At 64.6% G+C, this 46,854-nt stretch carries 39 protein-coding genes; 23 read left to right on the plus strand and 16 right to left on the minus strand.

The annotated features are described in order from the left end of the window. Positions 1-482: 482 nt before the first annotated feature. Positions 483-683: a hypothetical protein gene (locus DOM56_RS14045; RefSeq protein WP_110709763.1), complete on the plus strand. Its 201-nt coding sequence runs from the start codon at positions 483-485 to the stop codon at positions 681-683. A 207-nt stretch (positions 684-890) separates the two neighbouring features. On the opposite strand, the gene DOM56_RS14050 is transcribed toward DOM56_RS14045, so the two are convergent. Further along, positions 891-3,515, minus strand: coding sequence for a membrane-bound PQQ-dependent dehydrogenase, glucose/quinate/shikimate family (locus tag DOM56_RS14050; protein WP_232822309.1), 2,625 nt, complete (start codon positions 3,513-3,515; stop codon positions 891-893). Positions 3,516-4,047: 532 nt separating this feature from the next. Here DOM56_RS14050 and DOM56_RS14055 point away from each other — a divergent pair. The 6 genes from DOM56_RS14055 (at position 4,048) to DOM56_RS14080 (ending at position 9,830) form a co-directional block, all read left to right on the plus strand. Beyond that, entirely contained in the window at positions 4,048-5,169 is a 1,122-nt protein-coding gene (locus DOM56_RS14055) for a branched-chain amino acid ABC transporter substrate-binding protein (protein WP_110709764.1), read from the plus strand. Between the two features lie 121 nt (positions 5,170-5,290). Then, complete coding sequence (locus DOM56_RS14060; RefSeq protein ID WP_110602455.1) at positions 5,291-6,205, plus strand: branched-chain amino acid ABC transporter permease; 915 nt, start codon at positions 5,291-5,293, stop codon at positions 6,203-6,205. Position 6,206: 1 nt separating this feature from the next. Beyond that, positions 6,207-7,220 carry a branched-chain amino acid ABC transporter permease gene (locus DOM56_RS14065; protein ID WP_232822310.1) on the plus strand — a complete coding sequence of 338 codons (1,014 nt, stop codon included), beginning with the start codon at positions 6,207-6,209 and terminating at the stop codon, positions 7,218-7,220. 9 nt (positions 7,221-7,229) lie between these two features. Further along, on the plus strand, positions 7,230-8,006 hold the full coding sequence (locus DOM56_RS14070; RefSeq protein ID WP_110709765.1) for an ABC transporter ATP-binding protein: 777 nt from the start codon (positions 7,230-7,232) through the stop codon (positions 8,004-8,006). Positions 8,007-8,059: 53 nt separating this feature from the next. Then, positions 8,060-8,773: an ABC transporter ATP-binding protein gene (locus tag DOM56_RS14075; protein WP_162302641.1), complete on the plus strand. Its 714-nt coding sequence runs from the start codon at positions 8,060-8,062 to the stop codon at positions 8,771-8,773. Between the two features lie 19 nt (positions 8,774-8,792). After that, positions 8,793-9,830, plus strand: a complete 1,038-nt coding sequence (locus DOM56_RS14080; RefSeq protein ID WP_110709766.1) for a proline racemase family protein — start codon at positions 8,793-8,795, stop codon at positions 9,828-9,830. Positions 9,831-9,860: 30 nt separating this feature from the next. On the opposite strand, the gene DOM56_RS14085 is transcribed toward DOM56_RS14080, so the two are convergent. The 7 genes from DOM56_RS14085 to DOM56_RS14115 form a co-directional block, all read right to left on the minus strand. Next, complete coding sequence (locus DOM56_RS14085) at positions 9,861-11,924, minus strand: FUSC family protein (protein ID WP_110709767.1); 2,064 nt, start codon at positions 11,922-11,924, stop codon at positions 9,861-9,863. Between the two features lie 5 nt (positions 11,925-11,929). Next, positions 11,930-12,928: an HlyD family secretion protein gene (locus DOM56_RS14090; protein ID WP_110709768.1), complete on the minus strand. Its 999-nt coding sequence runs from the start codon at positions 12,926-12,928 to the stop codon at positions 11,930-11,932. Then, a complete protein-coding gene (locus DOM56_RS14095; protein WP_110709769.1) occupies positions 12,928-13,146 on the minus strand; it encodes a DUF1656 domain-containing protein in 219 nt (72 codons plus the stop codon). The genes DOM56_RS14090 and DOM56_RS14095 overlap by 1 nt, the downstream gene beginning before the upstream one ends. Before the next feature lie 195 nt (positions 13,147-13,341). Beyond that, positions 13,342-14,940 carry a GGDEF domain-containing protein gene (locus DOM56_RS14100; RefSeq protein ID WP_157958244.1) on the minus strand — a complete coding sequence of 533 codons (1,599 nt, stop codon included), beginning with the start codon at positions 14,938-14,940 and terminating at the stop codon, positions 13,342-13,344. After that, positions 14,937-15,431: an oxidoreductase gene (locus DOM56_RS14105; protein ID WP_110709771.1), complete on the minus strand. Its 495-nt coding sequence runs from the start codon at positions 15,429-15,431 to the stop codon at positions 14,937-14,939. Before DOM56_RS14105 ends, DOM56_RS14100 begins: the two co-directional genes overlap by 4 nt. A gap of 80 nt (positions 15,432-15,511) precedes the next feature. Then, positions 15,512-15,970, minus strand: coding sequence for a GNAT family N-acetyltransferase (locus DOM56_RS14110; RefSeq protein WP_198655796.1), 459 nt, complete (start codon positions 15,968-15,970; stop codon positions 15,512-15,514). Continuing rightward, positions 15,967-16,836: an EamA family transporter gene (locus DOM56_RS14115; protein WP_110709813.1), complete on the minus strand. Its 870-nt coding sequence runs from the start codon at positions 16,834-16,836 to the stop codon at positions 15,967-15,969. Before DOM56_RS14115 ends, DOM56_RS14110 begins: the two co-directional genes overlap by 4 nt. A 232-nt stretch (positions 16,837-17,068) precedes the next feature. On the opposite strand from DOM56_RS14115, the gene DOM56_RS19740 reads away from it, so the two are divergent. The 8 genes from DOM56_RS19740 to DOM56_RS14150 all read left to right on the plus strand — a co-directional run bounded on the left by DOM56_RS19740 (position 17,069) and on the right by DOM56_RS14150 (position 26,348). Next, positions 17,069-17,227, plus strand: a complete 159-nt coding sequence (locus DOM56_RS19740) for a hypothetical protein (protein WP_157958245.1) — start codon at positions 17,069-17,071, stop codon at positions 17,225-17,227. A 31-nt stretch (positions 17,228-17,258) separates the two neighbouring features. Further along, a complete protein-coding gene (locus DOM56_RS14120) occupies positions 17,259-17,741 on the plus strand; it encodes a DUF192 domain-containing protein (protein ID WP_110709772.1) in 483 nt (160 codons plus the stop codon). Between the two features lie 338 nt (positions 17,742-18,079). Next, entirely contained in the window at positions 18,080-19,054 is a 975-nt protein-coding gene (locus tag DOM56_RS14125; RefSeq protein WP_110709814.1) for a TAXI family TRAP transporter solute-binding subunit, read from the plus strand. A 348-nt stretch (positions 19,055-19,402) separates the two neighbouring features. Next, positions 19,403-22,003: a TRAP transporter permease gene (locus DOM56_RS14130; protein WP_110709773.1), complete on the plus strand. Its 2,601-nt coding sequence runs from the start codon at positions 19,403-19,405 to the stop codon at positions 22,001-22,003. An 81-nt stretch (positions 22,004-22,084) separates the two neighbouring features. Beyond that, a complete protein-coding gene (locus tag DOM56_RS14135; protein ID WP_232822311.1) occupies positions 22,085-22,573 on the plus strand; it encodes a DUF4385 family protein in 489 nt (162 codons plus the stop codon). A 52-nt stretch (positions 22,574-22,625) separates the two neighbouring features. Then, on the plus strand, positions 22,626-23,426 hold the full coding sequence (locus tag DOM56_RS14140; protein ID WP_110709774.1) for an MOSC domain-containing protein: 801 nt from the start codon (positions 22,626-22,628) through the stop codon (positions 23,424-23,426). 614 nt (positions 23,427-24,040) lie between these two features. Further along, positions 24,041-24,700: a carbonic anhydrase gene (locus DOM56_RS14145; protein WP_110709775.1), complete on the plus strand. Its 660-nt coding sequence runs from the start codon at positions 24,041-24,043 to the stop codon at positions 24,698-24,700. A 43-nt stretch (positions 24,701-24,743) separates the two neighbouring features. After that, positions 24,744-26,348, plus strand: coding sequence for a SulP family inorganic anion transporter (locus DOM56_RS14150; RefSeq protein WP_110709776.1), 1,605 nt, complete (start codon positions 24,744-24,746; stop codon positions 26,346-26,348). A gap of 150 nt (positions 26,349-26,498) precedes the next feature. Here DOM56_RS14150 and DOM56_RS14155 read toward each other — a convergent pair whose 3' ends face one another. The 3 genes from DOM56_RS14155 to cra all read right to left on the minus strand — a co-directional run bounded on the left by DOM56_RS14155 (position 26,499) and on the right by cra (position 29,942). Continuing rightward, positions 26,499-26,969: a GNAT family N-acetyltransferase gene (locus tag DOM56_RS14155; protein ID WP_110709777.1), complete on the minus strand. Its 471-nt coding sequence runs from the start codon at positions 26,967-26,969 to the stop codon at positions 26,499-26,501. Next, positions 26,966-28,870, minus strand: coding sequence for an alkaline phosphatase D family protein (locus tag DOM56_RS14160; RefSeq protein WP_110709778.1), 1,905 nt, complete (start codon positions 28,868-28,870; stop codon positions 26,966-26,968). The genes DOM56_RS14155 and DOM56_RS14160 overlap by 4 nt, the downstream gene beginning before the upstream one ends. A gap of 88 nt (positions 28,871-28,958) precedes the next feature. Then, positions 28,959-29,942 (minus strand): catabolite repressor/activator, encoded by a 984-nt coding sequence (gene cra / locus DOM56_RS14165; RefSeq protein WP_110709779.1) that lies wholly within the window; start codon positions 29,940-29,942, stop codon positions 28,959-28,961. 281 nt (positions 29,943-30,223) lie between these two features. Here cra and ptsP point away from each other — a divergent pair, with 281 nt between their 5' ends. The 4 genes from ptsP (at position 30,224) to DOM56_RS14185 (ending at position 36,721) form a co-directional block, all read left to right on the plus strand. After that, positions 30,224-33,121 (plus strand): phosphoenolpyruvate--protein phosphotransferase, encoded by a 2,898-nt coding sequence (gene ptsP, locus DOM56_RS14170; protein WP_110709780.1) that lies wholly within the window; start codon positions 30,224-30,226, stop codon positions 33,119-33,121. After that, the gene (gene pfkB, locus DOM56_RS14175; RefSeq protein WP_110709781.1) at positions 33,121-34,083 is read left to right on the plus strand and encodes a 1-phosphofructokinase; all 963 of its coding nucleotides are present in this window, start codon (positions 33,121-33,123) and stop codon (positions 34,081-34,083) included. Before ptsP ends, pfkB begins: the two co-directional genes overlap by 1 nt. Positions 34,084-34,094: 11 nt before the next feature. After that, a complete protein-coding gene (locus tag DOM56_RS14180) occupies positions 34,095-35,900 on the plus strand; it encodes a PTS fructose-like transporter subunit IIB (RefSeq protein ID WP_110709816.1) in 1,806 nt (601 codons plus the stop codon). A 284-nt stretch (positions 35,901-36,184) separates the two neighbouring features. Next, on the plus strand, positions 36,185-36,721 hold the full coding sequence (locus DOM56_RS14185) for an O-acetyl-ADP-ribose deacetylase (RefSeq protein WP_110709782.1): 537 nt from the start codon (positions 36,185-36,187) through the stop codon (positions 36,719-36,721). A gap of 123 nt (positions 36,722-36,844) precedes the next feature. On the opposite strand, the gene DOM56_RS14190 is transcribed toward DOM56_RS14185, so the two are convergent. The 4 genes from DOM56_RS14190 to folB all read right to left on the minus strand — a co-directional run bounded on the left by DOM56_RS14190 (position 36,845) and on the right by folB (position 40,147). Beyond that, positions 36,845-37,537, minus strand: a complete 693-nt coding sequence (locus DOM56_RS14190) for a response regulator (protein ID WP_110602482.1) — start codon at positions 37,535-37,537, stop codon at positions 36,845-36,847. Between the two features lie 12 nt (positions 37,538-37,549). Next, a complete protein-coding gene (locus DOM56_RS14195; protein WP_110709783.1) occupies positions 37,550-39,064 on the minus strand; it encodes an ATP-binding protein in 1,515 nt (504 codons plus the stop codon). A gap of 199 nt (positions 39,065-39,263) precedes the next feature. After that, entirely contained in the window at positions 39,264-39,794 is a 531-nt protein-coding gene (gene folK, locus DOM56_RS14200; RefSeq protein ID WP_110709784.1) for a 2-amino-4-hydroxy-6-hydroxymethyldihydropteridine diphosphokinase, read from the minus strand. Continuing rightward, positions 39,794-40,147: a dihydroneopterin aldolase gene (folB, locus tag DOM56_RS14205; protein WP_110602487.1), complete on the minus strand. Its 354-nt coding sequence runs from the start codon at positions 40,145-40,147 to the stop codon at positions 39,794-39,796. Before folB ends, folK begins: the two co-directional genes overlap by 1 nt. A gap of 190 nt (positions 40,148-40,337) precedes the next feature. Here folB and DOM56_RS14210 point away from each other — a divergent pair, with 190 nt between their 5' ends. Then, positions 40,338-40,964, plus strand: a complete 627-nt coding sequence (locus tag DOM56_RS14210) for a glycerol-3-phosphate acyltransferase (RefSeq protein WP_110709817.1) — start codon at positions 40,338-40,340, stop codon at positions 40,962-40,964. On the opposite strand, the gene tsaD is transcribed toward DOM56_RS14210, so the two are convergent. Next, positions 40,961-41,989 carry a tRNA (adenosine(37)-N6)-threonylcarbamoyltransferase complex transferase subunit TsaD gene (gene tsaD, locus DOM56_RS14215; RefSeq protein WP_110709785.1) on the minus strand — a complete coding sequence of 343 codons (1,029 nt, stop codon included), beginning with the start codon at positions 41,987-41,989 and terminating at the stop codon, positions 40,961-40,963. The two genes, DOM56_RS14210 and tsaD, sit on opposite strands and share 4 nt — an antisense overlap. Before the next feature lie 275 nt (positions 41,990-42,264). Between tsaD and rpsU the strand changes: the two genes are divergently transcribed. The 3 genes from rpsU (at position 42,265) to rpoD (ending at position 46,738) form a co-directional block, all read left to right on the plus strand. Beyond that, positions 42,265-42,480 (plus strand): 30S ribosomal protein S21, encoded by a 216-nt coding sequence (rpsU, locus tag DOM56_RS14220; protein WP_075560838.1) that lies wholly within the window; start codon positions 42,265-42,267, stop codon positions 42,478-42,480. Positions 42,481-42,674: 194 nt separating this feature from the next. Continuing rightward, positions 42,675-44,582 (plus strand): DNA primase, encoded by a 1,908-nt coding sequence (gene dnaG / locus DOM56_RS14225; protein WP_110709786.1) that lies wholly within the window; start codon positions 42,675-42,677, stop codon positions 44,580-44,582. 275 nt (positions 44,583-44,857) lie between these two features. Further along, complete coding sequence (gene rpoD, locus DOM56_RS14230) at positions 44,858-46,738, plus strand: RNA polymerase sigma factor RpoD (protein WP_280951295.1); 1,881 nt, start codon at positions 44,858-44,860, stop codon at positions 46,736-46,738. Positions 46,739-46,854: the final 116 nt, after the last annotated feature.

Consider the following 46,854-nt stretch of genomic DNA (forward strand, 5'->3'; position numbering starts at 1 on the left):
TATTTCGAACCCCGGTCATTGGCCGGGGTTCATTCGTTTTGGGTCTCCCTGAAGAGTAGCGGAGCGCCGCCCAGCCCCCCATCTGGCTTCTATCCCCAACCCCAGTCTCGATCGAGGCTGGGGTTTTGCTTTGTCCGACGGATTAGCGCCACGAGCTACGAGCCATGAGCTCGGCTAGGCGACTTCCGCGGTAAGCCCGCGTTTGCGCTCGGAGCGCAGCTTCTCTGGCTGGGGACCGGGGATGGTGCTTTTATTCTTCCAATTTACGGGGCTCGTGACGCCTCGCTTGCCAGGCACCCTGTCTGTCTGCGTTGCGCGGGTGGGGATTAAAAGATTGGCGACGCTAAAAACCGACAACTTTAGATTGCCCGCCTGGCAATTAGGATGAATTGGGGAAGGTGCGTTTATCGTTGGATGATTGCGCGATCAACGGCTATGTTGAGTGGGCAATACATGGAAGCTGTTACCAAGGAGAAGATTCGATGCGCACCGAACTACTGAAAAAAATGGCGATGGCAATGCTGGTAGGCTTTATGGCCTTTGGCGTGGTTGCCTGCGATAACGACGAAGGTCCGGCCGAAGAGGCTGGAGAGTCAGTCGACAACGCCGTGGATAACGCTGGCGACGCCATGGAAGACGCGGGTGAAAACATTCAGGATAAAGCGGAAGACGCACAGAATTAATACAGTCATGAAGTAGCGATAGTCTGGTAACTAGAGACCGGCTGCCGCCTCTTCGGAGAGACCGAACCTACTGGACGGTCTCAACCAAGAAGCCCGAGCCCCACATCAGTGGAGCTCGGGCTTCTGCCATTTATGGTTGTCCCACGAATTGTCGCCTGGAACCATCCTGCCCAAACCTCGCCCAGGCAGGATGACCCAGTCAGACGATCAGGAACCTTCACCTTCCGGCAGTGCGTAGGCGATCACGTAGTCCCCGGTGGGAGTCTCCATGAAGTGGTGGCCCGTGGCGACGATGACCACGTATTGACGGCCGTTGGCTTCATAGACCATCGGATTGGCCTGACCACCGGCCGGCAGCGGTGCCTGCCAGATCGTCTTGCCGCTCTCGATGTCGATGGCACGGATCAGGTCGTCGGTTGCCGCGGCAATGAAGATCAGCCCGCCGGCGGTGACCACGGAGCCGCCGTTGTTGGGCGTCCCTATGTCGATCGGCAGGCCTGAGCGGATACCCCAGGGACCATTGGCCCGGGCGGTGCCCAGCGGTCGATCCCATAATGTGTCGCCGCTCGCCAGATCGATGGCGCGGATGTGGCCATACGGCGGCTGCTTGCACAGCATGCCGGTGTAGGGCACGCGCCAGCCGGCATTGACGTTGATCGCGTAAGGCGTGTTGGCCTGAGGGTCTCCAGCGCCTTCCGCACCGCCGCTGTCTTCCTTCTGCTCTTCGCGCGGCACCCAGCCGAGCTTGTTGGCCACATCGCGCGGCACCAGCTCGTTGTAGTTGGGCATGTCGTTATAGTTGGCGATGATCACACCGCGGTGCGGATCGATCGCTACGCTGCCCCAGTCGGAGCCTCCGTTGTAACCGGTGTACTGGATCCACGGCTGTTCGGCGGTGGGCGGCGTATACATGCCTTTCCAGCTTGCCTGGCGATACTGGATTCGGCAGAACAGTTGATCGAACGGGGTCATGCCCCACATGTCTTTCTCGTCGATATCCGGCTGACGCAGCGTCGCGTAGAGCGAAAACGGCTGGGTCTTGCTACGCTGCTCCGGTTCTGCACCCCCTTGTGGGACCGGGCGCTCTTCGGCGCCACCGCCGAGCAGTTCACCTGTCTCGCGATTGAATACGTAGATATCGCCCTGCTTGGTCGGCATGACCAGTGCCGGCACTTTGCCGTTACCGGTGGGAAAGTCGATCAAGGTCGGCTGCGAACCGGGATCGTAATCCCAGACGTCCTTGTGCGCCGTCTGGAAGTGCCACTTTGGCAGGCCCGTTTCGACATCGAGGGCGACCATGGAGCTGGCCCATTCGTTCTCTTCCGGCGTCCGCGAGCTGCTCCAGTAGTCGGCAGCGCTGTTGGCCATCGGTAGATAGACTAGTCCCAGCTTGCTGTCTCCGGCGGCGGTGGTCCACATGTTGGGCGAGCCACGGACGTAGGTTTCATCGCCCGTCAGCGGTTCGCTCTGATCCGGCCGCCCGGCGTCCCATGCCCACTGCAGCTCACCTGTGACCGCGTCAAAGCCCTTGATTACGCCGGACGGCGGATAACGTCGTTGGCCGTCCAATACCTGGTGGCCGGTAACGACGACGTCACGCACGACGACGGGAGCCGAGTTGATCGACACGTAGCCATCCGGCGTCTCGCCCATGTTGCGCTTGATGTCGACCTGGCCGTTGTCGCCGAAATCGGTGCAGGGTTCGCCGGTAGCGGCATCGACCTCGATGATGCGACCGTCGAGGGTGCCGGAGATGATCCTGGCGCGACAGGTTTGCTCTTCATTGGCTGCGACGGCCGGCTGCTGCGGCGTGTCGTCGCCCGCTGTCCCGTCGTCGCCTTCCTGTGTGTCGGTCGCCGCTGTCTGTTCGCCCTGCTCATCGGCGGTCGCCGATTCGGCGGATGGGTCCAGGCGATCTTCCGGCACTTCGTAATAGGTCACGCCACGGCAGGCGGCGGTGTAAGGAATCGCATCCTCCGATACGACCGGGTCGTAGCGCCAGTTCTCTTCACCGGTCGCGGCATTCAGGGAGATCAGGATGTTGCGAGAGGTGCACAGGAAGACGTCATCGCCGACTTTCAGCGGTGTGGTCTCGGCACCCCAGCGGTGATCCAGAATATCGCCGGTGCGGTACTGCCACGCCACTTCCAGGTCGCCCACATTGTCCGGGGTGATCTGGTCCGCGGGTGAGTAGCGAGTCGCAGCGGAGTCCCGACCGTAAGCGGCCCAGTCTCCATCGGCCGGCACATCGGCAGGCTGGGCATCGCCCACGTCCGTCGAGAGGGACTCGTCAGCGACCGCCGGGACGTCCTCGAGGTGCTGGTAGCCGCGACCGGGAACGAATGCCAATGCGCCCGCGACGACCAGGCCAAGGAACAGAACCCCCGCCAGGGAGAAGCCGGTCTTGCGGGTCGGTCCGTCTTTGAGCGCAGGTGTAACGAGCGCTACCAGGATGGCGAGAATCAGTACGACATCCAGGCGTGGAATCCAGCGCCAGTAATTCAGTCCCGATTCCCAAGCGGCCCACAAGAACGTCCCTACGAAGACGACACCGTAAATGGCGGCACCGGAAACCCTGCCGCGAAACAGTTGGATGCCTGCGATCAGCATCAGTACACCGGCGACCAGGTAATACCAGGAGCCGCCCAATGTCGCTAGATAGGCGCCGCCGGCTCCCAAAGCCAGCCCGACAAGCGCAACAATGATTCCGACGAGCTTGGCAAACACGCTGCCAGCGCCGCCGGAAGAAGTCGTAGTGGCCACAGAACTCTCCCTTGAATGACTTATTGACTGCCGAGTGACCGCACACTCCGATGCGATCAATGACCCCATGCGACAAGCTGTCGCATGGGATAAGCGTAGTCATGGTAATGGAAGCTGACGATGAATTCAGGCCGAAAACGGGCCGACTCGACGCCATTTGCCGGAGGCAACTTAGTGACAGTCGCCAAGCGGCGGGAGCTCCCGTGCGCTGTCGCTACGGTCGAAACGCTAGCGGTGATGAAGGCGTCTGCTTCGCCGAGGCGCCAACCGGAACTCGCATGATGGAGTTTTTGTTGCGAAGCCTTGGGCATGGNNCCATGCCCAAGGCTTGATGACCTCTCACTGCCCGCTCCCACGCCCGGGATCGGCGAATGGCCAACGCGCGAAGAGGGACTTCAGTTGACGCTCAAATTGCTCTTCATGTCTCTTGTATATTTTATACGAAACGCCTAGTGTCGACGAAAAGCTCGGTGTCGAAACGTAATTTTTCGTGGCAGGATGACTCAACGTCGCCTGGATCACGGCCTCGAACGGAAGGGCGCAACGCCCGACCCCTTTGCAGTACGAACGAACAATAAGCGCAGAAGGGAGTAATCGTTGTATGAATAAATTTCTCAAGCTGGTCACCGTTACGACCGCCCTGAGTCTGGCCGCGGGGTCTTTGGCCATGGCACAGGAAGGTCCGATCGTCATCGGCGTGCAGGCGCCGACGACCGGTTCCGAGGCGACCTACGGCAAGGACATGTTCAACGCCATATCGCTGGCCGCGGACGAGATCAACGCCGATGGCGGCCTGCTGGATGGTCGCCAGATCGAGCTGATCTCCGGAGACACCGCCTGCGACCCCCAGCAGTCGGTCAACGCAGCCAGTCGACTGGCGTCGCAGGAAGTGGTGGGTGTCGTGGGCGGTTACTGCTCCGGGGCGACTCAGCCGACGCTCAAGACCTACGGCGATGCCAATATTCCGTTCGTCATCGTGGCGGCCAACTCGACGCAATTGATCCCGGCCAACCCTGGCAATGCGGTGATGATCAACTCCACCGGTGACGACCAGGCCAAGACCGCGCTTGATTTCTTCGAGGGCAAGGGCATCGAGAAACTGGCCATCGTCAACCAGGGTGACGCCTATTCGCAGGACCTGGCCAACCTGACTCGCGATGCCTGGACCGCCGCGGGCCATACCGTCTCCGCCTTCGAGTACGTCAACAAGGGGGAGCAGGACTTCTCCGCCCTGGTCAACAAGATCCGGGGCTCCGGTGCCGAGGCGGTGTTCTGGACCGCCTACTATGCCGATGGCGGCCTGCTGATTCGTCAGCTACGTCAGCGCGGCTTCCAGGGCATCATCGCGGTGGGTGACGGTTCCAACTCGCCGGAGCTGTTCAATATCGCCGGCAAGGCCGCCGAGGGCGTATTTGCCTTCTCCAACCCGACGGCCGACTTCCTGCCGGCTGCCAAGCAGTTCGCCAGCGACTACCAGTCGAAATTCGGCAATGCGCCGGGGCCGTACGCGCCGCTCGCCTACGATGGCATGCAATTGATGGCCTGGGCCATCGACAAGGCTGGCTCCACCGATGGCGATGCCATCATCAAGGCACTCAATAGTGCCGATGGCCAGGAATGGCTGGCCGGTCCGATCTCCTTCACGCCGCAGCACACCCTGGCGCGAAGCAATTTCGTGGTGCTCGAGGGGCAGGGCGGCAAGTGGACCCGCTACGAAAAATGACGGCTGCACCACCGGTTCGGGCTTCCGCTCGGACCGGTGGTGTTGGAACGCCGCGTAGAGGTTGATCTCAACGCCGCGTTCGTCTTCCTCATCCGCTGTTCGCTGGCCAGAGACAAAAGCCATGACCTGGTACGATTCTTTTCTGCAGCAGCTCGTCGACGGGCTGGTGCTGGGCTCTTTCTATGCCCTGGTGGCGCTCGGTTACACCATGGTGTTCGGGGTCATCAAGCTGCTCAACTTCGCCCACGGCGATCTCTACATGACCGGTGCCTTCGCCGGGTTCGGCGGGCTGTCGCTGGTCTCCGGCTTTCTCGGGGCCGGCTGGCTCGGCATCTTCGTGGCCATGCTGCTGGCAATGCTTGCCGTCGGTTGCCTCGGGGTGGTGATCGAACGGGTGGCTTATCATCCGATGCTCGGCGCGCCGCGGCTGTCGATACTGATCACCGCACTGGCGGTTTCGTTGGTACTGCAGAACGCCGCACTGGCGCTGACCGGCGGCCAGTACACGGCCTTCAGTACCGATCTCGGCTTCGGCGGCATCAGTCTCGGCAATCTTTTCCTCTCCTACAACCAGATCGTGCTGGTGGCAGCCGCCGCCGTACTGATGATCGCGCTCGAGCTGTTCGTCTCCAGGACGCTATACGGACGGGCGATGCGCGCGGTCTCCATCGACAAGGACATGTGCCGGATGATGGGGATCAACGTCTCCGCCGTCATTGCGGTGACCTTCTTCATCGGTTCGGGACTGGCCGCCGCCGCAGGGACGATGGCTGGCGCCTATTACGGCAGCATCTGGTACTTCATGGGGTTTCTGATCGGACTCAAGGCGTTCACTGCCGCGGTGATCGGCGGTATCGGCAGCATTACCGGTGCGATGCTGGGGGGCCTGATTCTGGGGCTGCTGGAGTCGTTCGGCACTCATATCCCGTTCATCGGCAGTGAGTGGAAGGATGTCTTCACCTTCTCGATCCTGATTCTGGTACTGGTGTTCAAACCCACCGGCCTGCTGGGCAAATCCGAAGTGGAGAGGATGTGACATGGACAAGCATTCGCCACCGACGCCCACCGATGTCGACGAGCACGATTCCGGCAGGGCGAAACCGCGCAATCCACTCCAGAAACTCTATGCAGCCTTCGAATCGCCGGGGCGGCGGCGAGCGCTTCATCTCACGATTCTGGCGATCCTGATCGTCACCCCGTGGATCTCGAGTCAGTACACCACCGTCATTCTGACCAACGCGCTGCTCTACGTCGTGCTGTGTCTGGGCCTGAATATCGTGGTCGGCTATGCCGGGCTGCTCGATCTCGGCTATGCCGCCTTCTTCGCGGTCGGTGCCTACACCGTCGGTATCCTGACCCAGCAGTTCGGCGTCAATTTCTGGGCCGCGATCCCCTTTGCCCTGATGGCGGCGGCGCTCGCCGGGGTCATCATCGGCGGGCCGACCTTGCGCTTGCGCAGCGACTATCTCGCCATCGTGACCCTGGGGTTCGGTGAGATCGTGCGCTTTACCGCGCGCAACCTGGAGATCACCGGCGGCGCCAGCGGGCTGTCGCATATCCCGGAACCGTCGCTGTTCGGCTGGCACATCGACAGCTCGATCGACTTCTATTACGTCTTCGTGGTACTGGCGGTGCTTGCCTATGTCGCCAGCCAGCGGCTGTTCGACTCCCGTCTGGGCCGGGCATGGCTCTACGTGCGCCACGACGAGGATGCCGCCGAGGCGATGGGGATCAACCGGGTTGCGACAAAATTGGCTGCCTATGTGACCGGCGCCATCTTCGGGGCGATCGGGGGGATCTTCTTCTCGGTCAATCTGGGCGCCATCTCGCCAGAGAGCTTCAGCTTCCAGCAATCCGTACTGATTCTGCTGGCAGTGGTGCTGGGTGGCATGGGCAAGATTCCCGGCGTCATCCTGGGGGCGTTCATCGTCGTGCTCGGGCCCGAATTGCTGCGCGATTTCGGCACCTTGCGACTGCTGATCTTCGCGGTCCTGCTGCTGCTGATCATGCTGTTCCGGCCGAGCGGTATCTGGCCCGAGAAACGTTCATAGGGGAAAGCGATGCTGCTGCAACTGAAACAGGTGTCGCTGAGCTTCGCCGGCAACACCGTACTGCACGAGGTCGACTTCGGCGTCGCCGCGGGGCGTATTCATAGCCTGATCGGGCCCAATGGCGCCGGCAAGACGTCGATGTTCAACGTCATCACCGGCTTCTATCGGCCCCAGCAGGGCGACATCACGCTGGACGGCGAGCAGATCGTCAAGCGCAAGCCTCATGCCGTCACCCGCCTGGGGATCGCCCGGACCTTCCAGAACGTGCGGCTGTTCCGTGAGATGTCGGTGCTCGAGAACGTCATGGCGGGGCAGCACTGTCGCAGCCGGGCCGGTGCCTTGGCGGCCATTCTGCGGCTGCCGAGTCAGCGCGCCGAGGAGCGGCGGATTCTCGAGACCAGTCTCGAATGCCTCGATTTCGTCGGCCTGATGGGGCACCAGGACCGGCTGGCGACCAATCTCGCCTACGGCCACCAGCGCCGCGTCGAGATCGCCCGCGCCCTGGCCACCGAGCCCAAGCTCCTGTTGCTCGACGAGCCGGCGGCGGGCCTCAACAGCGGCGAGAAGCAGGCGCTGATCGAACTGATTCGACGTATTCGGGACGAGCGCGGCATCGCCGTGCTGCTGATCGAGCACGACATGAGCCTGGTGATGAATGTCTCCGAGCGCATCAGCGTGCTCGATCACGGCAGTTTGATCACCGAGGGCGACCCCCACTCGGTGCAGAACGACCCCAAGGTAATCGAGGCCTATCTCGGCCAGGACGACGAGGAGCTGGCACTGTGATACAGACCATTGACCAGACCGACGCGGCGGCAATCGGTTCGCGCCCAGGCAAGGTGCGTCTCGGCATCCGCGATGTCGAAGCCTTCTATGGTCAGATCCAGGCGTTGCGGGGCGTCTCGCTGGATGTCCACGAGGGCGAAATCGTGACCTTGCTGGGCAGCAACGGGGCCGGCAAGTCGACCACGCTCAAGACCATTTCCGGGCTGGTCCGGGCGCAGCGGGGCGAGGTCCAGCTGGAGGGTGAGTCGATCGCCAAGCTGGCCGCCCACGAGATCGCCCGGCGTGGTGTGGTTCACGTGCCCGAGGGAAGACGCATCCTGCGCGGGCTGACGGTCAAGGAGAACCTGGAACTGGGCGCGTTCACGGTCAAGGACAGCGGGTTGCGTCGGCAACGACTGGACGAAGTCTACGCACTCTTTCCGATCCTCCACGAGCGTCGCCATCAGGATGGGTCGCTGCTCTCCGGCGGCCAGCAGCAGATGCTGGCGATGGGGCGCGCGTTGATGCACGGCCCCAGCGTGATGCTGCTCGACGAGCCCTCGATGGGGCTGGCGCCCAAGCTCGTGACCGACATCATGCGCATCATCAAGCGGCTCAACGAGGCCGGCACCACGATCCTGCTGGTCGAACAGAACGCGCGCCTGGCATTGCGCCTGGCGCATTACGCCTACGTGATCGAGAACGGCGAGATTCGGATGCAGGGGGCGGCTGCCGAACTTCGCCAGGACGAATCGATCGTGAAGGCCTACCTGGGGGTGGGCGAGTAGCGCAACGCGGGAGGGGAACATGCAGACGAGCCGCGTGATCCATGTCGTCGGCTGTCACGCCGAGGGCGAAGTGGGGGACGTCATCGTGGGCGGCGTGGCGCCGCCGCCCGGGGAGACACTCTGGACGCAGTCGCGCTGGATCGCCCGCGACCGGACCCTGCGTGACTTCATGCTCAACGAGCCGCGCGGCGGCGTCTTTCGCCACGTCAACCTGCTGGTGCCGGCCAGGGACCCCCGCGCGCAGATGGGCTGGATCATCATGGAGCCGGAAGACACGCCGCCGATGTCCGGTTCCAACAGTTTGTGCGTGGTGACCGTGCTGCTCGAGACCGGCATTCTGCCCATGCGAGAGCCGGAAACCCATCTCGTGCTCGAGGCTCCCGGTGGCGTGATAGAAGCCGTTGCTCGCTGCGAGAACGGCCGCGTCCTCGATGTCACCGTGCGCAACCTGCCGGCCTTCGTCGACCAGCGGGACCTGCAGCTGGAGGTCCCGGGGCTGGGCACGCTGCGTGTCGACACGGCTTTCGGTGGCGACAGCTTCGTGATCGTCGACGCCGAGGATCTCGGCTTCCGGCTGGTGCCGGACGAGGCGCGGGAGCTGGTCGAGGCCGGCATCCGGATCACCAATGCGGTCAACGAGCAGTTCGGGTTCCGCCACCCCACCAATCCCGATTGGCGGCACGTCTCGTTCTGCCAGATCGCCGCGCCGCTGATACGGGAGGGCGACGCCTGGCTGGGACGCAATACGGTGGCGATTCAACCCGGCAAGCTCGACCGTTCGCCCACCGGCACCGGCTGTTCGGCACGCATGGCGTTGCTATATGCCCAAGGCAAGCTGGGGTTGAACGAAACCTTCATCGGTGAATCGATCATCGATTCCCGTTTCGTCTGCCGACTCGACGGCACGACTCGCGTCGGCGAGGTGGCGGCGGTAACGCCACTGATCTGCGGCCGTGCTTATATCACCGGCACCCACCAGTACACTCTCGATCCACAGGATCCGTGGCCTGGCGGCTACCGGCTCGCCGATACCTGGCCACGAATCGGAGCGCGGTGAAACGCCGGTTCGCCGGAGCGTGGGCCGCGGTCAGGATGTCGCGGGCTCGGGCTGGCGATCGGGCTTGATACGTGGCCGCTCGGCCATGATGCGCCCCAGCCGCTCCAGCGCCAGTTCGAGACGCTCGACCAGGCCCTCCAGAAGCACCCGGCGATCGGCGGCGACATCGCCATGCTCGGCAATGGCCTCGTCCAGGCGCTTGCCTGCCTCGCGAATGCCCTGCGGCTGGCGACCATTGGCGCTCTCCTCGAAGCCGCTGGCCAGCGCCCGCAGCAACTGGCGATGGGCACGCCGGATCACGGGATGAGGGGCGTCGTCGAGCCGATCCCGCAGCCGCAGTGTCGCCGTCCCCAGGTCCAGACCCGTCAAACCGAGGATGAACAGGTGGCGCTGGTCTTCGGGCAGCATGTCGTCGTGCTGCGCCAACTGCAGTATGCGATCGGCCATGTGGCCACTGAAGCGGGTTTCGGCGTCGCGTATGGAACGCCGCCGCAGCTGGTGGATGTCCCGGGAGATGGCGTTGATCAGGCGACGCCGGCGCAACCGCGTGCCCAGTCCGGGCAGCAGCCGGAAACCCATCGCCACGCAGGTCAGGCCGATGATCACCGCCACCGCCCGGTTGGCGAAGCTGTCGAAGGAGAAATCCATGTTGTTGCCGGGCATGGTCAGCAGGATATTGAAGATCGTGAAGGCCAGGCAGTAGCCCATCGTGGCCGGGTTGGTCGCGCCCAGGAGCCCCAGAAACAGCGGCGTGCCGAACAGCAGCGCCAGCATCGGGAAACCGTTGGCCTGCGACAGCAGCACGTGGCCGAACAGGAACGCACTGGGAATGGCGGCGAGCATGCCCTTGTAGAACATCATGGTGATCGCGACCGGATTGTCGCGACTGGCGAAGAACGACGAGAACAGCGTCCCCAGCAGCATGGCGACCATGGCACTGTTCCAGGCGGTGAGAATCCAGAAGGTGGCCAGCGTGCCGAATACCAGTCCGGAGCGCAGTGCGTTGATGCCGGCGGCGAGATGATCGCGATGCCAGGCCAGCGAGGTCGAACGCAGCTTGTGCGTACCGGGTGACGCAATCGCCTCGCGGGCATCCAGCATCACCATGGCGTGACCGATCGATTCCCGCAGCCCCAGTCGGGCGCGACGGTCCAGCGGTGCCATGCCCGCTTCGTCGCTCTCATGCACGAGGTGGCGAAGTTCCTGTAATTCCTGCCGCGCCTTGGGAACGCCCTTGACATGCTCCGCCTCGCGAAAGCCCTGGGCCACCTGCCGTGCGATCTCGATGCTGCGGGGATCCAGCTTGTCGGCGTGGTCGTGCAGCATCTGATGCAGCGCCTGGAGGTTGGCCAGAAAGCGCAGCGTTCGTCGGGTCAGCACGTGGGTCGCACGGATGCGTCCTGGCCCCTCCGGCCCCTCGAATCGGGCCGCCTGGCTGTCAGTCTCCAGTACCGTCAACGGGCCGAGGCTACCTCGCAATGCCTTCTGCATGGCGGGAATGTCGCTGCTCGCCTCCAGCCGCAGGGCGGCATTCTCGAACGCTTCGTTGATGACGGTGTCGGCCTGTGACGCGAGGTGCTTGCCGACCCGCGACGGCCACAGCAGCGAACTGACCAGGGTGGCGCAGATGGCGCCCAGGCCCAGCTCCGATAGTCGCGCCACCGCGATGTCGAAGATGCCACCGGGCGTGCTGCCATTGGAGATCACCACGATCAGCATGGCGGTGACGGCCGCCATCAGGCAGCCGTAGGTGTAGTTGTTGCGCCACAGCGAGCCGACGTAGGTGCACAGCATGATCCATAGCGTCAGGGTGATCAGCGCCGGCACTCGGGCCTGGGCGAAAAGCGCCATGATGGCGATGCCCGTCACGGCGCCGATGAAGGTACCGCTGATCTGACAGATGCCTTTCTCGATCACCATGCCACTCATGGGTCGGATCTGCAGAAAAGCCGCCGAAATCAACGCCCAGTAGGGACGATCGAGATTGAACCAGAGCGCCAGGTAGAGCGCGATCATCATCGCCACGGTGGTCTTGATGGCGAATTTGACCGCCGCGGCGTCGGGCATCAGGTAGGTCTTGACGAGCGGTGGCATGGTGCTCACTGCGACGCGTCGGTTGCGTTCTCTGCCGGCATCTCGGCGGTCGACTGCACCTGCGCTGTCGGCCGTCGATCGGCAGGCTGACTGCGCGGGGTGGTGGTGCTAGCGGTCTCACCGGCGGGTTCGGCCGGATGATCGCCGTCCGTGTGCTGAACTCTGACCGTCGCGGTCATCCCGGCGCTGAGCAGAGTGTCGTCCGGGATATCGTCCAGCGTGACCCGAACCGGAATGCGTTGAGCCAGCCGTACCCAGTTGAAGGTCGGCTGAACCTGCGGCAATAGCTGATTGTTGAGCGTGGTGTTGGTGTCGGCGATGCCGCGGCCGATACCGGCCACATGGCCACGCAGATGAGTGTCGCCGTTCATCAGGATGACTTCCGCCGGGTCGCCGACGTCGATGGAGGACATCTTGGTCTCCTCGAAATAGCCCATGACGTAGTAGGAGTTCGACTGCACCAGCGCCATCACCGGGGTACCGCGGGTCACGTAGTTGCCGGCGGCCAGTTGCAGGTTGAGCACATGGCCGCTGATCGGCGCCACGACGCGAGTGCGCTCCAGGTCGAGCTTGGCACTGGCGAGATCGGCCTGGGCCTGCTTCAGATTGGCGGCGGCGACGCGGCTGTTGATCTGGGCGATCTGACGATCTTCCGCGCTGATCGAACGGCTGCTCAGCTGGTTGCGACGCTGGGCTTCCGTCTGACGCAGCTGGAGGGTCGCCTCGCGATTCTCGACCGTGGCTTGGGCCTGGTCCAGGGCCGCCTGATAGCGCGCAGGATCGATCTCGAACAGGGGATCGCCCTGGGCGACGAACCCGGTGTCGTTGACGTTGAGCGTGCGGACCCAGCCGGAAACGTCGGGAGCGATGGTGACCACCTCCGCGCGCACCCGGGCATCACGCGTCCACGGCGTGAAGAGGTAGTAGTTCCATAGCCAGATGCCGGCGGCCACGGCGATAGCGACGACGACGAGGGTCATGAGGATACGTAGCGAATTGCGCATCAAGTACTCTCGAGCAGGAAGGAGAACAGAAAAGTGATACCGGCAGTGAACAGCACGAACAGCGAGACATCGAACCAGGCTTCGTACCATAGCGCGCGCTGCCCGACCACCCAGTGCAGCAATGAGCGCAGGACGATGGTCGCGACGAAGCCGAACAGGGCATAGATCAGCAGAGGACTGATGAAGATCCCGCCAACGGCGATTTCCTGTAAACCCATATTTTCCCTGTAGCGGTGGCGTGACGAACGGATAATATTAGCGCGCTATTGAAATAGTTGTCAGAGTCATGAGCGGCGCGTCTAGTGAGCAGTCTAGCTGGAAACCGAGGACCCGAGCATCAAGCGGCAGTGTTCGACGCCATTCTGTCGCCGGCTCGCCGACCGATATTCGGTGAAGCGGTCGTGGCTGGCCTCTCAAGCCTCATCGAGCGCCGAGGGCGCCATCTCGATCGCAGGCAGATGGCAACATCGGTTGCGACCCTCTGCCTTGGCCCGGTAGAGCGCACGGTCGGCTCGCATCATCAGGCTCTTGAGGCTATCGCTCTCGTGGCGCTGGGTCAGGCCGATACTCAGCGTCATCGACAGCGTCACGGCATCATTCACCACCAACGGGGTATCGGCGACGGTTGCGCGCAAGCGTTCGGCCACCAGCGCGGCGGCTTCCGGGGACATGCCGGAGAGCACGACGGCGAACTCCTCGCCGCCGATGCGCCCAAGCAGGGCGTCACCCTGCATCAGCTCGTCGAGCTGGCGGGCCAGCGTGCATAGCGCCTGATCTCCCACCGGATGACCATACTCGTCGTTGATCCGCTTGAAGTGATCGATGTCGATCAGCAGCACGCTCAGCGGGGCGTGCCGGTCCCGACGCAGTTGCGTCACCGCGGCACGCCATAGCGCACGCCGGTTGTAGAGGCCGGTCAGGGCATCGGTGGAGGCCAGCTGCTGCAGCTTGTGCTCCATCGCCTTGCGCCGGGTGATGTCGAGGCTCCAGATCAGCCACGCGGATTGCGCATGGATGCGCAGTGGTCTCGCGCTCAGCAAGGCCCAGTAAGGTGCACGCGGGGAGAGTCTGACCTCCATCTGATGCAGGGTCTCCCCGCGGCTCAGCTGCGAGACGAGTTGGCGATAGTCATCGCCATTCTCGAACAGTTTCTCGAGATGAAAGTCCTCCGCCCGCTGGGTATCCGTCTGGGCCAGCAGGTCCTCACTGACGTAGAAGACCCGGCGCTGGTCGGCGCTGATCAGGGTGACGTCGCTCGGTGTCGAGTCGAGAATCGTGCGCAGGAGTGCCTCGCGCTCGTGCAGCAGGTGCGTGCGGCTGCGGACGCGCCGCTCCAGCGAACTGTTGAGCGCCTGCAGCTCTTCGGCGAGGCGACGTGAGCGCCGCTGCGAGCTCAGGATGCGCAACGCCAGGATGAGGCAGCCGCAGGCCAGCAGCACCAGGGTGACGGTGAGCCAGTGAAACGTTCGCTGCAGTGATTGGCGTTCCCTGTCGAGTTGCGCCGCGACGGCGATGTTGGAGACGACGATCAGGTCGTGCGCCGGACGCAACTGTCCCGGCAGCTCGGCCAGCATGTCGGCGGCCACTCGCCTTGCACCGGCCTGGTCGTGCCAGTCCAGCCGCTGCACCCAGTCCGCGCTGAGCGCGTCGAGGCGGGCGATCGTCCGATGCACTTCGGGCCTGGGTTGCGGCAGGTAGTCGAAGACTCGGGTGTGGCGGAAAGGGTCGAGGGTGTTGCGCATGACCCCCAGGCGCAGGATCAGCGCGGCGGCGCCGGCCTGGTTCGCGTCGACGGCGCGGGCGGTATCGATCAGGCGCTGTATCTCCGAACGCAACTGATAGCTCTGCCACACTTCGGTATGCAGGCCGGGCGAGGCGTAGTCATTGCCTTTCTCCGAGATCAGCTTGAGTCCCGCCAGCGCGGCGACGATCATCGTCCCGGCCAGCGCGATCAGTAGCATGACCGGCCAGCGTCGGCCCTTGCCGGCCCTGGTGACGTCTGATCCGCTCACTGGAGCTGCAGTTCGCTCAGCTGCCATACGGTGCGGCTGTAGTAGGTGCGTTCGTGGAGTTCGGGATAGTCGCTATAGGGATACATGACGACCAGCGGCCCATAACGGTCGACGGCGAGATAGTGGCCGTTGCGGCGATAGGCGACGACGGGATCGTAGTTCTCCAGGTCCGAACGGGGAATGATGTCGCTGTAGTCGTCGAGACCCACGGCGAGCATCCTGTCGGGCGCGGCGATCGACTGGCTCCGCAGCAGGACGTTGATCGACACCCCCGACCAGCGAGCTTCGGGATCGCTGGTGTCGGGGATCGAGCCCGTGACCTCGCGGCTGGGCAGCGCCTCAAGGCTCGTCAGCGTGAACGACGCCAGCACCCGGCCGTGGGAATCGACGAGCGCCAACAGCGGCATATCCTTGGGGTAGGGTGGCTCGTCCGCTTTCGCCGCCAATGACGATATCGCGATCAGTATGCCGACGATGAGTGGTCGCAACATGATGGCTTTTCCCGGGCTTTCTTGTGTTATCGGCGTGGCGACGGTTTTCTGGACCGGCCTCGTGCCTTCGCTGCCTCGTCTCAGGCGTTGGCGTCGGCGACCAGGACGCGGGAGAACTTGACGATCTCGTCGCGGCGATCGTCCCATCCCAGATGATGCCAGAAGCGGTGCGCCTGGTGATTGTCCGCCAGGGTGTCGAGATGTACCTTCTCGATACCCGCTGCCAGCAGTGCCGTCAGGCAGCGATCGACCATCGCTCGTGCCAGCCCCAGGTGGCGATAATCCGGGTCGACCATGACATGCTGCAGATAGCCGCGACGGCCGTCGTGTCCCGCCATGGCGCAGCCGACGATGCCGTCCCCGACGGCCGGTCGCGCAACGAAACTCAGTCCGGGATTGCGCGCGAGATAGCGTTGCGTCGCCGCGTAGCCATCGGCGTTTCGGAGCACCACCCCCGGGGTACGCGACATCATGGCGGCGAAGTCCGGATGATCGTCGATGGTCATGGGCAGAATGTCGGGCATGGGACTGGAGTTCATGGCGCGGGCCTCGATCTACGGTGGCGGCTGAAGCGAATATTGATGACGGCCAGGCCGGCGACGACCATGGCACCGCCGGCCATCTTGTTGATACCCAGCGGGTCGTCGAGCAGCCATACGCCGAGGATGACGGCGAAGACCGGCATCAGCAGGGTCAGCGGTACGACGCGGCTGACGGGATGCTTTTGCAGGAGCCGATACCAGAGTCCGTAGGCGGCGATCGATGACATCAAGGCGGTATACACGACCGCACCCCACCCGGCCAGGCCGGCGTTCTGCAAGGCGTGCCACTGGTCGTCCTCGAAGAGCCAACTGCCCGTCGCGACCAACGGTATCGCGAACAGCGAGATCCAGCCGGTCATGGTCAACGGGGCGATCGGTGGCGCGAGCTTGATGATCATGGTCGAGACGGCCCAGAACAGCGCGCTGGCGAGCAGCAGGGCGGTCGAGGCTGGCGGCGGCAGGGATGGGCCCCCGGCCAGGACGACGACACCCCCGAAGGCGAGAACCAGGCCGAAGATTCGGCGCGGGCCGAGCTTCTCCTTGAGAAAGATTGCGGCCAGCAGCGTCGCGAAGGGTGTCCCCATCTGCACCAGCAGCGCGCCGGTACCGGCTTCCGCATGCTGCAGACCGAGAAACAGCAGCGGAAAATGCAGGCCGCCGAAGGTGACGGCCAGCACCAGGAGCCAGCCGAGCTGCTGGCGCGAGATGCGAGTGAACGGCACGATCAGCACGGCGACCAGCATGAAGCGGAGTACCGTCACCAGCAGCGGCGGCAGATCCTCGATACCAAGCTTGATCACGATGATATTGAAAGCCCAGATGGCAATGATACCCAGGCCGATCAGCAAGTCCTTCAGTGGCACGTAGCAGTACTCGTCATTGGAAGGGGGCGTCGACGGAGGCGCCGGATGGCCCATTGTCTCAGCGGCTCCCGCGAGAGCAACATTATTTTGAGATGTCGTCTTCCAGGGGGCTTCCGCGCTCCGCCTGTCGGCGCAATCTGCGTTTCTCAGCTCGGGGAATGCGCTACTCTACGCAAAATCGACCGATTCTTCGTCGCCACGTCGGGAATCTTCGCACTCGAGGGTTCAACCCATGATCAAGGGAATCATCTTCTGCGTCTGCTTTCTCTTCGCCCAATTGTTCGTGCTGTCCTATATCGACCATCGCCACGGAAGCGGCGAATCCGTGACGCGACAGGCGGTCGCAGCGCAGAACAACCAACGTCAGCGCGACGAGGAGGAGCAGGCTTGACGATCAGTCTAGCGACCCAGGAGGGAAGGGCATGCTGTCCCGAGCGTTGATTCTCGCCGCGTGGCTAGCGTCGATGCTGCTCACCATGCCGGCCTGGGCGGAAGCGCCGACTCGCCACGCTCTGGTCCTCGACAATGGTGAACGCACGCACACGATCCAGATCGAGGTCGCCGAGACCCCACAGCAGCGCTCGAGAGGCCTGATGGAGCGCGATTCGCTTCCCGTCGACGCCGGGATGCTGTTCCTTTATGGCACCGAACAGTCGGCGACCAGCGCCTACTGGATGTACCGGACGCGAATTCCGCTGGATATCGCCTTCATCGACGAGGGGGGCGTGATACGCTCGCTGAGGACCATGTCTCCTTGCCGCGCCGAATCGTCGAGTCGATGCCCCGTCTATCCGGCGGGGGCGCGCTTTCGCGCCGCGCTGGAAGCCAATGCCGGCTACTTCGCCGAACGCGGGATCGAGGTCGGCGACCGTGTCGAGCTCGCGCCCTGGATCGCGGCGCCGTGAAATGCATTCGCTTCCGGCATGAGGCATGCCGATAATGGTGAAAGGTAGGCGGCCCATCGGCTCGGGAACACGGGAAAAGCGCATGATGACGGTGTCCGTGGGTTGACCGAAGGGTCAAACCGGCCTCTTGCGGGACGGGCCCCTCCGCGCGGCGACGGTTTTGCCGGTCAAAAACTCGCTATATGATGGCGCGCCGTCGGGGATAAGTTATGTTGCAATGGGTAAGTCACGGGCACGGTGCGATCTGAATCACACCCTGACGCACGCCGGCCGGCCTGTTGTCTACGCGATCGGAACGCCGATCAACACAATAAACGGGAAAAATTCGAGGTATGCGCATGAAACGCCACGCATTAACCGCAGCCGTTCTCTCCTCCGCCCTGATGGGCGCCCTGTCGATCTCCACGCCAGCCATGGCACAGGATCAGCAATACATCACCATCGGCACCGGCGGTCAGACCGGAGTCTATTACGTCGTCGGTCAGTCCGTTTGCCGGATGGTCAATCGCAGCGCCGAGGAGAGCGGCATTCGGTGCAACGCACCGTCCACCGGTGGTTCCGTTGCCAATATCAACGGCATCAAGTCCGGCGAACTGAACATGGGGGTGGCGCAGTCGGACGTGCAGTACAACGCCTACAACGGTAAGGCGCAGTTCGATCAGCCGATGGAGAACCTGCGTTCGGTCTTCTCGCTTCACGGCGAGCCGTTGACCATCCTGGCGCGCAAGGATGCCAACATCCAGTCGGTGCAGGACCTGAAGGGCAAGCGTGTCAACATCGGCAACCCGGGTTCCGGTCAGCGTGCCACCATGGAAGTGCTGATGGACGCCGAGGGGTGGGACACCAGCGTCTTCTCGCTCTCCTCCGAGCTCGGTGCTGCCGAGATGGCCTCCGCGCTGGCTGACAACAACATCGATGCCATGGCCTACGTGGTCGGTCACCCCAATGGCGCCATCCAGGAAGCGACCACCACCGTCGCCTCCAACCTCGTCCCGTTGAACGACGATGCCGTCAAAGGGCTGGTCGACGAGTTCCCCTACTACAGCATGTCCACCATCCCGGGTGGCATGTACGAGGGCAACCCGGACGACGTCGAGACCTTCGGTGTTCGCGCGACCTTCGTGACCTCCGCTGACGTCGACGACGAAGTCGTCTATCAGACGGTCAAGGCCGTGTTCGACAACTTCGATCGCTTCAAGCGCCTGCACCCCGCGTTCGCCAACCTGACGCCGGAAGACATGATCAGCCAGGGCCTTTCCGCCCCGCTGCATGAAGGAGCCAAGCGCTACTACAAGGAGCAGGGCTGGCTGTAATGGCCCGACGCCATTCTCGATAGAAGGCGTTGACACTCTGGCGCGGCGGTTGTCTGCAACCGCCGCGCCGTTGGATGGAATCCCCGCGACGGTGATCGTCGCATCGAATCAAGCGTGAACCGATGTCGTGTCGACGTCGGTCCACTCACCGGCCGCCAAGGGCGCCGGGCCCTTTCTCGAGTGAGAGAGTAGGGGGCACTGTTTTGCACAACAGCGAACGGAACGCCGAGGGCGAGATATCATCGCAAGGCGGACAGGCCTTGATGGCGTGGCGCTCCGGAGTCCCGTGGCGCAACGATTCGCTCGCGCAGGCAACGATTCCGTGTTTCCTCACGTCAGGATCTGCTCATGACCGATAACAAGACTTCCGGCCCCGATCAGGCCAAGCTGGAAGAACTGGCCGCGACCGATACCGGTGGTCGCAAGTTGACCGGAACGCCCAACCGCATCCTGCTCGGTGTGGCGGCGCTGTGGTCGCTGTTCCAGCTCTGGATCGCTTCGCCGCTCCCCTTCATCGTCGGGTTTGGCGTCTTCAGTGCCACCGAGGCACGCTCCATTCACCTGGCTTTTGCGGTTTTCCTGGCCTTCATGGCTTACCCGGCGTTCAAGCGCTCGCCACGAGAGCGCATGCCGATCCTCGATTGGGTGATGGCCTTGGTCGGGGCGTTCTGTGCGTCCTACCTCTACTTCTTCTACGCGCAGCTATCGCAGCGCCCCGGTGCGCCGATTCTGCAGGACGTGATCGTCGGTGTGGTGGGGATCGTGCTGCTGCTCGAGGCGACACGCCGAGCGCTCGGCCCGCCGCTGATGATCATCGCGCTGATCTTTCTGGTCTATTCGCTGGCGGGACCCTACATGCCAGGGATCCTGGCCCATCGTGGCGTCAGCTTCTCGGGGCTGGTCAACCATCAGTGGCTGACCACGCAAGGGGTGTTCGGCATCGCGCTGGGGGTCTCCACCAGCTTCGTCTTCCTGTTCGTGCTGTTTGGCGCACTGCTCGACAAGGCCGGCGCCGGCAACTACTTCATCAAGGTGGCGTTCTCGCTGCTGGGGCACTATCGCGGTGGCCCGGCCAAGGCCGCCGTCGTCTCTTCCGGCCTCACCGGCCTGATTTCCGGCTCTTCGATCGCCAACACCGTGACCACCGGCACCTTTACCATTCCGATGATGAAGCGCGTCGGTTTCAGCGCTACCAAGGCAGGGGCGGTCGAGGTTTCCTCGTCCGTCAACGGCCAGATCATGCCTCCGGTGATGGGCGCGGCCGCGTTCCTGATGGTCGAGTATGTCGGCATTCCGTATATCGAGGTGATCAAGCACGCCTTCTTGCCCGCCGTGATCTCCTATATCGCGCTGCTGTACATCGTCCATCTCGAGGCGCTCAAGGCGGGCATGCAGGGGCTGCCCAGCGGTAACCCTCAGCGGCCCTGGCTCAACAAGATCCTGGGCTTCCTGACCGGGCTGGTCGGCATCATGGCGCTGGCATTCGCCGTCTACTACGGCATCGGCTGGCTCAAGCCGGCGCTGGGCGATTCGGCTTCCTGGGTCATCGCCCTGGGCGTTGGCGCCGTCTATATCGCACTGCTGAAGATTGGCTCCCATTACCCGGAACTGGAAGTGGACGACCCTTCCCAGGAGATCACCCAACTGCCGCGCACCAAACCCACGGTGATGGTGGGGTTGCACTACATCCTGCCGGTGATCGTGCTGGTGTGGTGTCTGATGGTGGAGCGCCTGTCACCGGGCCTGTCGGCGTTCTGGGCCACCGCCTTCATGATCTTCATCATCCTGACGCAACGCCCGGTCGACGCTTTCTTCCGTGGCAAGAGCGAGCTGGCCAGCGACATCAAGCGTGGTGGCATGGATCTGTGGGACGGACTGATCGATGGCGCCCGAAACATGATCGGCATCGGTATCGCCACTGCGACCGCGGGTATCATCGTTGGCGCCGTCGCGCAGACGGGGGTTGGGCTGGTGCTGGCGGATCTGGTCGAAACGCTGTCGATGGGCAATCTGCTGCTGATGCTGCTGCTCACCGCGGTGCTCAGCCTGATTCTGGGCATGGGGCTGCCGACCACCGCCAACTATATCGTGGTTTCCGCGCTGCTGGCGCCGGTGATCGTGCAACTGGGCGAGCAGAACGGGCTGATCGTGCCGCTGATCGCGGTCCACCTGTTCGTGTTCTACTTCGGCATCATGGCCGACGTCACGCCGCCGGTGGGGCTGGCCTCGTTCGCAGCGGCGGCGATCTCCGGCGCGGATCCGATCCGCACGGGCTTCCAGGCGTTCTACTACAGCTTGCGGACCGCGGCGCTGCCCTTCCTGTTCATCTTCAACACCGATCTGCTGCTGATCAATGTCGACTGGCTCCACGGGATCGTGATTTTCATCGTGGCGACGGCCGCCATGCTGATCTTCGCGGCGGCGACGCAAGGATTCATGCTGGTCAGGAGCCGCTGGTACGAGAGCCTGCTGCTGTTGCTGGTTGCCTTTTCCCTGTTCCGCCCCGGTTTCTGGATGGACATGGTCGATGCGCCCTATGAAGAGGTGCCACCGGCTCAATTCGAGCAGGCACTGGGGGAGATCGGCCCTGATGGCCACCTGATGACGCGGATCGAGGGGCTCGATGCCTATGGCGCGCCGACCAGTTTCGTGATTCAGGTGCCGGCGACGGAGGGGGAGACCGGGGCCGAGCGTCTGCAGAGCCTGGGCCTACATCTGATGCAGGAAGATGGCAAGATGCTGGTGGACATGACCGATTTCGGCAGCCAGGCGGAAAAGCTGGGCTTCGACTTCGATCAGCAGATCGTCTCGGTGCGTATCCCCAGGTCGCAGGTGCCGAAAGAGCTGATGTGGATTCCGGCGCTGCTGCTGTTCGGGCTGGTCGTGATGCTCCAGCGGCGTCGCCGCGGACCCAAGGACGGCAAGTCCGAGCACCTGGCGACCGCCTGACGCCGAGTCGCGTCCGTGTCAACATGACGGCCGTCTCTCACGAGGCGGCCGTTTTCGTGGCGAGGCGTCATCGTGCCGTCAATGCATGACGACATCATGACCGGAAGTGAGGTGAACGTGAGCTTTCCCGACGCATCCATCGATTATCGCCGCCACCCCGAGTGCTACCGGATCGGCCATGGCGAGCGTGGTGCCTTTCATGTCCAGCCCTACAAGGATGAGCTGCTGCCGTTGTGGGCAATTCGCAACGAAGCCGATGCCAGACAGGCGATCGAAGACTTGAGCGCCAGATACAGGGCTTATCGCGAGCAGGACGATTTTGTCGGCATGGACATGGCGCGGAAATATCTACAAATGGGCTACACCCGTGCGCGGCGCTATGCGCGCTACCCCGGCGGGCGCAAGAAAGATGCCGACGGTAGCCTACGCCAGCCTGGCAATGCCGACCCGGAAAAGGCACGTATCGCCGAGCGCTATCAAGTGGCGCTCGACGCGGTACGCAGCGATGATGCCTACCTGCGTGCCAAGCGCGACTATCAACGCCGCCGCAAGGCGGACAGGCGTCGATGACAGGCCGCCTGTGGGCGGCATTACCCGTACGTTTTCTGACAGGAGCCTCTTCGTGCCAACGCTTTCTGCGATTTATCGCTACCCGATCAAGTCGACCGCGGGGTCGTCCCTGCGACATGCGCGGGTCGAGGAGGAGGGCGTTGTCGGCGATCGCCGTTTCATGGTGGTCAAGCCTGACGGCACTTTTCTCACCGCCCGCACCCATCCCGGGCTTCAGCGAGTCCGGGCACAGTTCGACGGCGAGCGACTGACCCTGACCCATGATGCCCTGCCACCAGTGGACGTGGCTCGCGAGGAGTTCTCGGGCCATCCCTTCGATACCCAGGTCTGGGCCGATCCCTTCACCGCCACCACCACTCACACCTCGCTCGACGAGTGGTTCAGTGACGTCGCCGGCGAACCGGCGCGGCTGCTTTGGCTGGGGGAGCGATCGTCGCGCTATCGGGACACGATCGGGGTGAGAGTCAGTTTCGCCGATGGCTACCCGTTGTTGCTGATCTCCGAGGCCTCGCTGGAGGATCTCAACACCCGTACCGACGGCACACACGTGATGGCGCAGTTCCGGCCCAATCTGGTCGTCGCAGGCACCGCTCCCTACGCCGAGGATGGCTGGAAGCGCATTCGCATCGGCGAGGTGACATTTCGTGTCGACGCGCCGTGTGCTCGCTGCGCCATGGTGACGGTCGATCCGGCCCGGGGCGAACAACGTCGCGACAAGGAGCCATTGAAGACGCTGGCGAGCTATCGACGCGGCGACAAGGGAAAAGTCTTTTTTGGCCAGAACCTCGTGGCGGAAAACCAAGGAGAGATCCGCCTGGACGATGCCATCGAAGTGCTGGAAACGAGCCGTTGAGACGACTCGTTGAGGTGAACCGGTGATGAATTGAAGATGAACGTAGTCTTCCGGTAACGTTCAGATAACCTTAACTGTCGATCGGATGAGTATCGTTCATCTTCACGCAAGGTTATCGATCAAATTGTTACATTAGTTTTTATTAAATATTCGATGTGTCCGGGCGGATGACCGACAAGCGGTCATCCGCATGATGACGCCTCTCATCCAGCGTTAATCCACCATTCACCGATCGTTCATCCTTGCTGCCGAAAGCCGCTCGAATCGGGGTGACGCCCTCGCGGAGACATGGCCACTCTCCCTCTTCGCATGTAACGGCGTGTGACTGCCGATGTCTGGCCGACATTTCTGAACCAACATTCAATCACCTTGCGTTACAAAATTTGCCGTCGGCAAATCACTTTTTGCTTGCCCGTACCTACCTCTCCGCCTTACGACTTTAAGCGAAGCCTACGCCTTTGGTCTCATGGCAACTCCCAACCGTCATCGAGTCGTCGGCAAGGCCGGGAAATTTCGAGTTTTGGTTTATCCGTCACGCAATGGCGTCAGTCCACTCAAAAGCCATGATGGCGCTGGACGACGACCTGCCATTGGTCATCTAGGGGGTGTTAGACATGCAATTCTTCGATCGTCTGCTGCTTGAAAACCGCGCCTGGGCTGCCGGCATGAAAATGGCCGATCCAGGTATCTTCGAACGTCTGCACGAGGGGCAGGCGCCCGCCGCGCTGTGGATCGGCTGCTGTGACAGCCGCGTGCCGGCGGAGCAGATCTGCAACGCCAAGCCTGGTGAGCTGTTCATCCACCGCAACATCGCCAACTTGGTGCACGAGGACGATGCCAATGTATCGAGCGTCCTCGAGTTCGCCATCAACGCGCTGAAGGTGGATCACATCATTGTCTGTGGCCACCGTGGCTGTGGCGGTATCCAGGCGGCCGTGAGCGGTGGCGACGCCCTGCAGGCCTTGCCGTACGTCGACCAGCACCTGGGCCAGGTCAAGCAACTGGTCGCCGAGCGCGGGGAAGAACTCGGGCGCTTTTCACAGTTGAGCGAGAAGGTCGACCATGTCGTCGAACTCAACGTCATCGCGCAGATCGAGCGACTGTCGACCATGTCACAGGTCACCGACAGTTGGCAGGCGCGCAAGGCGCCGAGCCTGCACGGATGGGTCTACGACCTGGCGAGTGGACATCTGGAAGAGGTCTATCGTCGCGAGCCCGATTGGGCGGAAGGCGCCTCCGCCGAGCCGACCTGGCAGCGCGCTGCCGCCGGGTGAGCCGACACTTACCGCTGTGACTCATGGACTCGAGGACACGACAATGACACAAACGACACGATCGGAACCGTCGACCCACACGGCATCGAATCGGCACGACCGGCCCACCACGCTCTCCCTACGTCACCTCTCGCGGGACATTCCTGCCGGTATCGTGGTCTTTCTAGTAGCGATTCCACTCTGTCTGGGGATCGCTTTGGCCTCGGGGGCACCGCCCATTGCCGGGCTGGTAGCCGGCATGGTCGGCGGGCTGGTGGTAACGATGTTCAGCGGTTCGGCGCTCAGCGTCAGCGGTCCGGCGGCCGGCCTGACCGTCATCGTGCTGGATGCGATCGAACAGTTGGGCAGCTTTTCCGCTTTCCTGATCGCGGTGGTGCTGGCCGGCGCGCTGCAGCTGCTGATGGGGATCTTCAAGTTGGGCCGGATCGGAGCCTTCGTGCCGACCTCGGTGATCAAGGGCATGCTGGCAGGCATCGGCCTGATCCTGGTGCTGGGTCAATTCCCGATGGCGCTGGGACATCCGCTGGAGGACATGCCCTCGATCACCGAACCGTTCGCCCTGTTCAGCGGTATCTCGCCGCTGGCCACGTTGATCGCGCTGTTCAGCCTGACGCTGCTGGTGCTGTGGGAACAGCCGGTGATCAAGCGGCACCGGGCACTGGCATTGATCCCGGGGCCGCTGCTGGTGGTGCTCGGCAGTATCGCCATCGATCGCCTGGTGGGCGGCGTGATGCCCGGCCGGGCGCTGGGCGCGGGGCACCACATCGATCTTGGCGGCCTGTCCGGGCCCTCGGAACTGATCGCCCAGATGACACGTCCCGATCTCGGTGCGCTGGCCAATCCGGCGGTCTATACGGTTGCCATCACCATCGCCATCATCGCCAGCCTCGAGACGCTGTTGAGCCTGGAGGCCATCGACAAGCTCGATCCGCTCAAGCGGCACTCGCCGCCGCACCGCGAATTGAAGGCCCAGGGCATCGGCAACATGGTGTGCGGACTGGTCGGAGCGCTGCCGGTCACCGCGGTGATCGTGCGCAGCTCCGCCAACGCCAATGCCGGCGGCCGTACCCGGCTGTCGAGCCTGATTCACGGCGGGCTGCTGCTGGTGAGCGTGGCGTTTCTGGCGGTTTGGCTCGAGCTGATTCCCCTGGCGACGCTAGCGGCGATTCTGCTGCACACCGGCTACAAGCTGGCCAAGCCGGCACTGTTCATGGAGCAGTATCGCGAAGGCATGCGTCGCTTCATTCCCTTTACCGTGACGGTGATCACGATTCTCGCCACCGATCTGCTGATGGGCGTACTGGTGGGACTGGTGTGCAGTCTCTACTTCCTGCTCCAGTCCGGCTACCGCTCGGCCATCACCTGTACCCGGCGCGGCGAGCACATGCTTCTGAAGTTCCAGCAGGATGTCTCGTTTCTTAACCGTGAGGAGATGCGCCAGTGTCTCGACGCCGTACCGGACAGCGGCGACCTGATCATCGATGCCCGCGGGGCAAACTACATCGATCCCGATATCCGCGAGGACATCGACCGATTCGTCGACAATGCGGCAGCACGCGGGATCGTGGTGGAGTTGCGTGACGTGGAAGGCACCAACGGCACCTTCGGCCATGTCGAATCGCCTCCCGGCGCCGCTCACGCGGTTTGATCGATGGTCGTTACGTCCGTCCGGCAGTGACCGCCGCGCCTCTCCAGAGGCGCGGCGGTTTGCGTTTCAGCAGTCCGGTGTCACTGGCATCGCCGCGTCACGTCGACGACCCGGCTTGCACGGCGCCGAGCGTCGAGCGACCGTCGCGGGTCAGAGCAGCTTGCGCAGATAGACGCGCTTCAGACCGAGCTCTTCGACGCGATGCGTCTCCACATAGCCGTAGCGCCGGTAGATCGCCAGATTCTCGTGCATCAGCGCCTGGGTGTAGAGCGTGATGTCGCGAAAGCCCAACTGGCGAGCGCTGGCTTCCGCGAACTCCAGCAAGGTCCGGCCGAAGCCGCGGCCCTGGGCGGAAGAGCTGACTGCCACGTTGTCCAGCAGCAGCGTGTCGGGCTTGGGGATCAGCACCAGCAAGCCGACGATCTCGCCGCCGGCCTGCAGCAGGTTGACGTAACCGGCATCGATATAGCGCGCATAGCGCTCGTCATCGATGTCCTGTATCGGCCCCGGTGTCTTGCCGATGCGGGCGATGTAGTGGCCGTAGGCGTCGCGGACCAGCGCTTCCACCGCGCTCAAGTCCTCGGCGGTGGCCACACGCAGTGTGGCATTCGTCGGGTTCATCGACGCTCCTTGTCAAACCGGGTATCGCAGTCATCGGCTCCCAGTTGCATGACCTCGGTCGGCGCGCCCTCGGCGTCGAGTTTCACCTGGCCGATACCGGCACGATTCCACAGTCGTTCGCCTTTCGAGCTGCGCTCGGGGCAATAGGGCTCGATCAGCATGCGGCGGCGCTTGGTGAGCCAGTTGAGCGGCGACCAGGGTGCATAGAGCCAGCGATTGAGGCGATCGAACCAGTCGAGCAGGGTATCGGGAAAGGTGTTCTTGAGACCGCTGCTGGTGATCTGCCACATCTGGGGACTGTTGCGGCGCTGGCGAATGGTGATCGCATAGACGAAGGAGTAGTGGACGTCGCCGGAGAGGATCACGTAGCGCTGCGGGGTGCGACTATGGCGCAGGATATTGAGCATGGTACGGGCGGCCCCGGGGTGTGCCATCCAGTTCTCGGCGTCGACCAGCAACGGCTTGCCGAACCAGGTGAACAGGCGCTGGATGCCCTCGATCAGCTTGACGCCGAAGATCGGGGCCGGCGAGACGATGATGACCGATGGTTCCCCGAGCAACTCCTGCTGGAACTCGCTCAGTGCTTCCCAGTCCATCAGCCCCGAAGGATGATGCCGGCGGCGTTCGCTTCGCCAGCGTCGGGTGCGCGTATCCAGCACCACCAGGCGAGGCGTCGAGTCGATGGTGTAGCCCCAGCCGGTGAAGCGCAGCAGCCGGGTCACCAGTTGGTCGTGCAGTTGGCAGTCGAAGCCGCTGTCACCGGTGGCGGAGTCCAGCCACTCGCAGCTGGCACGCAGCGGCTCGGCCAACCCATCGGGATCGTTGCCCCAGCCCTGGCAGAGCAGGTACGCGATCAGGGCATTGCCCACGATCCGGCGCGAGAATGGGTGGTCGTAGACCGCGGCCTCCCAGGCGGCGGATAGGTTCCAGTCGTCGGTGACGTCGTGGTCGTCGAAGATCATCAGCGTGGGCAGGTGGGCGAGCAGGCGTGCCACCCCCGGCAGTCCGGTGACGAACGCATCGATATGCCGCTGCTCCCGGCGATAGCGGGCCTGCTCCTCCGCGCTGAGGCGGGGTAGCTCGACCTCGATCAGCCGCCACGGAGTCGGCGACCAGACCAGCAGGTACATCGCCATCACCTCGGCGAAGGTGATCAGGTGGTTCTCGGCGCTGGCGGTGGTGAAGATGGGCTTGCGCACGCCACCGAAGAACTTCTCGCGCAGCGCCTCGGTGGAGCGGATCGCCGGTAGCAGTTCGTCCCGATGATAGTAGGTCTCGTCGCGGGCATAGAGCTCGCTGCCGCTGGCGATGTCCGTCCCTTCCAGGCATTCGTCGTAGAGGCCGAGGCGGGCGATCAATGCATGGATGGCGGCCAGCATCGGGCCGGCGACGTCGTCGGCGTAGATCTGGTCACCGGTCAGCAGCAGTGCCGCCGGCCTGGCGGCGGCGTCGTCATGGCAGCCGTCCAGCCAGCGGTCGGCGCGTGCCAGGCCGTCCCCGCTGGCGTGGTGGGGTTTGCGACAGGAGCCATGAAGCAGATTGTCGTGGCGCGAGCGCAGCACCAGCGTGGGGAGCGGCTCGTTGCCGTAGCACAGCGCCTGGCCCCAGTCGCCGGTCGAGCGCCATTCGGACTCGCCATGGTAGGCGAGGTCGTAGGTGATGCGGACATCCTGGGGCAGGGCCGTATCCAGCTCGAGGTCGATCAGATGGAGGTGGGCATGGGTGCCCACTTCGACTCGGGTCGTTGCCGCGGCCAGCGGGTGTGTCCATGACGCAGCGGCGGTGGTCAGGGTCAGCCGGAGCTCGAGCGGGCGTGATGCGGTCAGCCACAGCACCAGCCGCCGGGGCGCTGCCCGGCGGAGTATCGGCCCGGCCAGGATGTCGGGAAGGTCGTCTGACAAGTCGCGGTTCCTGAGAGTATCGATGGGCCAAGCATACTTCAGTCGTGGCTCCCGGCCACGCCCCCGGTGAGGATCCAGCGCATCGCGTTCAGCGCCGTCGCTTGAGCGTCCTGTCGATCACGTCCAGCCCTGGCGTGTAGTCGCCACGGGCCGCTTGCAGGGCTCTCGCCAGCGCCTGTTCGGCGACCCGGTCGTGGTCCTGTGGCAGCGAGTTCACCTTGCAGGGCAGGAAGTCGAGTAGCCGATCATCACCGAAGGTGGCCAGGCGCAGGTTGGCCGGGGGCACACCGTCTGCGAGCAGCACGTCGAGCAGGCCCTCCATCAGGGTGTAGGAGGCGGTGACGATGGCGTCCGGCAAGCCGTCGTCATCCAGCAGTCGTTGCATCAGCCGTGCGCCGCTATCACGGTCGTAGCGCTCGCCGCTGAAGCAGCGGGGATGGCACCTGGGCTCGCTGGCCAGGGCATCCAGAAACCCGCGCCGCCGCTCGGCGCTGATCGAGAGATCCGGGACGGCGTCCAGCCACACCACGTTGGTCACGTCGTCGGCCAGCACCGAACGGGTCAGCATCTCGCCGGCGGCACGACCGTTGGTCACGATGTTGACGAAACGCTCGGGATCCAGCGGTCGGTCGATGGCGATGATCGGCAACCCCTGGGCCAACAGTTCGACGTAGAACGGGTCCTGGGGGCTCAGGCTACTGGCGACCAACAGCACGTCGCAGCGCTGGGCTCGCAGGGATCTGGCGACTTCGCGCTCGCTCTGGGGGTCGTCGTCGGAACCGGCGATCAGCAACTGGTAGCCCTGCCGGCGCGCGCCATGCTCGAGACGCTTGGCCAGCCGTGCATAGCTGCCGTTCTCCAGATCCGGCACGATCAGGCCCAGAGTGCGGCTGTCGCCTCCCCGCAATGCGGCCGCCTGGGCATCGATTCGATAGTCGTGGGCATTGGCGATGGCCAGCACCCGTGTCACCGTGGCATCGCTGATGCGTCTTGCTTTGGCTTGGCCGTTGAGGACATAGCTGGCGGTCGTGCGGGAGACGCCGGCCAGTCGGGCGATGTCGGCAAGCTTCATGCAAGGCTCCTGCAAGGCTCATGGGAGAGGGTGGCGCATTTTCACGGTCTGAACGATACCGCGTCGGGCCCTGGCGGCCCAGTCTGATTTCGGCGACTGTGACGTCTGGCATGGGGTGAGGCGAAGGTCTAGCTTGCCAAACCGGTCGCCAGCGGAGAGCATTGGCATCATTGAGGTGACACGATTCAGCTAGAGCGCCTGGACCTGCCCGTTTGACTGCCCCCGGCGGCGCTCGACAGGCCACGAATCGTGCATCGAACGACCCACTCGGAGAGATCGTTATGTTGACCCTCCAGCCGCAAGACGCGGCGCTCGATTGCCACGCCGACAGTTGGCAGGAGGCGCTGGATCAGGCCGCCGCCTCGTTGCACGAGGCCGGTCTGGTCGAAGCCGGTTACCGCGATGCCCTGCATGCCCGCGAGGCGCAGGGCTCTACCTTCCTCGGCAGCGGTATTGCCATTCCCCATGGTACCCCCGAGAGCCGCGGTCAGATCCACCGCACCGGCGTCCGCCTGTTGCAGTTCCCGGCCGGAGTGACCTGGCACGACGGCAACCGGGTGTTCCTGTTGGTGGCGATCGCCGCTGCCAGCGACGAGCATCTCGACGTGCTGCGCCATCTGACTCACGTCCTCGACGACGAGGGGGTCGCCGATCGCATCGCCAACGCCGACAGCGCCGAAGCGATGGTCGCACTGCTCGCCAAATCGCCGGTCAAGGCGCGCCTGGACGCCGGCACGCTGTGCCTGGGCTTCCCGGCGCGGGATCGTTTCGAGCTGGCGTTGGCGGCGGCGGCGCGACTGCGCCAGGCGGAGTGCGTCGATGCGAGCTTCGTCGCCGCGATCACCGAGCAGGAGCCGGTCGCGCTCGGTCAGGGGCTGTGGCTGGTGAGCGCCTCCCTCGGCGTCAGCCAGCCGGCGCTGGGGCTGGCAACGCCAGAGCGGTCGTTCAGCGGTCCGAAAGGCGTGGTCAATGGCGTCTTCTGCGTGGCGGCGCAAGGCGACGTTCACCGGACGCTGCTGGAGCGACTGGCGGATCTGCTGGACAGCGGCGAAGGCGAGGCGCTGATCGATGCCGACGCGGACCACGTCCTGGCTCGGTTGTCCGGTGAATCGAATCATGCCGAGACCGCCCGGGCGACGCTGCTCAATGCCCATGGCCTGCACGCACGGCCCGCCAAGTTGCTGGTCCAGGCGGCCCGCGAACAGTCGCTGCCGGTTCGGGTGCGCTTGATGGAGGGCGCGGCGGAGACGGTTTCCGCCGCCAGCCTCACCAAGGTCATCGGCCTGGGTGCCCGGCGCGGTCAGACGCTGATCTTCTCCGCCGAGGGGGAGGGGGCCCAGGCAGCGCTGGCGGCGATGGTCGCTGCCGTCAAGTCGGGCCTTGGTGAATCGGTGCGCCCGCTCGCGGACGCCGGCCTCGCCGATCACGCGTCTCGAGACGAGACCGTGGCGCGAACGGCCGAGGCAGTGCAGGAGCCGATCGCCGACGATACGGCGTTGCCGGCCACGGCCGCCTCGCCGGGCCTGGCGATCGCGCCGGTCTTCGTGATGCGCGCTCCCAGCTTCGACTACCCCGAGCGGGCTCGTGATCTGGCATCGGAGCAACAAGGGGGGGCCGAGCGCCAGCGGGAGCGTCTGGGTGCCAGCCTGAGCGAAGCGCGTGATCAGTTACGCGCGCTGATCGGCACCGCCAAGGGCGGCGACGTGGCCGAGATCCTCTCCATGCACGCCGAGATGCTCGACGATCCTGAGCTGCACGAAGCGGCCTTCGAAGGCATGCGCGATGGACTGAGTGCCGAAGCCGCCTGGTGGCAGGCGATCGATACCGCCGCCCGCGCCCAGGAAGTGCTGGCGGACCGCCTCCTGGCCGAGCGGGCAGCGGATCTTCGCGACGTGGGCCGTCGCGTGCTCGGCGTGTTGTGCGGGGTAAAAATGCCGACACCGCCGCCGCGTCCGTACATTCTGGTCACCGACGACATCGGGCCCTCCGACGTGGCACGCCTCGATACCGCCCAGGTGCGGGGACTGCTGACTGCCCGCGGCGGCGCCACTTCCCACAGCGCCATCCTGGCGCGGGCGCTGGGCATCCCCGCCGTCGTGGGTGCCGGCCCGCGGGCGCTGACGCTCGCCAACGACGATGAACTGATCCTCGATGGCGATCTCGGCCGGGTGATCGTGCGCCCCAGTGCGGAGCGCCGTGATCGCGCCGAGCTGCGGCTCAAGGAGCTCGAGCGTTTGCGCCGCGAGGCCCATGGGGCGCGCTTCGAAGAGGGACGCACCGCCGACGGCAAGCGTATCGAGGTCGCCGCCAACCTGGGCAACACCGCCCACGCCGCCGACGCGGTGGAGCAGGGCGCCGAGGGTGTCGGGCTGCTGCGCACCGAATTCCTGTTCATGGCGCATCCGGAGGCGCCCGATCTGGAGACCCAGATCGGCGAGTACCGACGCGCCTTCGACGCCCTCGATGGCCGTCCGCTGGTGGCGCGCACGCTGGATGTGGGCGGCGACAAGCCCCTGCCTTACTGGCCGGTGGCGGCGGAAGACAACCCCTTTCTCGGCCTGCGCGGCATTCGTCTGGCGCTGACCCGACCCGAGGTGCTCGAGACCCAGTTGCGGGCACTGTTGACCGCCGCCGGTGATCGGCCGCTGCGGATCATGTTCCCGATGGTCAAGGACGTCGACGAGTACCGCCAGGCGCGCGCCATCGTCGACCGCCTGCAGGCGGAGATCGGTGCCGGCGACATTCAGGTCGGAGTGATGATCGAGATTCCTTCCGCGGCACTGCTGGCACCGAGCCTGGCCGCCGAGGTCGATTTCTTCTCCATCGGCACCAACGATCTGACCCAGTACACCCTGGCGATCGATCGTGGCCACCCCGAGCTCTCTTCCCAGGCGGACGGCTTGCATCCGGCGGTATTGCGGCTGATCCAGATGACCGTCGAGGCCGCCCACGCCGAGGGCAAGTGGGTCGGCGTCTGCGGCGAGCTGGGGTCGGATGCCGCCGCCGTGCCGGTGCTGGTCGGCCTGGGGGTCGATGAACTGTCGGTGTCGGTGCGCCAGGTGCCGATGGTCAAGGCGCGGCTGCGTGGCATCACCCAGGCAACGGCGCGGCTGCACACCGAGACGGCGCTGGCCCAGGCCACCAGCCAGGCCGTGCGCGATGCGCTGGAGGCGCTCTGATGGCCCATGTGCTGGTGGTGACGCTCAATCCGGCGCTGGATCTGTCGATCCAGTTGCCGCGACTCGAGCCGGGGGCGGTCAATCGCACGCGGTCGTCGCATCTGGCGGCGGCCGGCAAGGGTCTCAACGTGGCCCAGGTGCTGGTGTCGCTGGGCCATCGGGTGACGCTGTCGGGCTTCCTGGGCGCGGACAACGATACCGCCTTCGTCCAGGCCTGCCGGCGCGACGGTATCGAGGATGCCAGCCTGCGCCTGCCCGGCGAGACCCGGATCAACGCCAAGCTTGCCGAGGACGACGGCCGAGTGACCGACGTCAACGGCCCGGGGCTCGAGGTCTCCGAGGCCGCGCTGGCCGAGCTCACCGCTGCGCTGGTCGCCTGCTGCGAGACTGCGGCGCCGTCGGCGGTGGTGGTGACCGGCAGCCTGCCACCGGGCGTGTCTCCCGCGGCGCTGGCGAGGCTGGTCGAAACGCTCAAGGCGAGCGGTATCCCGGTCTGGGTCGATACCAGCGGGCCGGCGCTGGCGGCGGCACTGGCGGTGGCGCCTCACGCGGCCAAACCCAACGAGCAGGAGCTCGCCGATTGGGCCGGCGGCCCGCTGGACGACCCGGCCTCGCAGCTCGATGCGGCCCGGCGGCTGCATGCGGCCGGCGTCGAGGAATCGATACTGTCGCTGGGTGCGGCGGGTACGCTGTGGGTCAGCCGCCGCGGCGAATGGCGGGCGATCCCACCCAGGGTCGAGGTCAAGAGTACGGTGGGGGCCGGCGACACCCTGCTGGCCGCGCTGCTGCATGGGGTGATCGCGGGTCAGTCACCGCAGGACGCCCTGCGCCAGGCGACGGCGCTGGCGGCAGAAGCGGTTCGGCATGTCGGCGTCGGTAATCCGCACGTCGAGGATTTCCAGCAATTACTGCAACAGACGCGTGTCACTCGCTGTGGCGACACACGTCAGGAGGGGGCATGAACGGTGAACGCATGAACGTCATTCTGGTTACGGCCTGCCCCAGTGGCATGGCGACGACCTTTCTGGCCGCGAGGCGTCTGGAGCAGGCCGCGCGGCGTCGCGGCTGGCAACCCCAGATAGAGATGCACGGCGAACTCGAACCGGTCGCGCCGGTCTCGGCCCAGGCGATCGCCGAGGCAGACCTGGTCGTGGTGGCCGCCGAGCGGGTGCCCGAACCGTCCCGCTTCGTCGGCAAGCGGCTCTACCGTGCACCGATCCAGCAGGCGCTGCCCGATCCCGAGGCATTTCTCGAGCGTGCCGCCCGCGAAGCGACGGCGTTCGACGCTGCCGACGAGCCCGCCAATACGCCGGCGGTGGCAGAGGCGAATCCTTCCCGGACCAGACGAATCGTCGCGGTGACCGCCTGTCCTACCGGGGTGGCGCACACCTTCATGGCGGCGGAGGCCCTGGCCCAGGCGGGCAAGGCGATGGGGCACGCGATCCACGTCGAGACCCAAGGCTCTGTGGGGGCGCAGAACGCGCTGACCGCCGATGACATCGACGCCGCCGACGTGGTGGTGCTGGCCTGCGATATCGAGGTCGACGACACCCGCTTCGCCGGCAAGCCGATCTACCGCACTTCCACCGGCGCGGCGCTGAAGCAGCCCAAGCAGACCCTGGAGACGGCGCTGGCCGAGGCCCAGGTCGAGTCGAACGGCGCGCCCAAGAGCGGCGGCGCAGGGGCCGGCGGCAGTGCGAGCAAGAGCGCCAAGGAGCGCGGCCTCTACAAGCACTTGCTGACCGGGGTGTCGTTCATGCTGCCGATGGTGGTGGCGGGCGGCCTGTGTATCGCGCTCTCGTTCGTGTTCGGGATCAAGGCCTTCGAGCAGGAAGGCACCCTGGCCGCGGCGCTGATGCAGATCGGCGGCGGTACGGCGTTCAAGCTGATGGTCCCTGTACTGGCCGGCTATATCGCCTACTCGATCGCCGACCGCCCCGGCATCGCCCCGGGGATGATCGGCGGCATGCTGGCATCGACCCTGGGCGCCGGCTTCATCGGCGGGATTCTCGCCGGCTTCCTGGCCGGTTACTCGGCGTCGGCGGTGACCCGCTATGTCAAGCTGCCGGCGAGCGTCGAGTCGCTCAAGCCGATCCTGATCATCCCGCTGCTGGCGAGCCTGTTCACCGGTCTGGTGATGATCTACGTGGTGGGCACGCCGGTGGCGGCGATCCTCGCCGGGCTGACCCAGTTCCTCAACAACATGGGCTCCACCAACGCGGTGCTGCTGGGCCTGCTGCTGGGCGCGATGATGTGCTTCGACATGGGCGGCCCGGTCAACAAGGCGGCCTACACCTTCGGTGTTGGCCTGCTCTCCACCGAGACCTACATGCCGATGGCGGCGATCATGGCCGCCGGCATGGTGCCGCCGATCGCCATGGGTATCGCCACCCTGCTGGCGCGGGGCAAGTTCTCGCAGCCGGAACGCGAAGCGGGCAAGGCCTCCTTCGTGCTGGGACTGTGCTTCATCACCGAGGGGGCGATCCCGTTCGCCGCCAAGGACCCGCTGCGGGTGATTCCGCTGGCGATGATCGGTGGTGCGGTCACCGGTGCGCTGTCGATGTGGTTCGGGATCAAGCTGATGGCGCCCCACGGCGGCCTGTTCGTGCTGCTGATCCCCAACGCGGTCAACATGGCGCTGCTCTATCTGGTCGCCATTGCCGCCGGGTCGCTGGTCACCGGGGTCGGCTACGCGCTGCTCAAGCGCGGCGAGAGCGAGCTGCCGGCGGTCGCCGACGAGGGCACTGGCGCCCTCGGCAGCGGGGAGCGCGCCGGCTGAAGCCGAGCGCGGTTCGCGGTATCGACGCCGGCGCTCTGCGCCGGCGTCTTGCGTTTGGGGGAGAGGCTGTCACCACGATGCCATGCGCTACCCTAGAGCCTTGCGCTCAGGCCGAAGAGAATATCTGCCATATCTCTGCCATATCGACAAACAGTCGCCGGAGAGTAAACAGCTCAGGGGCCGCTAGCCAGCCTGGCATGCCTAACCTCGGGCGCTGGTGCCGTGTTGGTCGTGGGCCGGCGTCGAGGCTAGAGTGAGGGCGACAGCCGCCAGAGGAGGTTGCTATGCAGATTCACCACCGCCAGGGACGCCTCACGGTCGCCGAGGGCGATATCACCCGTTTCGAGGGCGATGCCATCGTCAATGCCGCCAACAAGAGCCTGCAGGGTGGTGGTGGCGTCGATGGGGCGATTCATCGTGCGGCAGGTCCGGAACTGCTCGAGGCGTGTCGGGAGCTGCGACGCACGATCTGGCCGGACGGGTTGCCCGTCGGTGAAGTGGCGATGACGCCGGGTTTCAAGCTGCCGGCGCGTCACGTCATCCATACGGTTGGGCCGGTATTCGCCAAGTCGGAAGATCGTTCCGAACTGCTGGCCGCCTGCTACCGCAACGCCTTGCACCTTGCCGCTGAGCATCGATTCGAGCGGCTGGCCTTTCCCGCCATCTCCACCGGGGTCTACGGCTATCCGGCCGACGCCGCCGCCAGCATCGTGGCGGAGGTGATGCGCGAGCAGTTACCCGCTCTGACCGGCCTCGCGGTGACGCTGGTGTTCTTCTCGGCGAGAGACGCCGATGGCTTCCTGAAGAGCGCTTCCCTCTAGGGCTTGTTCACATTATCCACGCGGTCGCGACGCATCGGGTGAGCAGGCCCCTAGGGCGCCACCCGGTAACCACCGCCATCGTAGGGAAAGGAAAGGGAGGGTTGCCTGGGCCGGTCGCTGGCCTCACTCCTCCGGCTGGTACTTGTAGCCGACCCCGTAGACCGAGCGGATGATGTCACGCTCGGGCCAGACGTCGGCGATCTTGCGGCGCAGTTTCTTGACGTGACTGTCGACGGTGCGCTCGGAGACGATGCGGTGGTCGCGATACATGTGGTCCATCAACTGGTCGCGGGAGAATATCCGGCCCGGGCTGTGCATCATTACCTTGAGCAACTGGAACTCGACGGCGGTCAGGTTGAGGTCCTCGCTCCCCGCCATGGCACGCCAGCCATCCTCGTCCAGCGTCAGGTGATCTCCTTGAGGGATCGCTTCGTCCGTGCCGGTGATGCCATGGCTGCGTCGCAGCACGGCCTTGACGCGAGCCACGACTTCCCGGGGGCTGAAAGGTTTGCAGATATAGTCGTCGGCGCCCAGTTCGAGCCCCAGCAACCGATCCACCTCTTCGACCCGTGCGGTCAGCATGATCACCGGGATGGCGGGGAATCGCTCGCGAATCTGACGACACAGGGTGAGGCCGTCGGTGCCGGGCAGCATCAGGTCGAGCAGCACCAGCATCGGCTGGTTCTCCTCCAGCCACTCCATGACGGCGTTGCCGTGGTCGATGTGGTCGGAGGCATAGCCGCTCTTCGACAGGTAATCGGCGACCAGGCGGGCGATCTTGGGTTCATCCTCGACGATCAGAATGGTGTCGTTCATCAAACCGGCTCCCTATCGATTGGTATGGCTGCTGCTGGCCGGCTCCCCGGCGGGAGGAGTGGGCTCGGCGGAGGATTCGGCAGGCAGGTCCAGCGGAAACGCCAGCGTCCATCGCAACCCGCCCAGTGGTGAAGCGGAGGGTGTCAGTACGCCCCCTTGGGCCTCGATCAGCGCCCGGGCGATGGAGAGGCCCAGCCCGCTGCCGCCGCTACGGCGGCTGCGTGAGCCCTCCACCCGATACAGCCGTTCGGTCAGGCGAGGCAGTTCGTCGGCCGGCACCCCCGGCGGCGTATCCTCCCAGATCACTTCCGCCTTGTCGTGACGTTGCCGCAGGGTGACTTGCAGCGTACCGGGGCCGTCGGTGTAGGCAATGGTGTTGGAGAGCAGGTTGTCCCATAGCTGGCGCAGGCGCTGACTGTCGGCGCGCACCCAGACGGGTACGGTATCGAGCCGAAGGGTCAGGCCGTGGCTCTCGAGGCGCAACTCGCTGTCCTCGAGCCGCTGGACCAGCGACTCCTCGAGATCCAACGGCACCAGGTGCATGTCCAGGGCACCAGCGTCGCTCTGGGCGAGCAGCCGCAGGTCCTCGACCAGATGCCCGAGCTGGTCGACCTCCTGTTGCAGCGATCCCAGGTTGTCCGGCGACAATGGCCGCACGCCATCCTGCATGGCCTCGATCTCACCCCGCAGTACCGCCAGCGGCGTGCGCAGTTCATGAGCAATATCCGCGACCCAGCGCTGCCTCGCGCGCCGGTTGGCCTCGAGGGTCTCGGCGAGTTGGTTGAAATCCGCGGAGAGGCTCGACAACTCGTCGCGGCCACGTTCGGACAGGCGCACGCTGTAGTCGCCCAGGGTCAGGCGCCGGGTGGCCAGCGTCATGAACCGGGCACGGCGGCCCAGCCACCAGGCCAGCCCGCCCGCCAGCAGTAGCGAGGTAAGAAACAGCGCGCCGACGATGATCGTGAGATTGCGCTGCTGGCGCTCGAGAAATATCTGGTCCATGCGCGCCATGAGGCGTTCCGGCGGGAGATAGCCGAGTTGCCCCACCAGCTTGTCGCCGCTGCGGATGGGAACGAAGTGCGGCTCCGGCGGTGGCGGAATGTCCAGGTCGAGGTCCTGGGGGGGCGGCTTGAGCAGGGGTTCGCCGATGACGGGGTTGCTCAACTCGTCGAGCAGCACGTAGCCGCGGGCGTCGGAAAGTTGTCGATCGATCCCGGTCGGGGGGTGGCGGTCGCTCGACCATAGCTGGCTGCGGACCAGACTCTGCCAGGCGCGGGGGTTGTCGCGCAGCCACTGCCAACTGCCGCGCTGCGTCCACTGCTCTCCCAGCGCGTTGGCCAGCGTCTCGGCTCGTGTCGACTGGCTGCGTTCCAGGTAGTTGACGAACCCTTCGTCCAGGCTTCTCGAGACGAACACGAACACCAGGCCGCTGATCAGCACGTTGGTGACCAGGATGATGGCGAACAGCTTGAGGCTCAGGCGTGACAGCCGCGGCCAGTCACGTCGACTGCTGAGCGATGGAAGCATAGGGGCAGGCTTTTCCACGAATGACGACAATCCCTAAGTGTGGCGCAACGCATGGCAGTGACGGTTCAGGCAATCGGCAAAGATTGTGGAGATTGCCACACCCGTTACTGCTCTTCGAACTTCCGGCTCCGGGCTTCTTGCCCCGGTGCGCCGGGTTCGGGGCACCGGGTTCGGGACACCGGGGAGAGCGGCTCCGACATCAGGTCTCGTCGCTTCGGGATATCCGTCGCTTGCCCCAGACGAAGTCGATCGGCCGGTGGGGCTGGTCGGTGGCGTCGAAGGATGCCCACAGTGCGGCGAACGTGACGCCGCTGACCGGGTGCCGGTGCGCCGGCAGCAGCTCCGCGAGAGGATGGAGCACGAAAGCATAGCGCTCGATGTCCTCCCGCGGTAGCCGCCGGGTGTCGTCGCTCTCGACGCTGTCGCCCCATAGCAGCAGGTCGATGTCCAGGGTGCGGGCGACGAACTTGGCCGGCCCTGCCGGGCGGCCGTTCTCCCTCTCGATCGCCTTGCAGTGACGATCGATCGTCGCCGGGGAGAGTTCGGTTTCGAAGGCCACCACCATATTGTAGAACGGGCGCTCGTCGTCGAAACCGACCGCCGGGCTTTCGAAGACCCGGGAAAGCTGCAGCGGGTGAGGGGCGGCGAGCGACTCCAGCGCCTCCAGCGCCCGGGTCAGATGGTGCTGGCGCCGGATGTTGCTGCCCAGCCCGAGAGCGACCAGCGGCATCAGTCGACGCTGCGCTCGATGCGCACGCCCACGGCGCGTGCCGCCGCCACCGCTCCCGGCTTGCGAACGGTCAGGCGCAGGTGGCGGATGCCGAACTCGTCGATCAGCAACGCCGCGACGCGCTCCGCAAACGTCTCGACCAGGCCATGGGCGTTGGCGTCGGCATAGTCGGAGAGACGCTGGCAGATGGCAGCGTAGTCGAGTGTCCGGGAGAGATCGTCGGCACGGGCCGCCGGGCGAATGTCGGTGCGAAGCTCCAGGTCGAGCTCGAGGCGTTGGCGCACCTTGCGTTCCCAGTCGTAGACGCCGATCACCGTCTCCAGGCTCAAGCCTTCGATCAATACCTGATCCACGCGACCTCCTCGTCAGCGCTGATGTCCGTCAGCGTTCATCGTGCGGGCGGTGGGTCGAAGCGGACCCGCCGTCCAGGGTGGCGTCGATTGTACGCGATGAGAGTGGCAGAATCAGGGCTCTCGATGATGTCCGCGCCGTGCGGTCAAGGGGAGTGACGTCTTGCCACCGATCGTTGTTACCGGCCTGCTGATGGCGGCTGGCTATCTCAGTGGTTCGCTGCTCGGCGCGATCTGGGTCTGCCGGGCCTGGGGGCTGCGCGATCCGCGCTGGGCAGGCTCGGGAAATCCGGGGTTCTCCAATGTCCTGCGGGCCTTCGGCTGGCGTCCGGCGCTGGTGACGCTGGTCATCGACGCGGTCAAGGGAATGCCGGTGCTGTGGCTGGCGGGTGCGCTGTCGCTCTCGGTCTGGGCCCAGGGGCTGGTGGGGTTGAGCGTGCTGGTCGGGCACAGCTGCCCGGTCTGGCATCGGGGGCGAGGTGGCAAGGCGGTGGCCAGCGCGTTTGGGGTGCTGTTGATGCTGGCGACGCCGGTGGCGTTGGTCTGCGCGCTCTGCTGGTTCCTGCTCGCCTGGCGAGTGCGCACGGCGGCCGTGGCGTCATTGGCGTCGGCGCTGCTGGCGCCGCTGCTCAGCTACTGGCTGGTGCCGCCGATGACGGGCGTCATCTGCGTGTTCTCGCTACTGGTGCTGGCACGCCACGCCTGGAACATTCGGCTGTGGCGGGAGCGACGCCGCGAGGCGCACGAGCCGGCGCTGGCCGATCCCTTCGATGAAGAAGACGCCTTGCGCGACCGTCGCGAGGGCGATGACCGGGATTAGCGCCGGGGAGGCGCCAGCTCGGCCAGCGGCCAGCGTGGCCTCGGCTTTATCGCGTCGCTGCGCTGGCCCGCGATCAGCCGCTGCGCACCGGCGTAGGCGATCATCGCGCCGTTGTCGGTGCAGAATCGCCCGCGCGGATAGAATGCCCTGGCCCCCAGCTTGGTCAGCGCGATGTCGAGCGTCTCGCGCAGGCGCCGGTTGGCGCTGACCCCCCCGGCGACGACCAGCCTCTCCCGGCCGCTCTCCTTGAGGGCGCGCCGGCACTTGATGGTCAAGGTGTCGACGACGGCATCCTCGAAGGCTCGGGCGACATCGGCCCGGGCCTGGCTGTCGAGGGCGTCCTGCTCGCGTAGCTGACGGAGCGCGGTCAAGGTATGGGTCTTGAGCCCGGAAAAACTGAAGTCGAGCCCCGGTCGATCGGTCATCGGGCGGGGGAAGCGAAAGCGTTCGCTGCGGCCCTGCTCGGCCAGTGCGGCGACCTGCGGGCCGCCGGGGTAGGGCAGCTCGAGCATCTTGGCGACCTTGTCGAAGGCTTCGCCGGCGGCGTCGTCGACGGATTCGCCCAGCAAGCGATAGTCGCCCAGGCCGCGCACGTCGACCAGTTGGGTGTGCCCACCGGAGACCAGCAGGGCGACGAACGGAAATGCGGGGGCGGTCTCTTCCAGCATCGGTGCCAGCAGGTGGCCTTCCATGTGATGCACGCCCAGCACTGGAATGTCGAGCGCGCGCGCCATGCCGTGAGCGGTGCAGGCCCCGACCATCAGCGCACCGACCAGTCCGGGCCCGGCGGTATAGGCGATCGCATCCAGGTCCTGCTTGGTCAGCTGCGCGTCGGCCAGCACCTGGTCGACCAGTGGCAGCAGCTTGCGGGTGTGATCGCGGGAGGCTAGCTCCGGTACGACCCCACCGAATTCGGCGTGCAGGGCTATCTGGCTATAGAGCGCATCGGCCAGTAGCCCGGCGTCGGTGTCATAGAGCGCGACGCCGGTTTCGTCGCACGAAGTTTCGATACCCAGCACGCGCATGGTCGAATCATCCGTCGGAGTCGTTGAAGGAAATGCTGAAGCGGAAGGCGCGCTAGTTTACGCCGTCGAAAAGGTATTTGCATTGGTTCATGGGCAGGACTAGAATGCTCTGCTCTGCAGGACTGGGTCGTGCGCCCTGAAGATCCGGTATGTGGCGTTGCAGACGATCGGCGAGAGAGTGGATCATCCCTCGTAGCGCCGTCTGAAACCGCACGGATCGTCTTCTCGGGCGTGCGTTCAAACCGAACTCAATTCCCAAGGTAGGTGAGTGCTTCATGCCCGCTGTTAAAGTACGTGATAACGAGCCGTTCGACGTCGCGCTGCGTCGCTTCAAACGCTCCTGCGAGAAAGCCGGAGTTCTATCCGAAGTCCGCCGTCGCGAAACTTACGAAAAGCCCACTGCGGTTCGCAAGCGCAAAGCTGCGGCTGCCGTGAAGCGTCACGCCAAGAAGTTGCAGCGTGAGCGTAAGCGTTTCGAACGCTTGTATTGATCCGTACTGCGGTGACTTCGGTCACCCCAGAGGGACGATCAAACGGCCGCCGTCAAGGTGGCCGTTTGTTTTTACCCCGCCGCCTTCACTGATGTCGGCACATGGGCAGCGTTCCCCGGTTGGTCTATCTTCATGGATAGGCAGTACGGAGCCTCCCCAGCCTCCAGTCCGATTCTCCAGAGCGTCCTGACGACATGGCCGGACAGATCTCCCAGCGCTTCATTGATGACCTGTTGGCACGCACCGATATCGTCGATGTGATCTCCGAGCGAGTGCAGCTCAAGAAGAGTGGGCGCAATCACAGCGGCCTCTGCCCGTTTCACCAGGAAAATTCACCGTCTTTCACGGTAAGCCAGGACAAGCAGTTCTATCACTGCTTCGGGTGCAGCGCTCACGGCAACGCGCTGCGTTTCCTGATGGAGTTCGACAACCTGCGTTTTCCCGAAGCGGTCGAGCAGCTCGCGTCCCGCGCCGGGATGCAGGTCGAGCGGGAAGGTGGCGAGGACCCGGGCGCCCGTCAGCGTCAGCAGAAGCGTGAGGAAGGCGTCAACCTGCTGGAGCTGGCGGCCCGCTTCTTTCGTGAGCGGCTCGCCCTGGGGGGCGGGCGTCAAGCACGGGAGTACCTCGAACGACGGGGGCTGAGTCAGGAGATCATTCGGGACTTCGGCATTGGTTACGCCGAGGATGAATGGGAGTCGCTCAAGCGATACCTGCTCGAGCAGGGCATTGGCGAGGCGGTTCAGGTCGAGTACGGGCTGCTGGTGCACCGCGAAGAGACCGGGCGTACCTACGACCGTTTTCGCGATCGGGTGATGTTCCCGATCCGGGACTGGAAAGGGCGCACCATCGCTTTTGGCGGGCGAGTGCTCGGCGATGCCAAGCCCAAGTACCTCAACTCGCCGGAGACACCGGTCTTCCACAAGGGCCGCGAACTCTACGGGTTGTTCGAGGCGCGCCAGGCCAACCGGCAACTCGCGCGAGTGCTGGTGGTCGAGGGCTACATGGATGTGGTGGCGCTGGCGCAATTCGGCATTCGCAATGCGTGTGCCACCTTGGGCACGGCGCTGACCACCGATCACCTGCAGCGGCTGTTTCGACTGGTGGACGAAGTGGTGTTCTGCTTCGACGGCGACAATGCCGGTCGCCAGGCGGCCCGTCGCTCGTTGCAGACAGCGTTGCCTTCGATGATCGACGGCCGTCAGGTCCGCTTCCTGTTCCTTCCGGAGGGGGAGGACCCCGACACGCTGGTGCGTCAGGAGGGTCAGGAAGCGTTCGAGAACCGTATCACCTGCGCCAGCCCGCTGTCGGAATTCCTATTCGAACAGGCGGCGGAAGGGCGCGACCTGAAGCAGGTCGAGGGCCGTGAGCGTTTCGTCACCGCCGTGCTGGAGATGCTCAAGCATCTCCCCGAGGGGGTCCTCAAGTCGTTGTTGGTGAAGGAGCTGTCGACGCGCAGCGGGATCGAGCAGTCGCAGTTCGCCGACTGGTTCGCCAGTCATGCCCCGCCGGCGCCACGTTCCAGCGCGGCGGCGGATGCCGACGGCTACGAGGCGTTGATGATGACGCCGGATGGCGACGTCGAAGCGGCTTCAGAGCCGGGTTCGACGGTCGATAATGGGAATAATCGAGCAAGTCGGCGCGGGTTCCCGGCAACTCGCGCAGGAACTGCTACGCTTTCCCTGACCATTCCGGCTCGGATATTGCATCTGCTATTGCACGAGCCCGGGTTGGTCGACGGCTTGCCGGAATCGGTCGATTGGTGCCCCGCCGAGGTGCCCGACGGGCGGTTGTGTCGCGAGGTAGTGCAGTTGTTGCGTGCCGGGCGTTATCGCAGTCCTCAAGTGTTGCTGGCGCATTTTCACGGCAGCCCGGATGGGGAGCGGCTCGATCAACTGGTTCGTCGAGAGCTCGCAATCCCCCGTGACGTGCGAGCCAGCGAACTGGACAACTGGGTACGCCATCTGGAGCGCGAGAGCGCCAGATTGACACCGGTCGAGGAGTACCAGCAACTGCTGGAGAAGAGTCGTCGGTCGGGGGCACTGAGTTCGGATGAGAAACAGCGGTTGCGGGAGTTGATCGGCAAGTTGGCCGAAAGGTCGTGAGTCGCGCGGGCTCGCCGATGGCAGCGTAGGTTGATCGGCGCATCGCGGACGAATTGCAATAAAGATCGAGACTGTCGGCAGGGAAGCGTGAAGTGGTCGATCGGTGAGGTTGTCAGCCGGTAAACCGGTTGGAGAGGTTGAATTGGCGACGATCGCCACCAGATAGGTAACCAAACACACTAGCACACCTGGTAGACAAGGTAATAGAAGCTGGCAGCAAAAAGCGGGGGCGCGCTATACTAGCCGGCTTTTGGGGCGTCGCGCTGTCACCCCAGGTGCTTCATTCTTCTTCGTCGAGTAGGGTTTCTATGGCTGGAAATGCACAGCAGTCACGTTTGAAGGAGTTGATCGCACGCGGCAAGGAGCAGGGCTTCCTGACCTACGCCGAAGTGAATGATCATCTCCCCGAAGATATCGCTGATCCCGATCAGGTGGAAGACATTATCTCCATGATCAATGACATGGGGATTAATGTCGTCGAGGAGGCACCTGACGAAGACACGCTGATGATGTCCGACGATTCCACCGACGAGTCGGCGGCGGAAGAGGCCGTGGCGGCGTTGGCAGCGGTCGAGAGCGATGTCGGACGTACCACCGACCCGGTGCGCATGTACATGCGCGAGATGGGAACGGTGGAGCTGCTGACCCGCGAAGGCGAAATCGAGATCGCCAAGCGCATCGAGGAAGGCCTGCGCGAGGTGATGTCGTCGCTGGCCTATCTGCCCGGGGCGGTGGACTCCATCCTCAGTGCCTATGATCAGACCCAGGACGAGGAAGCGCCGGGACGTCTATCGGACTTGTTCTCCGGTTTCATCGATCCCGACGAAGGTATCCCCGGCGTTGCCGAGGTCGAGATGCCCGAAGAAGTCGAAGCCGATATCAGCGGCGACGACGATGAAGAAGACGACGAAGACAGCGAAGAAGACGACAACTCCAGCGAAGGCGGTCCCGACCCCGAGGAAGCGCGGGTGCGCTTCGAGCAGATTCGCGAGCAGAACGAATCCGCCAAGGCGGCCATCGAGAAGCACGGGCGGGGCTCCAGCGAAGCCAACGCCGAGCAGGCGCGCCTGGCCGAACTGTTCTCGCCGATCAAGCTCTCGCCCAAGCACTTCGAGCGGCTGGTCGGTCAGGTCCGGATCAGCGTCGACCAGGTTCGTGGTCAGGAAAAGGCGATCATGCAGGTGTTCGTCAAGCAGGGCAAAGTGCCGCGCAAGACGTTCATCAGCTCTTTCCTGGGTAACGAGGCCTCAGGTAGCTGGTTCGATGAATTTCTCGCCAAGCATGGCAAGTACGCCGAACGTCTCGAGCCTTTCCGTGGCGACGTGCAGCGGGCGCAGCGCAAGATCAGCTTCGAGCAGGAGATGGTGCTGCTCAGCGTGGGCCAGCTGAAAGAGGTCAATCGCCGCCTTTCCATCGGCGAAGCCAAGGCGCGTCGAGCCAAGAAGGAGATGGTCGAGGCCAACCTTCGCCTGGTCATCTCGATTGCCAAGAAGTACACCAACCGCGGCCTGCAGTTCCTGGACCTGATCCAGGAGGGCAACATCGGTCTGATGAAGGCGGTGGACAAGTTCGAGTATCGTCGCGGCTACAAGTTCTCGACCTATGCCACCTGGTGGATTCGCCAGGCGATCACCCGCTCGATCGCCGACCAGGCGCGCACCATCCGTATTCCGGTGCACATGATCGAGACGATCAACAAGCTCAACCGCGTGTCGCGCCAGATGCTGCAGGAGATGGGCCGCGAACCGACGCCGGAAGAGCTGGGCGAGCGCCTCGAGATGCCGGAAGACAAGGTTCGCAAGGTGCTCAAGATCGCCAAGGAACCGATCTCCATGGAGACGCCGATCGGCGACGACGAGGATTCGCATCTCGGCGACTTCATCGAGGACAGCACCATGGTGCTGCCGATCGATTCCGCCACCGGCGAAGGTCTGATCGAAGCCACCCGCAACGTGCTGGGCGGCCTGACCGCGCGGGAAGCCAAGGTGCTGCGCATGCGCTTCGGCATCGACATGAATACCGACCACACCCTCGAGGAGGTCGGCAAGCAGTTCGATGTCACCCGCGAGCGAATTCGTCAGATCGAAGCCAAGGCGCTGCGCAAGCTGCGTCACCCGTCGCGCTCCGAGCCGCTGCGTTCGTTCCTCGACGAGTAGAACATAGCCGCGAGCTACGGGATTCGAGCGACGAGCAAAAGCCGGCAGCCTTGCTATACGCAGTGGTTTGATCCCGTCTTTAGCGTTAGATAAAAATGTCAGCGACGTTAACGTCG

It is taken from the genome of Salinicola sp. CR57 (assembly GCF_003206585.1).
Classification (GTDB): domain Bacteria; phylum Pseudomonadota; class Gammaproteobacteria; order Pseudomonadales; family Halomonadaceae; genus Salinicola; species Salinicola lusitanus.

Bases quoted from the DNA above. Each gene is read 5' to 3' on its own strand.
- DOM56_RS14155 (WP_110709777.1), bottom strand. From the start codon at position 26,969: ATGAACCCGACGAATGCCACACTGCGTGTGGCCACCGCCGAGGACTTG.
- DOM56_RS14180 (WP_110709816.1), top strand. From the start codon at position 34,095: ATGAACGTCATTCTGGTTACGGCCTGCCCCAGTGGCATGGCGACGACC.
- DOM56_RS14195 (WP_110709783.1), bottom strand. From the start codon at position 39,064: ATGCTTCCATCGCTCAGCAGTCGACGTGACTGGCCGCGGCTGTCACGC.
- DOM56_RS14085 (WP_110709767.1), bottom strand. From the start codon at position 11,924: ATGCCACCGCTCGTCAAGACCTACCTGATGCCCGACGCCGCGGCGGTC.
- DOM56_RS14185 (WP_110709782.1), top strand. From the start codon at position 36,185: ATGCAGATTCACCACCGCCAGGGACGCCTCACGGTCGCCGAGGGCGAT.
- DOM56_RS14135 (WP_232822311.1), top strand. From the start codon at position 22,085: ATGCATGACGACATCATGACCGGAAGTGAGGTGAACGTGAGCTTTCCC.
- DOM56_RS14120 (WP_110709772.1), top strand. From the start codon at position 17,259: ATGCTGTCCCGAGCGTTGATTCTCGCCGCGTGGCTAGCGTCGATGCTG.
- DOM56_RS14050 (WP_232822309.1), bottom strand. From the start codon at position 3,515: ATGGGGTCATTGATCGCATCGGAGTGTGCGGTCACTCGGCAGTCAATA.
- DOM56_RS14080 (WP_110709766.1), top strand. From the start codon at position 8,793: ATGCAGACGAGCCGCGTGATCCATGTCGTCGGCTGTCACGCCGAGGGC.
- DOM56_RS14090 (WP_110709768.1), bottom strand. From the start codon at position 12,928: ATGCGCAATTCGCTACGTATCCTCATGACCCTCGTCGTCGTCGCTATC.
- DOM56_RS14190 (WP_110602482.1), bottom strand. From the start codon at position 37,537: ATGAACGACACCATTCTGATCGTCGAGGATGAACCCAAGATCGCCCGC.
- folK (WP_110709784.1), bottom strand. From the start codon at position 39,794: ATGCCGCTGGTCGCTCTCGGGCTGGGCAGCAACATCCGGCGCCAGCAC.
- DOM56_RS14105 (WP_110709771.1), bottom strand. From the start codon at position 15,431: ATGTTGCGACCACTCATCGTCGGCATACTGATCGCGATATCGTCATTG.
- DOM56_RS14110 (WP_198655796.1), bottom strand. From the start codon at position 15,970: ATGAACTCCAGTCCCATGCCCGACATTCTGCCCATGACCATCGACGAT.
- tsaD (WP_110709785.1), bottom strand. From the start codon at position 41,989: ATGCGCGTGCTGGGTATCGAAACTTCGTGCGACGAAACCGGCGTCGCG.
- DOM56_RS14150 (WP_110709776.1), top strand. From the start codon at position 24,744: ATGACACAAACGACACGATCGGAACCGTCGACCCACACGGCATCGAAT.
- pfkB (WP_110709781.1), top strand. From the start codon at position 33,121: ATGGCCCATGTGCTGGTGGTGACGCTCAATCCGGCGCTGGATCTGTCG.
- DOM56_RS14125 (WP_110709814.1), top strand. From the start codon at position 18,080: ATGAAACGCCACGCATTAACCGCAGCCGTTCTCTCCTCCGCCCTGATG.
- DOM56_RS14055 (WP_110709764.1), top strand. From the start codon at position 4,048: ATGAATAAATTTCTCAAGCTGGTCACCGTTACGACCGCCCTGAGTCTG.
- DOM56_RS14095 (WP_110709769.1), bottom strand. From the start codon at position 13,146: ATGGGTTTACAGGAAATCGCCGTTGGCGGGATCTTCATCAGTCCTCTG.
- ptsP (WP_110709780.1), top strand. From the start codon at position 30,224: ATGTTGACCCTCCAGCCGCAAGACGCGGCGCTCGATTGCCACGCCGAC.
- DOM56_RS14145 (WP_110709775.1), top strand. From the start codon at position 24,041: ATGCAATTCTTCGATCGTCTGCTGCTTGAAAACCGCGCCTGGGCTGCC.
- dnaG (WP_110709786.1), top strand. From the start codon at position 42,675: ATGGCCGGACAGATCTCCCAGCGCTTCATTGATGACCTGTTGGCACGC.
- DOM56_RS14070 (WP_110709765.1), top strand. From the start codon at position 7,230: ATGCTGCTGCAACTGAAACAGGTGTCGCTGAGCTTCGCCGGCAACACC.
- DOM56_RS14130 (WP_110709773.1), top strand. From the start codon at position 19,403: ATGACCGATAACAAGACTTCCGGCCCCGATCAGGCCAAGCTGGAAGAA.
- rpsU (WP_075560838.1), top strand. From the start codon at position 42,265: ATGCCCGCTGTTAAAGTACGTGATAACGAGCCGTTCGACGTCGCGCTG.
- cra (WP_110709779.1), bottom strand. From the start codon at position 29,942: ATGAAGCTTGCCGACATCGCCCGACTGGCCGGCGTCTCCCGCACGACC.
- DOM56_RS14065 (WP_232822310.1), top strand. From the start codon at position 6,207: ATGGACAAGCATTCGCCACCGACGCCCACCGATGTCGACGAGCACGAT.
- DOM56_RS14060 (WP_110602455.1), top strand. From the start codon at position 5,291: ATGACCTGGTACGATTCTTTTCTGCAGCAGCTCGTCGACGGGCTGGTG.
- DOM56_RS14210 (WP_110709817.1), top strand. From the start codon at position 40,338: ATGGCGGCTGGCTATCTCAGTGGTTCGCTGCTCGGCGCGATCTGGGTC.
- DOM56_RS14045 (WP_110709763.1), top strand. From the start codon at position 483: ATGCGCACCGAACTACTGAAAAAAATGGCGATGGCAATGCTGGTAGGC.
- DOM56_RS19740 (WP_157958245.1), top strand. From the start codon at position 17,069: ATGATCAAGGGAATCATCTTCTGCGTCTGCTTTCTCTTCGCCCAATTG.